This is a genomic window from Leuconostoc gelidum subsp. gelidum KCTC 3527 (assembly GCF_000166715.1).
In the GTDB taxonomy this organism is placed as follows: Bacteria; Bacillota; Bacilli; order Lactobacillales; family Lactobacillaceae; genus Leuconostoc; species Leuconostoc gelidum.
Map to the genome: position 1 here is coordinate 1 of NZ_AEMI01000038.1, position 57,671 is coordinate 57,671.

At 37.4% G+C, this 57,671-nt stretch carries 57 protein-coding genes and 1 tRNA gene (1 of these 58 running past the window's edge); 53 read left to right on the forward strand and 5 right to left on the reverse strand.

What is annotated here, in order from left to right:
* The 18 genes from EUI_RS0109120 to EUI_RS0109205 form a co-directional block, all read left to right on the forward strand.
* Positions 1-533: CHAP domain-containing protein (locus EUI_RS0109120; RefSeq protein ID WP_010687869.1), on the forward strand; the 533-nt coding region annotated here is incomplete at its 5' end.
* 657 nt (positions 534-1,190) lie between these two features.
* Entirely contained in the window at positions 1,191-2,381 is a 1,191-nt protein-coding gene (glf, locus tag EUI_RS0109125; protein ID WP_010687870.1) for a UDP-galactopyranose mutase, read from the forward strand.
* A gap of 38 nt (positions 2,382-2,419) precedes the next feature.
* Entirely contained in the window at positions 2,420-3,379 is a 960-nt protein-coding gene (locus tag EUI_RS0109130; protein WP_029508555.1) for a glycosyltransferase family 2 protein, read from the forward strand.
* A 19-nt stretch (positions 3,380-3,398) separates the two neighbouring features.
* Positions 3,399-3,830, forward strand: coding sequence for a glycerol-3-phosphate cytidylyltransferase (gene tagD / locus EUI_RS0109135; protein ID WP_010687872.1), 432 nt, complete (start codon positions 3,399-3,401; stop codon positions 3,828-3,830).
* Positions 3,831-3,925: 95 nt separating this feature from the next.
* Positions 3,926-4,834: a glycosyltransferase family 2 protein gene (locus EUI_RS0109140; RefSeq protein ID WP_010687873.1), complete on the forward strand. Its 909-nt coding sequence runs from the start codon at positions 3,926-3,928 to the stop codon at positions 4,832-4,834.
* 121 nt (positions 4,835-4,955) lie between these two features.
* Positions 4,956-5,180 carry a cold-shock protein gene (locus EUI_RS0109145; RefSeq protein ID WP_010687874.1) on the forward strand — a complete coding sequence of 75 codons (225 nt, stop codon included), beginning with the start codon at positions 4,956-4,958 and terminating at the stop codon, positions 5,178-5,180.
* Complete coding sequence (locus EUI_RS0109150; RefSeq protein ID WP_010687875.1) at positions 5,180-5,731, forward strand: NUDIX hydrolase; 552 nt, start codon at positions 5,180-5,182, stop codon at positions 5,729-5,731. The genes EUI_RS0109145 and EUI_RS0109150 overlap by 1 nt, the downstream gene beginning before the upstream one ends.
* Position 5,732: 1 nt before the next feature.
* The gene (locus tag EUI_RS0109155; protein WP_010687876.1) at positions 5,733-6,029 is read left to right on the forward strand and encodes a hypothetical protein; all 297 of its coding nucleotides are present in this window, start codon (positions 5,733-5,735) and stop codon (positions 6,027-6,029) included.
* 126 nt (positions 6,030-6,155) lie between these two features.
* Positions 6,156-6,830: a 5'-methylthioadenosine/adenosylhomocysteine nucleosidase gene (locus EUI_RS0109160; RefSeq protein WP_010687877.1), complete on the forward strand. Its 675-nt coding sequence runs from the start codon at positions 6,156-6,158 to the stop codon at positions 6,828-6,830.
* 80 nt (positions 6,831-6,910) lie between these two features.
* Complete coding sequence (gene ytpR / locus EUI_RS0109165; protein ID WP_010687878.1) at positions 6,911-7,567, forward strand: YtpR family tRNA-binding protein; 657 nt, start codon at positions 6,911-6,913, stop codon at positions 7,565-7,567.
* A 1-nt stretch (position 7,568) separates the two neighbouring features.
* Positions 7,569-7,712, forward strand: a complete 144-nt coding sequence (locus tag EUI_RS0109170; RefSeq protein WP_010386426.1) for a hypothetical protein — start codon at positions 7,569-7,571, stop codon at positions 7,710-7,712.
* A complete protein-coding gene (murC, locus tag EUI_RS0109175) occupies positions 7,712-9,046 on the forward strand; it encodes a UDP-N-acetylmuramate--L-alanine ligase (RefSeq protein WP_010687879.1) in 1,335 nt (444 codons plus the stop codon). The genes EUI_RS0109170 and murC overlap by 1 nt, the downstream gene beginning before the upstream one ends.
* Before the next feature lie 144 nt (positions 9,047-9,190).
* Positions 9,191-9,910, forward strand: a complete 720-nt coding sequence (locus tag EUI_RS0109180; protein ID WP_010687880.1) for a Bax inhibitor-1/YccA family protein — start codon at positions 9,191-9,193, stop codon at positions 9,908-9,910.
* Positions 9,911-10,007: 97 nt separating this feature from the next.
* Positions 10,008-12,689 (forward strand): DNA polymerase I, encoded by a 2,682-nt coding sequence (polA, locus tag EUI_RS0109185; protein WP_010687881.1) that lies wholly within the window; start codon positions 10,008-10,010, stop codon positions 12,687-12,689.
* Between the two features lie 95 nt (positions 12,690-12,784).
* Positions 12,785-13,120, forward strand: a complete 336-nt coding sequence (locus EUI_RS0109190; protein ID WP_010687882.1) for a MerR family transcriptional regulator — start codon at positions 12,785-12,787, stop codon at positions 13,118-13,120.
* Positions 13,121-13,165: 45 nt separating this feature from the next.
* Positions 13,166-14,512, forward strand: coding sequence for a type I glutamate--ammonia ligase (gene glnA / locus EUI_RS0109195; RefSeq protein WP_010687883.1), 1,347 nt, complete (start codon positions 13,166-13,168; stop codon positions 14,510-14,512).
* Between the two features lie 123 nt (positions 14,513-14,635).
* A complete protein-coding gene (locus EUI_RS0109200; RefSeq protein ID WP_010687884.1) occupies positions 14,636-15,619 on the forward strand; it encodes a YitT family protein in 984 nt (327 codons plus the stop codon).
* Between the two features lie 23 nt (positions 15,620-15,642).
* Positions 15,643-15,828, forward strand: a complete 186-nt coding sequence (locus tag EUI_RS0109205) for a 2-hydroxymuconate tautomerase (RefSeq protein ID WP_010687885.1) — start codon at positions 15,643-15,645, stop codon at positions 15,826-15,828.
* A gap of 136 nt (positions 15,829-15,964) precedes the next feature.
* On the opposite strand, the gene EUI_RS0109210 is transcribed toward EUI_RS0109205, so the two are convergent.
* Entirely contained in the window at positions 15,965-16,927 is a 963-nt protein-coding gene (locus EUI_RS0109210; protein WP_010687886.1) for a LacI family DNA-binding transcriptional regulator, read from the reverse strand.
* 174 nt (positions 16,928-17,101) lie between these two features.
* On the opposite strand from EUI_RS0109210, the gene EUI_RS0109215 reads away from it, so the two are divergent.
* A complete protein-coding gene (locus EUI_RS0109215; RefSeq protein ID WP_010687887.1) occupies positions 17,102-19,042 on the forward strand; it encodes a sucrose-specific PTS transporter subunit IIBC in 1,941 nt (646 codons plus the stop codon).
* 10 nt (positions 19,043-19,052) lie between these two features.
* Positions 19,053-20,318 (forward strand): glycoside hydrolase family 32 protein, encoded by a 1,266-nt coding sequence (locus EUI_RS0109220; protein WP_010687888.1) that lies wholly within the window; start codon positions 19,053-19,055, stop codon positions 20,316-20,318.
* Positions 20,319-20,362: 44 nt separating this feature from the next.
* Here the strand turns inward: EUI_RS0109220 and EUI_RS0109225 are convergent, their stop codons facing one another.
* A complete protein-coding gene (locus tag EUI_RS0109225; RefSeq protein WP_010687889.1) occupies positions 20,363-20,737 on the reverse strand; it encodes a ribonuclease HI family protein in 375 nt (124 codons plus the stop codon).
* Positions 20,738-20,921: 184 nt separating this feature from the next.
* Between EUI_RS0109225 and EUI_RS0109230 the strand changes: the two genes are divergently transcribed.
* The 6 genes from EUI_RS0109230 to EUI_RS0109255 all read left to right on the forward strand — a co-directional run bounded on the left by EUI_RS0109230 (position 20,922) and on the right by EUI_RS0109255 (position 26,736).
* Complete coding sequence (locus tag EUI_RS0109230) at positions 20,922-21,323, forward strand: EbsA family protein (protein WP_010687890.1); 402 nt, start codon at positions 20,922-20,924, stop codon at positions 21,321-21,323.
* On the forward strand, positions 21,301-22,227 hold the full coding sequence (locus EUI_RS0109235) for an RluA family pseudouridine synthase (protein ID WP_010687891.1): 927 nt from the start codon (positions 21,301-21,303) through the stop codon (positions 22,225-22,227). Before EUI_RS0109230 ends, EUI_RS0109235 begins: the two co-directional genes overlap by 23 nt.
* 48 nt (positions 22,228-22,275) lie before the next feature.
* Positions 22,276-22,803: a bifunctional pyr operon transcriptional regulator/uracil phosphoribosyltransferase PyrR gene (gene pyrR, locus EUI_RS0109240; protein WP_010687892.1), complete on the forward strand. Its 528-nt coding sequence runs from the start codon at positions 22,276-22,278 to the stop codon at positions 22,801-22,803.
* A 73-nt stretch (positions 22,804-22,876) separates the two neighbouring features.
* Positions 22,877-23,959 (forward strand): carbamoyl phosphate synthase small subunit, encoded by a 1,083-nt coding sequence (locus tag EUI_RS0109245; RefSeq protein WP_174249684.1) that lies wholly within the window; start codon positions 22,877-22,879, stop codon positions 23,957-23,959.
* Entirely contained in the window at positions 23,937-26,450 is a 2,514-nt protein-coding gene (locus EUI_RS0109250) for a carbamoyl phosphate synthase preATP-grasp domain-containing protein (RefSeq protein ID WP_010687894.1), read from the forward strand. The genes EUI_RS0109245 and EUI_RS0109250 overlap by 23 nt, the downstream gene beginning before the upstream one ends.
* Positions 26,443-26,736 carry a DUF7671 family protein gene (locus EUI_RS0109255; protein ID WP_010687895.1) on the forward strand — a complete coding sequence of 98 codons (294 nt, stop codon included), beginning with the start codon at positions 26,443-26,445 and terminating at the stop codon, positions 26,734-26,736. The genes EUI_RS0109250 and EUI_RS0109255 overlap by 8 nt, the downstream gene beginning before the upstream one ends.
* Before the next feature lie 84 nt (positions 26,737-26,820).
* Here the strand turns inward: EUI_RS0109255 and EUI_RS0109260 are convergent, their stop codons facing one another.
* Positions 26,821-28,056, reverse strand: a complete 1,236-nt coding sequence (locus tag EUI_RS0109260; RefSeq protein WP_010687896.1) for an MFS transporter — start codon at positions 28,054-28,056, stop codon at positions 26,821-26,823.
* 236 nt (positions 28,057-28,292) lie between these two features.
* On the opposite strand from EUI_RS0109260, the gene EUI_RS0109265 reads away from it, so the two are divergent.
* Both EUI_RS0109265 and dtd read left to right on the forward strand, forming a co-directional pair.
* Positions 28,293-30,530, forward strand: coding sequence for a RelA/SpoT family protein (locus EUI_RS0109265; protein ID WP_010687897.1), 2,238 nt, complete (start codon positions 28,293-28,295; stop codon positions 30,528-30,530).
* A gap of 96 nt (positions 30,531-30,626) precedes the next feature.
* A complete protein-coding gene (gene dtd, locus EUI_RS0109270; protein WP_010687898.1) occupies positions 30,627-31,073 on the forward strand; it encodes a D-aminoacyl-tRNA deacylase in 447 nt (148 codons plus the stop codon).
* A gap of 32 nt (positions 31,074-31,105) precedes the next feature.
* On the opposite strand, the gene plsY is transcribed toward dtd, so the two are convergent.
* Positions 31,106-31,723, reverse strand: coding sequence for a glycerol-3-phosphate 1-O-acyltransferase PlsY (gene plsY, locus EUI_RS0109275; RefSeq protein WP_010687899.1), 618 nt, complete (start codon positions 31,721-31,723; stop codon positions 31,106-31,108).
* Positions 31,724-31,925: 202 nt separating this feature from the next.
* On the opposite strand from plsY, the gene parE reads away from it, so the two are divergent.
* The 19 genes from parE to EUI_RS0109370 all read left to right on the forward strand — a co-directional run bounded on the left by parE (position 31,926) and on the right by EUI_RS0109370 (position 52,095).
* Positions 31,926-33,998: a DNA topoisomerase IV subunit B gene (gene parE / locus EUI_RS0109280; protein WP_010687900.1), complete on the forward strand. Its 2,073-nt coding sequence runs from the start codon at positions 31,926-31,928 to the stop codon at positions 33,996-33,998.
* Positions 33,999-34,147: 149 nt separating this feature from the next.
* Positions 34,148-36,586, forward strand: a complete 2,439-nt coding sequence (gene parC, locus EUI_RS0109285; RefSeq protein WP_010687901.1) for a DNA topoisomerase IV subunit A — start codon at positions 34,148-34,150, stop codon at positions 36,584-36,586.
* 48 nt (positions 36,587-36,634) lie between these two features.
* The gene (locus EUI_RS0109290; protein ID WP_010687902.1) at positions 36,635-37,540 is read left to right on the forward strand and encodes a manganese-dependent inorganic pyrophosphatase; all 906 of its coding nucleotides are present in this window, start codon (positions 36,635-36,637) and stop codon (positions 37,538-37,540) included.
* Positions 37,541-37,710: 170 nt separating this feature from the next.
* Positions 37,711-37,860, forward strand: a complete 150-nt coding sequence (rpmG, locus tag EUI_RS0109295) for a 50S ribosomal protein L33 (protein ID WP_002815032.1) — start codon at positions 37,711-37,713, stop codon at positions 37,858-37,860.
* A 1-nt stretch (position 37,861) separates the two neighbouring features.
* Positions 37,862-38,131, forward strand: coding sequence for a 30S ribosomal protein S14 (gene rpsN, locus EUI_RS0109300; RefSeq protein ID WP_010384563.1), 270 nt, complete (start codon positions 37,862-37,864; stop codon positions 38,129-38,131).
* Positions 38,132-38,476: 345 nt separating this feature from the next.
* Complete coding sequence (locus EUI_RS0109305; RefSeq protein WP_010687903.1) at positions 38,477-38,953, forward strand: ribosome maturation factor RimP; 477 nt, start codon at positions 38,477-38,479, stop codon at positions 38,951-38,953.
* Positions 38,954-39,073: 120 nt separating this feature from the next.
* Entirely contained in the window at positions 39,074-40,165 is a 1,092-nt protein-coding gene (gene nusA, locus EUI_RS0109310) for a transcription termination factor NusA (RefSeq protein ID WP_010687904.1), read from the forward strand.
* A gap of 65 nt (positions 40,166-40,230) precedes the next feature.
* Positions 40,231-40,533, forward strand: coding sequence for an RNase P modulator RnpM (gene rnpM / locus EUI_RS0109315; RefSeq protein WP_010687905.1), 303 nt, complete (start codon positions 40,231-40,233; stop codon positions 40,531-40,533).
* Positions 40,523-40,843 carry a L7Ae/L30e/S12e/Gadd45 family ribosomal protein gene (locus EUI_RS0109320; protein WP_029508556.1) on the forward strand — a complete coding sequence of 107 codons (321 nt, stop codon included), beginning with the start codon at positions 40,523-40,525 and terminating at the stop codon, positions 40,841-40,843. Before rnpM ends, EUI_RS0109320 begins: the two co-directional genes overlap by 11 nt.
* Entirely contained in the window at positions 40,844-43,354 is a 2,511-nt protein-coding gene (gene infB / locus EUI_RS0109325) for a translation initiation factor IF-2 (protein ID WP_010687907.1), read from the forward strand.
* Between the two features lie 48 nt (positions 43,355-43,402).
* Positions 43,403-43,756, forward strand: a complete 354-nt coding sequence (rbfA, locus tag EUI_RS0109330; RefSeq protein WP_010687908.1) for a 30S ribosome-binding factor RbfA — start codon at positions 43,403-43,405, stop codon at positions 43,754-43,756.
* Between the two features lie 95 nt (positions 43,757-43,851).
* Positions 43,852-45,030, forward strand: coding sequence for an aminotransferase class I/II-fold pyridoxal phosphate-dependent enzyme (locus tag EUI_RS0109335; RefSeq protein ID WP_010687909.1), 1,179 nt, complete (start codon positions 43,852-43,854; stop codon positions 45,028-45,030).
* Positions 45,031-45,044: 14 nt separating this feature from the next.
* Positions 45,045-45,566: a PTS sugar transporter subunit IIA gene (locus EUI_RS0109340; protein WP_010687910.1), complete on the forward strand. Its 522-nt coding sequence runs from the start codon at positions 45,045-45,047 to the stop codon at positions 45,564-45,566.
* Positions 45,556-46,464, forward strand: a complete 909-nt coding sequence (gene truB / locus EUI_RS0109345) for a tRNA pseudouridine(55) synthase TruB (RefSeq protein WP_010687911.1) — start codon at positions 45,556-45,558, stop codon at positions 46,462-46,464. The genes EUI_RS0109340 and truB overlap by 11 nt, the downstream gene beginning before the upstream one ends.
* A gap of 2 nt (positions 46,465-46,466) precedes the next feature.
* A complete protein-coding gene (gene ribF / locus EUI_RS0109350) occupies positions 46,467-47,417 on the forward strand; it encodes a riboflavin biosynthesis protein RibF (protein WP_010687912.1) in 951 nt (316 codons plus the stop codon).
* A gap of 128 nt (positions 47,418-47,545) precedes the next feature.
* Entirely contained in the window at positions 47,546-48,574 is a 1,029-nt protein-coding gene (hrcA, locus tag EUI_RS0109355; RefSeq protein WP_010687913.1) for a heat-inducible transcriptional repressor HrcA, read from the forward strand.
* A gap of 17 nt (positions 48,575-48,591) precedes the next feature.
* Positions 48,592-49,161: a nucleotide exchange factor GrpE gene (gene grpE / locus EUI_RS0109360; protein WP_010687914.1), complete on the forward strand. Its 570-nt coding sequence runs from the start codon at positions 48,592-48,594 to the stop codon at positions 49,159-49,161.
* 107 nt (positions 49,162-49,268) lie between these two features.
* Positions 49,269-51,113: a molecular chaperone DnaK gene (dnaK, locus tag EUI_RS0109365; protein ID WP_010687915.1), complete on the forward strand. Its 1,845-nt coding sequence runs from the start codon at positions 49,269-49,271 to the stop codon at positions 51,111-51,113.
* Positions 51,114-51,192: 79 nt separating this feature from the next.
* Positions 51,193-52,095, forward strand: coding sequence for a DnaJ C-terminal domain-containing protein (locus EUI_RS0109370; protein WP_010687916.1), 903 nt, complete (start codon positions 51,193-51,195; stop codon positions 52,093-52,095).
* A gap of 126 nt (positions 52,096-52,221) precedes the next feature.
* Here EUI_RS0109370 and def read toward each other — a convergent pair whose 3' ends face one another.
* Positions 52,222-52,800 (reverse strand): peptide deformylase, encoded by a 579-nt coding sequence (def, locus tag EUI_RS0109375; RefSeq protein ID WP_010687917.1) that lies wholly within the window; start codon positions 52,798-52,800, stop codon positions 52,222-52,224.
* Between the two features lie 53 nt (positions 52,801-52,853).
* Between def and EUI_RS0109380 the strand changes: the two genes are divergently transcribed.
* The 6 genes from EUI_RS0109380 to EUI_RS0109405 all read left to right on the forward strand — a co-directional run.
* Positions 52,854-53,126, forward strand: a complete 273-nt coding sequence (locus EUI_RS0109380) for a UPF0223 family protein (RefSeq protein ID WP_010687918.1) — start codon at positions 52,854-52,856, stop codon at positions 53,124-53,126.
* Positions 53,123-53,908 carry an inositol monophosphatase family protein gene (locus tag EUI_RS0109385; protein ID WP_010687919.1) on the forward strand — a complete coding sequence of 262 codons (786 nt, stop codon included), beginning with the start codon at positions 53,123-53,125 and terminating at the stop codon, positions 53,906-53,908. Before EUI_RS0109380 ends, EUI_RS0109385 begins: the two co-directional genes overlap by 4 nt.
* Before the next feature lie 65 nt (positions 53,909-53,973).
* The gene (gene typA / locus EUI_RS0109390) at positions 53,974-55,815 is read left to right on the forward strand and encodes a translational GTPase TypA (protein ID WP_010687920.1); all 1,842 of its coding nucleotides are present in this window, start codon (positions 53,974-53,976) and stop codon (positions 55,813-55,815) included.
* A 38-nt stretch (positions 55,816-55,853) separates the two neighbouring features.
* A tRNA-Ser gene (locus EUI_RS0109395) sits at positions 55,854-55,942 on the forward strand.
* Between the two features lie 409 nt (positions 55,943-56,351).
* A complete protein-coding gene (locus EUI_RS0109400; RefSeq protein ID WP_010687921.1) occupies positions 56,352-56,933 on the forward strand; it encodes a hypothetical protein in 582 nt (193 codons plus the stop codon).
* 283 nt (positions 56,934-57,216) lie between these two features.
* A protein-coding gene (locus EUI_RS0109405) for an SGNH/GDSL hydrolase family protein (RefSeq protein WP_010687922.1) crosses the window boundary here: on the forward strand, positions 57,217-57,671 show its 5' portion. The gene runs 259 nt beyond the window's last position; the window shows 455 of its 714 coding nt (coding positions 1-455); the start codon lies at positions 57,217-57,219; the stop codon falls past the right edge of the window.

Genomic DNA, 57,671 nt, shown 5'->3' on the forward strand with positions numbered 1-57,671 from the left:
CAATGGGCTTCCAAGATTTAGGCAATAAAATAGTTTATTATAATAGTCAAGGGCAAATGATTTATGGTGAACAAAAAATTGATAATAATTGGTATTACTTCGACAAAGTAACCGGAGCTATGTCTGATGATAGTACTATTGTTCCTAAAAATGCTAAAGAGGCTGGCATTAATGGATACAATAATGGCGGCTGGGGCTACTATAGTCATAATTGTACAGCATTTGTCGCAGGCGTTTTAAGTTCTCAGGGAGTTCCAGACTCGATAATTAGAGGGCTAGGAAATGGGTCTGAGTGGGCAAGTCGTGCAAGGAATAAAGGACTTCGGGTTGATTTAATTCCAGAACCTGGCACTGCTATCTCATTTAAAGGTGGAACTTCATTGTATCCATATGCTGAAGGCCATGTCGCGTATATTACTAGTATAAACAATGATGGAACATTTAACATAATTGAAGGTAATTATAGTGGGTTGGCATATCATGAAAGGACAATTAGAGTAGATTCGTCTGTAGCGGGAATTATACATTTTTAATACTATTTTTTCTAAATAAACTCGATTTTTTAATTGTTAAAGATGTAATAGGTACAAAACAAATATGCTATAATTAACGTAGTGCTTTGCAGATATGTGGAGTGCTTTTTGTTTTAAAAAATTAATAATATTTATTCATGGTAAATAAAATGTACACTCATTAATTGTTATAAAATTTTTAAAATAACGTATAATTAAATGAAATAAGCAATAAAATATGGCATACAATATTGTTGAACCGAGAAGAAATGATATTAACGGATAGAAAAACTAAGGTTGTCAATATCCGCTTCATACAATGAAAGTCAAACAATTATTAAAATAATTGAAAATGTAAAAAAAGTTACAAAACTCATTTTAGACATTAAAATATACGTTTATGACAACAGTTCAACTCATAATACTGAAACGTTGGTAAAATAGACTAGGTTAATAAGATGAGCATGAGTGTATTCGAGACAGATTGGTTTATATATTGAAACGTTAATGGTAGATATGCGGTGTTCATGATTTCTATGTTTCATTTCATTTATTTTTCTCAGTGTGCTTTTATCAAAAAAGACTTAAAATTTTAATGTCGCTAATTAAAAAATTAATTCGTAAAAAAATGTTTTACAATATGCAAAGTTGAGGCTTCTCAGGTATAATGGAGATATTATGGTAAATAAATTTAATACAAAAAATTATGATTATTTAATTGTTGGTGCAGGGCCATTTGGCATGATCTTTGCATATGAAGCAGCCAAACGTGGGAAAAAGTCGTTGATCGTGGAAAAACGGCCTTATATTGCTGGAAATACCCATACACATGTAGAACATGGTATTACAGTTCATGATTTTGGTGCACACATTTTTCATACGGATAATAAAGAAGTATGGGATTATATTCGCCAATTTGCTGAATTTAATGGCTATCAAAACCAAGTTGTCGCAAATTATCAGGGGACTTTATATAATTTGCCATTTAATATGAATACATTTTATCAAATGTGGGGAACGAAGACGCCCGATGAAGCGCAGGCAAAAATTGCTGAACAACGTGAGTTGGCGTTGAAAGATTTAGGGGACCGTCAGCCACGTAATTTGGAAGAACAAGCTATTTCTTTGATTGGTACTGATATTTATGAAAAGTTAATCAAAGGTTATACTGAAAAGCAATGGGGACGTCCAGCAACCGAATTACCGGCGTTCATTATAAAACGATTGCCAGTACGTTTTATTTACGATAACAACTATTTTAATCATCGTTATCAAGGAATACCGGTTGGTGGCTATACGCAAATATTTGAGCGGATGTTATCACAATCACAAGGCTTGATTGATGTGTTAACCGATACAGACTTTTTTGATTACAAAGAAACACTGTTGTCAGAGTTTCCGCGGGTTTTGTATACCGGTATGATTGATCAATTCTTTGATTATCAATTTGGTGAGTTAGAGTATCGCTCATTACGCTTTGAAAGTGAAGTGATTGATTCTGATAATTATCAAGGGAATGCTGTGATTAATTATACAGATGCCAAAACACCTTATACGCGCGTGATGGAATGGCGCCATCTTGATGGCTTGGCGGATGCAGGGAAGACAATCATTACCAAGGAATATCCACAAGAATGGGATCGATCAAAAGAAGCATATTACCCAGTTAATAATGATAAAAATACACAAATTTACAAGCAATATGCGCAAGAAGCACGACAAAAACATCCAGAAATTATTTTTGGCGGCCGACTAGGTAAATACCGTTATTTTGATATGGATCAAGTATTTAATGACGCATTTCATACTGTACGAGACGAGTTTAATGTTGCTGCAGATTTTAATTTTGCACATGATGACACGAAGTAAAATGCCCAATGGGCGTACATAAAAATTTAGGACCTAAAATGACAGAAAAAATTGACAATTATTCAATTGAAAAATCAGAAGTATTATCACTGGTAGTTCCCGTTCATAATGAAGAAGAAACAATTCAAACTTTTTATGATACTTTATCTGCTCTGAAAGATAAAGTAACAGCCACAATAGAATATCATTTTGTTGATGATGGTTCGACAGATCACACACTTAGTATCCTTCGTGAATTAGCTAATCATGATGAAAACGTCCACTACATTAGTTTTTCTCGTAACTTTGGAAAAGAAGCTGGGCTTTATGCTGGTCTGCAACAAACAACTGGACAATATGTTGCAGTGATGGATGTTGATTTACAAGACCCACCAGAATTATTGCCACAAATGTTGCAGGATGTCCAGAGTGGCGATTATGATGCTGTAGGCACAAGACGAGCTGATCGGTCAGGCGAAGCCAGAATACGGTCATGGTTTTCTGCACAATTTTATGTGTGGATGAATAAGATAAGTGAAACACAACTTGTCGATGGGGCACGTGATTATCGTGTGATGACACGACAGATGGTTAATGCAATTTTGTCAATGAGTGAGAATCAACGATTTAGTAAAGGCATATTTAGTTGGGTTGGCTTTAAAACAAAGTATATCCCATTTGAAAATAGGGAACGTGTTGCTGGTAGCACGTCATGGTCATTTTGGTCATTATCAAAATATGCTATTGCGGGTATTGTTTCATTTTCAACTTTTCCACTAACGATTATAACTGGTCTTGGATTTCTCTCGTTTGGTATCTCACTACTGAGTGCGGCTTTTATTGTTATTCGTGCTTTGGCTTACAATAACAGCGTTGCAGGTTGGCCATCAATGGTAACAATTATTTTATTTATTGGTGGCATACAGCTACTAAGTCTAGGTGTTATTGGCCGTTATGTCGCTGCTATCTTTTTAGAATCGAAACATCGACCAATTTATATTACACGAGAAGAAAAATAATTTTAAAGGATTATCGACTATGAAACGAGTGATCACATACGGCACCTTTGATATGTTACATTATGGGCACATCAATTTATTAAAACGTGCAAAAGAAATGGGTGATTATTTAATTGTTGCACTTTCAACTGACGAGTTTAATTGGCATTCAAAACAAAAGAAAACTTATTTTTCATATGAAAAGCGCAAACAATTATTGGAAGCCATTCGCTATGTTGATTTAGTTATTCCGGAGGAAGCGTGGGACCAAAAAACCTCGGATGTTAAGTTATACAAAGTAGATACGTTTGTTATGGGTGATGATTGGGCTGGCCAATTCGATTTTTTGCAAGATGAAACAGATGCAGAGGTTGTCTATCTAGCGCGCACGCCTGAAATATCAACAACTCAGATTAAAAAAGATTTAAATACAAAAGATTTGACGACTGATCATAAATCTAAAACAGATTAGTTTTTTGTTAAAAAGGGCGAAAAGCCTTTTTTATTCGCACAAATAATCAGTTAATGCCGTAATAAAACTGTTAGGCAGACAAATAAGGAGTTATGATGATAAAATTATCCGTATCAGCAGTTCTTGTAACATATAATCGATTAGAATTACTAAGTAAATCGATTCAAAAGGTTTTAAGTCAAGATACTGATAAATTGAGACATCTGATTATTATTGACGGTGCAAGTACTGATGGGACACGTGAATATTTGGATAGCTTGTCAGATGGTCGCTTAATCATTGTACATTTATCTGAAAATATAGGTGGTGCTGGTGGTTTTAACTCGGGTATTCGGACATTTTTTGAACAAACAAATGACGATTTTGTATGGTTAATGGATGATGATTCAATGCCAACAGCTGATGCGTTAACAAATTTGTTAGATATGTTTGATAATAATAAGTTGGCCGGTTGGGGTGCTAGTAAAGTGGTATGGACAGATGGTAACTGGGCTAAAATGAATATACCGGGTTTGCTAAATGGGAATAAGCGTAGAATATATCAGGGTGATGAAAAATGGCTACCCATTAAACATGCAACTTTTGTATCTACTATTTTTAAACGTGATCTAATTAAAAAAATTGGTTTACCTCAAAAAGAATACTTCATTTGGGGCGATGATATTGAGTATACCGAACGTGCAGCACGTGCTATGTCTGGATATCTTGTTCATCAATCAATTGTGATACATGCCAGTCAATTTAATTCAGAACCCGGTGATATTGTTGGTGAAGTAGATGCAAGTCGGCTACCACGATACTTATTTGAATATCGAAATCGCCTATTAACATCTCGACGTCGACATTCTCATTTAAAACTTATCAAAACACTAGGGCACAGTGTGCTTGATTTTTTAAAAACACTATTTTTACCTGGTGTGCAATATCGTGGCCAAAAAATAAGATTGATTGTAAAGGGTACAATTAATGGCTTTAAATTTAATCCTGATATTGAAAAATTGTGATGAATTCAAAAAGTAAAGCATAGTATTTTTTGCTGTTAAAAAATATTTGATATAAACTAGAAAGCTATTTAATTTCTATCGTACATGACATAATAGCGTCTTTTTTTGATATAATAAGAATATGAAAACAGGAATAGTAAAAATTTGGCAAAAAGAACGTGGCTATGGCTACATTACACCCGACGATGGGGGCGAAGATGTATTTGTGCATTTTAATGGTATTGATATGGTAGGATTTAAATCACTTATTCAAGGTGAAAAAGTAAATTATGTGCTTGTTCAAGGGTTTAAGAATTATCAGGCGGCGGAAGTGAGTCCGATTATGAAGCAAGCGGTTGATGCATAATGGCAGAGCGCGAGCATGTCATTGGTTCAAAAATAATTTATAAAGGGCCGATTTTCAGCATCGAAACACAATCAGTTAATTTATATAATGGTCGTCAAGCTGAGCGTGATATTGTAAGGCATGTTCCGGCAATAGCAGTCTTACCATTTATTGATGCAGATCATATGATATTAGAAAAACAGTATCGTGCGTCGATTGGTGATTTTATTTTAGAAATACCTGCTGGTAAACTGGACGAGCGCGACTTTGATCAACCTGAACATGCGGTTGAACGTGAACTCAATGAAGAGTTACGAATGACTGCTGGTGTTATTAAGCGCATAGTGGGTTTTTTTGAAACAGTTGGGTTTTCCGATGCCTACATGCATGTTTATACTGCTCAAGATCTTCAAGCGGTTAGTGAAAAAGAGCAGTTACCAAGAGACTTAGGCGAATCTTTAGATCTGGTGACAGTATCATTTAATGATATGAAAGTGTTGTTTGAAACTGGTAAACTGAATGATCAAAAAACGATATTAGCATTCTTGTACTGGTCATATTTAAGAGGTTAAAATGTCTGAAGAACTATCACGAAGGGCAGCTAAAAGAGCTCAAAAAAAACGTGAGAAAGAACGCAATCAAGTTGAAAAAAATTATGCTAGAGAACATCCTACAAAAATAACAGTTGTGTCACCAGAAACACGCGAAGAAATGCGTCTAACACGCAAGGGACGTTATGAACTCGGATCTGATGGAAAACTCACAACATTAGGCAAATCAAAGCGGTTAACACATCGCTACAACCTTACGATTGTTGTACTGTTACTCTTTATTGTGGCGACATATGCATTCTTTTTTCTTGTGAATTAATTTGCTGTAAATAAAAAAGAGATACTCAAAAAGTTACGAACACATAGAAATGAAAGGAAACTTACTGACAAGTTTAGATTGTACGGCCTCAAGTGCTGATACTAATGAATTGTTAGTCACTTAATTATGAAAATTGGAATTATTACGCCAATGGCGGAAGAAAAAATTGCCCTAATTGCTGCATTAGAAAATACAGCCACAAAACGTCATGGCGGTACAGAAATTACGACTGGACAATACCATGGTCATGAGATTGTGTTAACTGAATCAGGTATTGGTAAAGTTGCGGCAGCATCAGCGACTACTGTGCTAATTGACAATTTCCAACCCGATCTAGTTGTTAATACGGGATCAGCCGGTGCGCTAGACCCTGATTTAAAAATAGGCGATGAGGTTGTAGGAACGCGCGTTGCGTACTCAGATGTTGATGTAACTGTGTTTGGTTATGATTTTGGTCAAGTACCCAATCGGCCACTGTATTATGAGGCAGATGAACAAGTTGTCAGAGAGTTTGCACAGTTGGCAGCAGTTAAAACGGGTCTTATTGTTTCAGGTGATCAATTTGTGCAAGATGAGGCTAAAAAACGTATTTTGACACATTTCCCTGAAGCTGTGCTTGCCGAAATGGAGGCTGCAGCTGTGGCACAAGTGGCTTATCAATTTAACACACCTTTTATTGTGTTACGAGGCGTATCAGATTTGGCAAATGGTGATTCTGGAATTGTATTTGACGATTACGTTGTAGAAGCAGGAAAAGTTTCGGCTAAACTACTCTTATCATATTTGGACAGCAAAGCATAAGCGGGCCGCGATAGCGGCTTTTTGTATTTTTAAAATGAATATGATACCATAAAATTACGAAATAAGTTAAGGACTGAGAAATGATAACAACTTATAATTTAAAAGCATGTGGTGATATTTTGGTGATTGTTTTAGCACCTAATGCCAACAAGCAGCAGGTCACGACAAACGGTCAAGTAACACGTATTCAAAATAGTGATACAAAGAAAACAACAGGATTTAATATTGCTGGTCTTGGCAAACAATTAAATATTACATTACAAAATGGTCAAATTTATCTCGAAAAAGATCAAATTACAATTGTGAATAATGCGATTCGAGAAGCAGGGTTTAATGATGTTTTGGTGGCAGAAGCATCAAAATTAGTCATTGGACGAGTTAAGAGTATCAAGTCACATCCTGATTCGGATCATCTATCTGTCACGTCAACAGCAGTAAGTGACGAGAAAGTGTTACAAATTGTTTCTGGCTCGCCAAACATGCGAGAAGGCATCAAGGTTGTTGTTGCACAACCAGGTACCATGATGCCATCAGGTGCATTAATTTGGGACGGTGCCCTCCGAGGTGTACCATCAAGTGGGATGATTGTTTCAGGTCGTGAACTGCAATTGGTCGGTGCGCCAGATAAACCTGGTGCACTCATTTTACCAGAAAACTTTGGTGAAATTGGCGAACCTTTTGACTTTGATAAAGCGAAATCATTATATAAAGATGGCTTAGTGGATACTGAATATTAAAATGTTAATACAAGATAAATTACAAAATGCACCGCGTACTTATCGCACGTTAAATGATGAAAATGCGCAGTATAAAAAATTGATATTTGAGCTACGCAAAGGTGAATTGCAGTACTTTACATTTTTACCAAATAAGGGGAAATAATGCCTAAAACATATTATTTTATTGGCGTTAAAGGGACTGGAATGGGACCTTTAGCTCAAATTTTGCATGATCAAGGGAATATTGTGATCGGTTCTGATATTGATGCCTATACATATACACAAGCACCATTAGAAGCCGCTGGCATTAAAATTTTATCATTTCAGTCAGAAAATGTTGACAGATACCGTGAGGCTATTTTTGTGCGTGGCAATGCGTTTTCTGATGAACAAGTTGAAGTAGCCAGAGCTTTAGCATTAGGTGTTACTATGATGACCTACCCTGATGCTGTCCAAGAACAAATCATGCAAACAACTTCGATCGCAGTTGCTGGTGCGCATGGTAAAACCTCAACGACTGGATTACTAGCGCATGTTTTAAAAAATATCGCGCCAACGTCTTATTTGATTGGGGATGGGACAGGTCGTGGGGTACCTAACTCGCAATTTTTTGTAGCGGAAGCTGATGAATACCGACGTCATTTTAAAGATTATGCACCAGATTATGCTATTTTAACAAATATTGACTTTGATCATCCTGATTATTTCAAAAATATTGCGGATGTGACAAATGCTTTTTCTGATTTTGCTAATAATGTAAAAAAAGCTATTTTTGCTTGGGGAGACGATGCGCATTTACGTGCACTTCGTCCTAAAGCGACAGTTTATTACTATGGCACAAATCCTGAAAATGATGATTTTGTTGCTGAAAATATTCATAAGTCAACACAAGGATCGCATTTTAATGTCACATTTCGTGGTGAAACATTGGGTGAATTTTCGGTACCACTGTTTGGACAACATAGTATTTTAAACGCCTTGGCAGTTATTGCAGTTGCTTATATGGAAAAAGTTGATTTAGATCTGATTCGTGATTATTTAATGACTTATCAAGGGGTTAAGCGGCGTTTTAGTGAAAAGCAAATTGCTGATATTACAGTTATTGATGATTATGCGCATCATCCAACAGAAATTGATGCGACACTAGATGCGGCACGTCAAAAGTATCCTAATAAGCAAATTATTGCAATTTTTCAACCGCATACATATTCGCGTGTTATTGCATATAAAGATGAATTTGCCAAAAGCTTGGAAGCGGCAGATAAGGTGTATTTAGCAAATATATTTGGTTCGGCTCGTGAGGCGGTGGGCGCTGTTACTTCCGCTGAAATTGGCGCAGAGATAAGCAAATTCGGTGGTATTATCGAAGAAGAAAATATGAGTCTCTTAATGCCTTATGAAAATGCTGTCATGGTATTTATGGGTGCAGGTGATATTGAAAAATATGAATTTGCCTATGAAAAATTGCTTGGACAACTACGAACTGATTTGCAATAAAAAGCTTATGGTAAGTGATAAATAGGCACTTTAAATTAAGCTTTTTAATATAAATTTAATCTATTCTCTGTTATAATATGTGTTAGCTAGAAATAGTGATTGGTACAGTATTTTACTTGAAGAACTTAATGTGAGGAGACTCAAATGGATAATTTTAATATTAATACACGCCGTGATGTAACAGGCATGGATGCGGGTATGCGGGCGTTTTTCAAACAAACGTATAGCTTTATGGCAATAGCTGTTATGGTCACGGCAATTACGGGATTTGTTGTACAAAAATTTTTCTTAGCCCAAGTGGTTGCTTTGATTGCAGGAAATATCGTTGGCACATTAGCACTTTTTGGTATTCAAATCTTAATTATGACAATGATTGGGCGTGCAACCTTTAAAAACCCAGCACGAGCATTTGGTCTATTGATGGCATTTGCCGTTGTTGAAGGTTTGACGTTAGGTTTGCTATTAGCAGTTTATACAGGTGCTTCAGTGACTATGGCGTTTGTATCAGCCGCTGCAGTGTTTGGCGGTATGGCTGCCTATGGTATCTTCACAAAACGCGATTTAACTGGTATGGGTTCAATTCTTTTTGGCTTATTGATTGGTCTAGTTGTTGCATCAGTTGTGAACATTCTATTTTATAATGGCATTGTGTCATTGCTGATCTCAGGTGTCAGTGTTATTGTGTTCTCGTTGTATACTGCTTATGATAATCAAAATTTAAAACTCATGTATAATCAGTTTGCTGGGCAAGCTGATACAACTGGGTTAGCAGTCAACGGTGCTTTACGCTTGTATCTTGATTTTGTCAACCTATTCTTTGCTCTAATTCGAATTTTTGGTGTGGTTGGTGGATCAAGAGATTAGTCAATTTTCAAGCCAAGATGATAAACATGAATATTAAATTTAACAGCCTTGAGGGCTGTTTTTTTGTTACACTAGAAGATAGATAAAGGAATATAAAATGACAAAAAAACTACTTTTAATTGATGGTAATTCACTTGCTTTTCGGGCTTTTTATGCTATGTACAATCAACTTGATAGAATGATTTCACATAAAGGACTGCACACTAACGCACTAGTGGCATTCAATAATTTTTTGGATCAAATTGTGGATCCAATGCAACCAGATTTAGCTGTTGTAGCATGGGACGCGGCTTCTGGGAAAGAAACTTTCCGCGGTGAATTATTTCCAGAATACAAAGATGGCCGTTCAAAAGCGCCGTCAGAGTTTAAAGAGCAGTTTCCGTATTTACGTGAAATGGTTGCATTACATGGATTGCGAAATTATGAACAACCAGGCTTAGAGGCAGATGATATTATTGGTACTTATTCACGTTTGGGGGAACAAGCTGGGTACACGGTGATTATTGTAACTGGTGACCAGGATTTGACCCAATTAGCCACAGATAAAATTACAGTTAATGTGACTAAAAAAGGTGTGACGGAAATTGAACGTTACACGCCAGACTATATCATGGAAAAGTTTAACTTGACACCGTTACAAATTATTGAAAAAAAAGCTCTAACAGGCGATACATCCGATAATTATCCAGGTATAACAAAAGTTGGTGAGAAAACGGCTTTAAAATTGTTAGCTGAGTATCACGATATTGACAATCTATATGCACATGTTGATGATATGAAACAATCTAAATTAAAAGATAATTTAATTAATGATCGTCAACTAGCCTTTTGTGCTAGAAAATTAGCAACAATCCTGACAGATGCTACCTTGGCATTGCCACTAGAAGAAATTGAATATCGTGGGATTGATTACGATAATTTGGTGACATTCTATGAAAATTTAGATTTTAAAAAACAGCTTGCTAAGATTAAGGCACTACAAAAGTCAGGTCAAATTTCAGGCAGTCAAACAACTGTTGAAAAGAGCATTAATGTGATAAAGCTTCAAGATGACAATTTACAAGCTGTTGCCATGTTAGGTACCAAAATCGCCTTTCATATTGAAATGGTAGGGCAAAATTATCACATTGACGACATGGTGGGTTTTGTGATAGGAAGCCCAGCCACAGGCTATTATGGTAGTCGTGATGTGACACTTTTGCAAAGGCCAGAATTAAAGTCTGTGATTGAAAACGCTGGTATAATCAAAAACGTATTTAACATTAAGGCACAGTTGATATTGCTTAAAAGATTAGGTATCAAACTTAAAGGAACGAAATTTGATTTCTTATTGGCATCATATTTACTTGATACAACTGATAATGATAATGAATTAGCAACCCTTGCCCAACGCTTTGATCTTTATATGACATCAGATGAGGATATTTATGGTAAAGGGGCTAAATTTGCAATACCCGAAGATGACGCTCGTGTGTTAGCACATTTAGCAAATAAAGCAGATATTTTAATGCAAGTGGAACAATTAGCATTTGACGCATTGCAAGAACATGAGCAAACACATTTATATACAGAAATAGAATTGCCATTAGCTCAAGTATTAGCAGATATGGAGTACCAAGGGATTAAAATTGATCAGAAAAGATTGCGTGATATTGGTAGTGACCTTGAGGGTCGAATTCATGCAATTGAAAATGCAATTTATATAGAAGCAGGTGAAAAATTCAATATTAATTCTCCAAAGCAACTTGGTGTACTTCTTTTTGAAAAAATGGGTTTGCCAGTAGTTAAACGAACGAAAACTGGCTATTCAACAGCTGTTGATGTATTGGAAAAATTAGCGGCACAAGCACCAATTGTCGATCATATTTTGCAATATCGTCAACTGGCAAAATTAAAATCTACTTACGTTGAAGGATTATTAACTGTTGTGCATGATCAAGATAGTAAAATTCATACCAGATTTTTACAAACGTTAACGCAGACAGGACGTTTGTCATCGGTAGATCCAAACCTACAAAACATTCCTATGCGAACAGAAGAGGGTAGGCAAATTAGAACAGCATTTGTACCAAGTGAACCAAATTGGCAAATTGTTGGTGCTGATTATTCACAAATTGAGTTACGTGTGCTTGCCCATATGACTGGAGACAAAAACATGCAGCGGGCGTTTTTGAATGGCGAAGATATTCATGCTGAAACGGCACGCGCTGTTTTTGGCTTAAAAGATGATGCGCCGGTTGATGCACTTATGCGGCGTACAGCAAAAGCTGTTAATTTTGGCATTGTTTACGGGATTTCTGATTTTGGATTAGCCAATAACTTAGGTATTTCACGTGCGGAAGCTAAAAATTTTATTGATACCTATTTTAAGGAGTTCCCTCAAATTCATGCTTGGATGGCAAAAATTAAAGAGATAGCCCACGAACAAGGTTTTGTCGAAACAATTGCCAAACGCCGTCGTTATTTACCAGAAATTAGTTCAAAAAACTTTAATTTACGTAGTTTTGCGGAGCGAACAGCGATGAATTCACCAATTCAAGGTTCAGCAGCTGATATCATTAAAATAGCAATGATTAAAGTAGCTGATGCGTTACGAGATCATCACATGCAAGCACGTATGTTATTACAAGTTCATGATGAACTGATTTTTGAAGCACCAATGGATGAAATCCAAGAGCTGACAGAATTGGTCACAAACGTTATGGATTCCGCTGTTGTATTAGATGTGCCTATGCGTGTCGAAAGCCATTATGGCAATACTTGGTATGATGCAAAATAGAACCTATAAAATGTATCATGTTATATAACCTAACATATATTCGCATAACTGATAAATATCAATTAAAATAAAAGTATGCTAATGGAGGTTGTCAAATGAGCGAACGTGAACTGAGAAGAAATTTAGCGATTTTACCCATTGGCACAATCCGTGAACTCACATTATTAACTGATCGCCAGATTCGTTATTATGAGCAAAACGAATTGATTAGTCCAACGCGTGGCAAAGGAGGTCAAAGACGATTTTCATTAAATGATGTTGATCGCTTACTTGAAATTAAGGACTTTTTAGACGCAGGGGATTCAATAAAAGACATTCAGGAAATATTTGCAAAACAACGCCGAAAAGCAGTTGGGAAACAGGATTCAGAGTCAGCGCTACGGCGATCTTTGCAAAAGGAATTTGCTCAAATTGGGCGATTTGATCGTTAATTATGCACAACTGTCTCACAAGTTTTATTAGTAGAAAGGGAACTCATGGCACGAAAGTCATTTACAAAAGAAGAAATCAACCAAATTGTTATAGATGAAAACGTCGAATTTATTCGCGTGACATTTACAGACGTTCTTGGCGCAATTAAAAATGTGGAAGTACCAACTTCACAATTGGACAAATTGTTAAACAACAATTTGATGTTTGATGGTTCATCAATTGAAGGTTTTGTGCGAATTAACGAATCAGATATGTATCTATATCCTGATTTATCAACCTTTATGATTTTCCCTTGGGCAACCGATAGCCATGGTGGTAAGGTGGCACGTTTAATCGCTGATATCTACACATCAGACCGTGAGCCATTTGCGGGTGATCCGCGTCAGGCATTACGTAAAGTTTTAAATGAAGCAAAAGCGGCCGGTTTCTCAGCTTTTAATGTCGGGACTGAACCTGAGTTTTTCTTATTCAAATTAGATGCGAATGGTAAACCAACAACTGAATTAAATGATAAAGGCGGCTATTTCGATCTTGCACCACATGATATGGGTGAGAATGTTCGTCGCGAAATCGTTTTGACTTTGGAAAAAATGGGCTTTGAAATTGAAGCAGCACACCATGAGGTCGCTGAAGGGCAACATGAAGTTGACTTTAAATATGCTTCTGCCTTGGAGGCTGCTGATAATATTCAGACGTTTAAATTAGTTGTTAAAACAATTGCTCGTAAAAATGGGTATTATGCGACCTTTATGCCTAAACCTGTAGCTGGTATTAATGGATCAGGTATGCATACTAATATGTCCTTGTTCCGTGGTGACGAAAACGCATTTGAAGATACTTCTGATGAAATGGGCTTATCAAAAACAGCCTACAATTTCTTAGGTGGTTTACTAGCACATGCGACAGCATTTACAGCTTTAGCGAATCCAACTGTTAACTCGTATAAACGATTGACTCCTGGGTTTGAAGCACCGGTATATGTTGCTTGGTCAGCGTCTAATCGTTCACCAATGGTTCGTGTACCAGCTTCTCGAGGCAAATCAACTCGTTTAGAATTACGATCAGTGGATCCAACTGCTAACCCATACACGACATTGGCAGCTGTTTTGGCGGCAGGATTAGATGGTATTAAAAATGAATTAGAGCCTTTAGCTTCAGTTGATAAGAACATCTATTTGATGGATGAAACCGAACGCACAAAGGCTGGCATTACTGACTTACCAGACACTTTGCTGGCAGCGATTCGTGAGTTAACGAATGATAGTACAGTTACAGCAGCAATTGGCAGTCACATTGCAGATAAATTTATTGAAGCAAAGAAGATTGAGTACACATCATACCGACAATTTGTATCGCAATGGGAAACTGACGCTTACTTTGAAAATTATTAATTGATTGAACAAACTAATACTAATTAATAAAATAAGATACATCATTTAAAAGCCACGACATTTTGTAGCTTTTTTGTTATGATGAAAGAAGTATTTTATTAGTTTTAGGAGCGTGTCGTCGACATGAAAAAAATCACAATTAACTGGCGTAAGGTATTGCTGATAACGGTTGTTTTTCTTGCTAGTACTGCTGTTCAGGTGCTAGCCTTAAATGCATTTTTAATTCCAAATAAAGTTTTTTCGAGTGGCTTTAATGGTATCGCACAATTGTTATCTATATTTTTTGTACAATTATTTCATATTAATATGCAAACTGGAACTTTCATCATGATTTTCAACATTCCAATTGGTATTATCGGTTGGAAATTAATTGGTGGTAAATTTACTATTTTGAGTTTTCTAAACTCTATTGTTGTATCTGTTGTGCAAATTGTGGCACCAACGCAAGCCCTAACAACAGACCCATTACTGGCATCGTTATTTGGTGGTTTACTATTGGGGGTTTCAATCGGACTGGCCATGCGGTATGGATTTTCGACAGGTGGTATGGATATTGTAGCGTTGGTCGTTCAAAAACGTACGGGAAAATCAATCGGCGTACTAATGAATGGTATTAATTTTGTGGTTGTTATTGTTGCAGGCGCTTTTATTGGTTGGCAAAATGCTTTATTTACGCTAATTGGTATTTATGCGACTGGCCGTGCCGTTGATGCGCTTTATACTGGATATCAAAAACTAACCGCATTGATTGTTACTTCAAATGGCGATGAAGTTGTTGAGGCACTTCATCGAGATTTGATACGTGGTATTACTATATTGCCATCGAGAGGCGCTTATACAAAACGTGATTCAATGACATTAATGATGGTTTTATCGCGCTATGAACTAGTTGAAATGCAAGAAATTGTTCATCGTACTGATCCGAAAGCATTTATTAATCTGTTGAGTACGGTAAGTGTTTCAGGAGAATTTTTTGATGCTGATCGTCAGTTACAAATGAGACGTGCAGTTACGGTGCCAAAACTTGAAACAGTAACTGCACAAATTGAAGCAGAGCAACAATTAGAATCACAACTTGATAAATTAGAAGCAGATGACAATAAGTAGTCATTAGAAAAGAGAAAAGAAAAATGCCAATTGTACAAGTAGAATTATTAGAAGGTCGTACACATGAACAACTTTCCAAAATGGTAAAAGATATTACAGATGTCATTGTAGCAGATGTTGGTGCATCTCGTGAGGCAGTACACGTTATCTTACGAGAAATGCCAAAGGATCATTATGCAGTGGGTGGCGTTTTAAAGAGTGACCAATAAAAAAATAGCGCATTGCCTAATTTAAATTAGACAGTCAGAATATTTTACAAAAAAACGACGTGTTGTTTAACACGTCGTTTTTTTTATTAGTTATCGTAGTGTAGTGAGGGCTGTTAATCGTTTTAGAAATCTATAGTTAGTTTGTGGAATCGCGAATGATGAGTTTGCCGTCAATGACAACGCGTTGTATTTGTATAGAATTATTGTCGCGTACTTTTCGAAAGAGGCGATACAATTCTTTACCTGCTTCAAAAAAACTGAACTCAAAACTAGTGAGGTTTGGAGAAACAGTTTCACTAAAGTACGATTGTCCAAATCCAATATAACGTGGTTTTTGGTGTAAGGCAAAAGCTGATTGCATGGCACCAACGACAATACGATCAGTTGCACCTATAATGAGATCAAAATCTTCATGTATCATGGCTTGATACGCTGACTGTTTAGCAATATTAAGCTTGAAGTCAGTGATGATCTCTTTGTGTGGAATGCCACTAAGTGCAGATTTGATACCAACAAAACGGTCGTGTCCGACTGCATAATCTAGTGACATATCAACATTCAAAAGTAAAACATTTTTTGGGGCCAATTTTTGGAGATAGTTACCAACGGTTTTTCCTGCTTGAATGTCATTCATAATGACTCGGTTAAATTCGGCCTCATCTTGACCTTGAATGACAGTTGGTAATTTTGATGCTTTTATCACGGAACGTATTTCTTCAGTTAAGTTAGCAGTTAGTATAATAAGGCCGCTGACATTTTGTGATTGTAACTTTTCAATAGCAGCCAATTCGCGAGTGGAATCCTGATAGACGTTGATAATTAAAAAGGTATCATCTATATTTAATTCGTCCAAACCTCTGAGCATGTCAGATTGTGCAATTGAATCTAATCGAGGGACAATTACGCCAATCGTGTGATTAGTCTGTTGCTTTAAACTTTGTGCAAATGTATTTGGTGTGTAGTTATACTTTTTTACAATGCCATCAAGCTTTTCACGGGTATGTACACTAACAGAACCACCGTTTAGATAGCGTGAAACTGTACTTTTTGCGACGTTTGCAATCATGGCAATATCGTTTATTGTAACTTTTTTATTCATACCTCTAATAATAGCAGAAAAAGATAGAAAAGGTTGAAATCAATTTAATAAATAAAGTACTTGCAAATAAAATTGTAAGCGGTTACAATAAAAGTGTAATAAAGAACCGGTTCCGTAAAGTAACTGATTTTAAGACGGAACACACTCATTTTTTATAGAGAGCAGGGAAAAACTATGAAGTATAATGAAGTTGCAAATCGTGTTATGAATGCGGTTGGAAAAGATAATATTGTTGCTGCAGCTCACTGTGCCACGCGATTACGTTTGGTCGTTAAAGATGTCAAAAAAATTGACCAAACAGCATTAGATGATGATCCAGATCTTAAGGGAACATTTAATGCCAATGGGCAATATCAAATTATTGTTGGGCCTGGTGATGTTAATGGTGTTTATGATGAATTTGTAAAGATGACTGGTGTTAAACAGGCATCAACAGATGATTTAAAAGAAATCGCTGCAAAATCAGGTAAAAAAAATCCATTAATGGATTTAATTAAAGTTTTGTCAGACATCTTTGTCCCATTGATTCCTGCCTTGGTTGCCGGTGGTTTGCTGATGGCGTTAAACAACATTTTAACGCAACCCTTTGGAACTAAGTCGTTAGTAGAGATGTATCCCAATATTCAGGGATTAGCAGAAATGGTCAATCTCATGGCATCGGCACCATTTGCATTCTTACCAATTTTAATTGGTATAACAGCAACGCGTCGATTTGGTGGGAATGAAATTCTTGGCGCCGCAGCTGGTATGATGCTTGTTATGCCAAGCTTGATTAATGGATACGGCGTTGCTGAAGCAGTTGCTACTGGCAAGATGCCGTCTTGGGACTTGTTTGGTCTATCAGTTGCACAGGCGGGCTATCAAGGGCAAGTATTGCCAATCATTGGTGTTGCGTTTATCTTGGCAACACTTGAAAAGTTTTTCCACAAGCATTTAAAAGGCGCGATTGATTTCACATTTACGCCTATGTTAGCACTTTTGATTACAGGATTTGTCACATTTATTGTTGTTGGTCCGGTATTACGTGTCGTGTCAAATGGTATTACAGATGGTTTAGTTTGGTTGGTGACTACATTTGGCTTTGTCGGATATGGTGTATTTGGATCATTTTATTCAGCGATTGTTATTACTGGTTTACACCAAAGTTTCCCAGCTATTGAAACACAATTGTTGGCAAATATTGCTAAAACAGGTGGTGATTTTATTTTTCCAATCGCCACAGCAGCAAACGTTGCGCAAGGTGCCGCAACGTTTGCAATATACTTCTTAGCTAAAGGCAACACCAAGTTACGTGCTTTATCATCGTCAGCAGGTGCCTCTGCGATGTTAGGCATTACAGAACCTGCTTTATTCGGTGTTAACTTAAAATATCGTTTTCCATTCTTTATTGCATTAGGTTCATCAGGTGTGGCTAGTTTGGTTATGGGTTTGTTTCATGTGATGTCTTCATCATTAGGACCTGCAGGTGTCATCGGATTCATTGCAATTCCAACAAACAAATGGGTTGGCTTTTTCTTAGCAATTATTGTTAGTTTTGGTCTATCGTTTGTAGTAACATTAATTTACGGTCGTTCACATATGCCTGAAGTCAACGCAGCAACAGTAACAAATGTTCATCCAAATCAAGTTGCAGGTTTTGAAATTAATGCACCAGTTGCCGGTGAACTTGTTGATATGACAACTGTTAAAGATGCAGTATTCTCAAGTGGTATGATGGGTAAAGGCATTGCAATTGAACCAGAAGACAATAAAATATTTGCGCCTATTGATGGCGAAGTTACGGTTGCATATGCAACAAAACATGCGTATGGTCTGAAGTCAAATGATGGTGTTGAGGTGCTTATTCATATTGGTATTGATACAGTAAATTTGGATGGTAAAGGATTTACCAGTCAAGTCACACAAGGGCAACAAGTTCATAGAGGTGACTTACTTGGTACGTTTGATAAACAGGCTATAGTAGATGCTGGTTATCCTGTAACCACAATGGTTATTGTTACAAACACGAATAGTTTTCCAGATGTTGCCCTAGATACAAATTATGGTAACACAGTACAGTCGAATGATGTTATTATGACTGTTGTACCACAAAGTAATACAATTATTGAGGCGTAAGGGGAGATTAATGTTAGTTACAAATGATGCAGTGAGTTTCGAAAAATTTCATTTATATCCTACCAAAGGATTATTAAATGATCCCAACGGTTTAATATTTTTTAAGGGACAATACCATGTGTTTTATCAATGGAATCCATATGCCTGTGACCATACGTATAAAGAGTGGGGTCACTTCGTTTCTGATGATTTAAAAAAATGGCAACGTGTTGAAACTGCATTAAAACCATCACTTGAAGATTTGGATAGTGCAGGTATATACTCAGGCACAGCTTTTGTACACGAAAATCAGTTATACGTTTTTTATACGGGAAATGTTCGTGATACTTCGGGCCACAGTGTTAAATCATCACAGATGTGGGCAGTCAGTGATGATGGGATTCATTTTAAAAAACTCGGTGAATTATTTCCCCATCCAAATGGATTTACGAAAGACGTTCGTGACCCTATGATCTGGCAAGGAAAAAATGGTCATTATTTTCTTATACTGGGTGCGCAACATAGCAACAAAGTTGGTGACATTATTATCTATGAATCAATTGATTTCAAAAAATGGTCTTATCGTGGATCGTTAATTGAAAATCAAGTATTAGACGTACGCGGATACATGTTAGAGTGTCCAAATTTCATTGAAGTTGATGGGAAACAAATTTTAATGTTTTCACCGCAAGGACTCGCCGCAGACCCAAAAAATAATCGTTATGAAAATATTCATAACACGGGTTATGTGATTGGTAAGTTTGATGAAAAAAGTGCGCGATTCAACGTCATAACAGATTTTAAAGAAGTTGATCATGGATTTGAATTCTACGCACCCCAAACTATGGTTGCCCCAGATGGGCGGCGTATTATGTGGGGATGGGCAGGTATGATGACACCTGAACGTGAAGCGGCTGTACCCACTATTCAAAACCGGAAATGGGTACATGTTCTAAGTTTACCGCGTGAGTTGCATGTGAATGATAAATTACAATTGGTACAGCAACCAATTACTGAAATTATTGATACAGCTGTCTTGACCTCGTTTGATAATGTGAGTATTGGTCAGTACCGTATACCCACAACAGCTGATTGGACGATAAAATTTAGTGATCGTGCAATGCTGTCACGACATCATAATGAATTAGTATTTGAACGACAGCAATGGGAATCAGATCAAGTTGAGACTAGGCAATTAACGGGGGATTTAAATAATTTACTCCTAATTGTAGATGTTGATGTGATTGAAGTTTATACTGATGATGGTTTAAATGCTATGACGGCGAGATGGTTTTGAATAATAATAAAAAACTAGGTGAGATTTTTATCTCACCTAGTTTTTTACTTTAATGCCTGTAAGGCAAGGTTATGGGCGCCTAAGTTTTCTTTTTCAGGTAACCATTGGCTTAAAAATAATTTGTGACATGACACTAATGTGCTAATTTCATCAACATAAATTTGGTAATGTTTAGCATATTTTTTATGTATGGCATCAATTAGTATTTGAGAATCACTATACAGTTGTATCATATCAGTTGTATTATCAAGTGTTTTTAACGCCCAAATCAATGCAAGAAACTCAGCTTCTTGATTGTTTTGCGTATGTGGCAAGTCACTTTTAAGTTGACGTTGTTTATTATTGGTAATAATAACTGCGCCAGCAGTACTTTGTCCAGTTTGTATATTACGGGCTGCATCAACAAAAATTTTGATCATAGTATCCACCTTATTGTCATAATTTTTGAATTTCTTTTTCGATTAAATTATACCTTGTTTTCTGAAAAAAGTTATCGAATTACAATCAAAATACATGGTAAAATAGATTGAGGCATGATTTCATAGATATATTGTTATTCTGTGAATAAACCATATTTTATTGTAATGAAACTGGAGCAGAAAAATGATCCCTAAACGTGGATACTTTCAACCATTAGATATAACAGGACAAATAGGCTGGCTTTGGTGGTTTATATTGTTCATGGCTGGTATCATATTATGGAGTGAAACAACATTTAAATTAGAAATGGTGCCAATCATCTATCTCTTACTTATGTTAGTACTAGGTATCACAATTATTTTACGTCGTCGTGTTTATGTTGCGGGCGCACAATTATTTTTGGGACGCGTCTTTGTCTCAGATTACGAAAAAATTTCTCTTACAACTATGGTTAACTGGCAACTAAATGGCCGTGTGCTATCGTTTACACGTGCTGGACGGTCACGTAAATACTGGTTAAGTCAAAACATTGCAAAGCAAATTAAGGAATACATGACTACTCATGACAAAAAAGATAACGATTAATATTATTGATCAAATAGGTCGCATTGATGTAATTTTAGCAAAAGAAAACTTACCATATTCGCGCACAACATTAGCAGATTGGTTACAAACCGGACACATTTTAGTGAATGGCATTCAGGTGAAAAGAGCCTATAAAGTAACAGCGGGTGATACAATCAGCATTATACCGCCAGCAGTGACAACAACTGAAATCATTGCAGAAGACATACCACTTGAGATTATTTATGAAGACGATGATATTTTGGTTGTTGATAAACCCCAGGGGATGGTTGTTCATCCGGCTGTAGGACATAGCACTGGTACACTTGTTAACGCATTACTCTTTCATGCGCCGCTGTCAACAATTAACGGTGAGTTCAGACCAGGAATTGTTCATCGTATTGATCGTGATACCAGCGGTTTATTGATGGTTGCAAAAAATGATCAGGCCCATCAGGGGCTTTCAGCACAACTTAAAGCACATAAAAATGATCGCATTTATTATGCATTAGTGCGTGGTGAATTTGTTGAAAATTCCGGCACAATTAATGCACCGATTAGTCGTCATAAAGTAGATCGAAAAAAACAGGCTGTGCAAGAAGGTGGCCGTGAGGCAATAACACATTTTGAAGTGATTGAACGATATGTTGGTTATACGCTGCTGAAAGTGCGTTTAGAAACAGGTCGGACACATCAAATTCGTGTGCACATGACGTATATTGGTCATCCAGTTGTTGGTGATCCAGTTTATGGCTCTGCCCAAAACCTAGCTGGAGTCAAGCTAAAAGGACAAATGTTGCATGCCAAAACTTTATCATTAACACAACCAAAAACTGGGAAAGAATTAAGATTTGATAGCGCGTTACCTGCTTATTTTAAAGATGCTTTGGCAACACTAACACCAATTATTCAAAACGATAATTAAGTTATTTGAAAGGAAAAGTATGTTGTTTAAATAACATACGCAACTATTATGACAAATAAAGAAGTACTTGATAATGCCTCGTTGCAACGTGCATTGACGCGTATTACATATGAAATTATCGAACGAAACAAGGGTGGTCAAGATTTAATTCTTGTCGGTATTAAAACGCGCGGTGAATTTTTAGCGCAACGTATTGCTAGTCGCTTAGAGCAACTAGAAGGTGTGAAAATTCCCGTGATGGCAATTGACATCACTAATTTTCGTGACGATGTTTTAAATCAAGAAGATAACCTAGGCTTGAATGAGGAAGAAAAAAATAATATTGCTGATAAAAATATTGTTTTGATTGATGATGTCTTATTTACTGGGCGAACAATACGTGCCGCATTAGATGCGTTGATACATATAGGACGCCCAAATAGTATTTCTCTGGCTGTTTTGGTAGATCGTGGTCATCGTGAATTACCAATACGTGCAGATTTTGTTGGTAAAAATATTCCAACAGCTCAAAATGAAAAAATCAAAGTACTGGTTCAAGAAATTGATGGCCATGATGCCGTCGAAATCGTACATTAAGAGGAGATGTAAGTGCACGGAGTTCAGAGTGATAATTTTACTGATGATGTGAATTTACAAGTGTAAAAATATGATGCAACGTCACTTAATTCTTGAAGATGGGACGATATTTCCGGGACTTGGCTTTGGGGCACCGGCAACCACTTTTGGAGAAATTATTTTTCATACTGCCATGACTGGCTATCAAGAAATCATTACTGACCCAATATATGACGGTCAAATGATTGTTTTTGCGACGCCTGTTGTTGGTGCATCGGGCATTCATGCAGAAGCTTATGAGTCAGTTAAACCAACTATTAGCGGCATGATTGTTCATGATTTGGCTGAAGTATCTGTTAATCGCCAGCGTCGTATGAATTTAGATCGTTTTTTAAAGCAACATAATATTCCTGGACTATATCAAGTTGATACACGTCAACTTATTAGACATTTACGTGAGACTGGTCCACAAAAAGCGAGTATCGTTGATTTTGCGGATGAACATGCTATCGATCAATTAGTTGCAACTGTTTTGACGAATAAACAGGTTCAAAGTACTGCAACGCCAAAACCATATGCTAATCCAGGTCGGGGACGGCATATTGTTGTTATTGACTTTGGACTAAAACATGGTATTTTACGTATGTTGGGTGATTATGATGCTAATGTGTCAGTCTTACCCTATACGACCAGTGTGGCAGAAGTTCTGACATTGGATCCTGATGGTATTATTTTGTCTACTGGTCCAGGGGATCCTAGAACATTACCAGATAGTGTTTTAACGTTAATTCGTGTTTTACAATCGAAAGTGCCTATGTTAGGAATTGGTCTAGGACATGAATTATTTGCATTAGCAAATGATGCAGAACTGATGCCCTTACCTTCAGAACATCATGGTATGAACCATCCAATCCAAGAAATTATTACACGTCAAATTTTTTATGCAATGCAGGGTCAAGGCTATGCGGTGGATGCATCATCAATTAACCGTAAAAAACTATTTGTGACTTACCGTGATCTTGTAGATGGCGCAGTTCAAGGATTACGACATCGTGAATTTCCAGCCTTTAGTGTACAATTTTTCCCTGATGCTGCGCCAGGTCCGCTTGAAGCAACAACTGTATTTGCAGATTTCTTTGAAACGGTAGAAGATTATGTCGAACATTACAATCAATAATAAAATCAAAAAAATATTATTTATCGGTGCTGGTGCAAATGATTTTGGTCGCGAAGCAGAGCATGACGCGGCAATATATCAAGTGATGCCGGAATTACGAGGGCATGGCATTGAAGTTTTTGTAGTGGATGAAAATCCTTACGCATTGTCGCTAGAAAGTTTGGCAGCGACAACTTTTTGGGAACCATTAACGATTGAAAACTTAAAAAAAATAGTTAAAGAAAATAACATCGATACGGTTGCACCTTTGTTTGGAGGTGAAGCATCGCTACGTTTGTGGGCAGAGGTGGTACAAAGTTGGGAACATGGTGATGGATCTGTACCAAATACACTTGGACTGAGTATTGAGATGTTACTCAAAGTGAATAATATTCCGGCTTTGACTGCGTATATGGCTAAAAATGGGTTACCTGTCATCAATAATTATGTGCTGAAAGCACAAGATGAAGCTAACGAACTGTTACGTGAATTACAGTTACCATTGATGATACGGGCTTTACATCCAAACCAAACTAATACACGCCATATTGTGGAACGGTTAGATGACTTTGAGGAGGCTGTTAATCTTGCAAAATTGCAATCTGTTACACAAGAGGTCATCATCTCTAAAGCGATTAATGGGTTAAAAGAAGTTAGTATAGAGGTACTGCGCGATTTTCGTGGCAATAAAATGCAGATTGGTGCAAGCGAGGATATGGATCCTATTGGCATTCATACAGCAGATTCACTTAGCGTGTCGCCCATTTTAACAATTCAAGATCAGTTGATTAGCAAAATGCGTGATTATGCATTTAGAGTAGCTGATATATTACAACTGCAGGGTGTTATGCATGTGCAATTTGCGGTTGATGATGATACAAATAAAATTTATATTATCAAAGTATCACCTTATATAGATCAAATGGCAACACGCATGTCATTAGCCACAGGTTATCCGACGATGCTTGTGACTATCAACTTAGCCCTGGGTGTCGCATTAGAAGATATTGTTTTACCACATAATTTTGGTAAAAATACCGCTATAATGGAACCGATGATGGATCATGTGGTTGTAAAGTTGCCTGTGTTTCCATTTGGAGAATTAGCTCAAGCGGGTGTGCATGTTAATCGACAGCTCAATAGTGTGCAAAAATCTATTGGGACAACTCTTGGATTTGGCCGAACATTTATTGAGGCCTTAGAAAAAGCGATTCGATCAGCTCATTTCAATAATGCTAGTTTTTCACCAACAAATATGGCATATATTAATGATGATGAATTGATTCAGCAGCTCATTCATCCACAGGATAACCGTGTGTTGCTGTTAATTGAAGCCATTAAACGTGGTTATGAAATTGATGAATTAGCAGAATTAACAGCCATTGATGAATTCTATTTTTATCAACTGAAACATTTGCATACATTGGAGGAAGAGATCGAGGCGGATATAGATAGCATTAAATCCTTACGACGTGGTAAAAAATATGGTTTATCCGACGGGCTACTCGCACGTTTTTGGCATACAGACTTTAACATTATTCGAACCTTAGCAAAAGAAAACCATATTGACGTCACTTACAAGGCAGTTGAGCCTTCTGCTGGTGAATTTCCTGAAAACGCACGCCAATATTATGCGACCTATGAATCGGAAAATGAATCGGTACAAATTAACGCAGACTCAGTGTTAGTTATTGGTTCTGGTGCTTTTAGAATGGGGGACGCAGCGTCAGGTGGATATGCTACGACAATTACGATGTCTGAGTTACGTCGATTACAATACCCGACAATTATTATGAACAACAATCCAAGTGATGCGACGTTACTACCACATTTGGCTGATAAGCAGTACCTTGAACCGCTTGAAATATCGGATGTCATGCGGGTAGTAGAGTTGGAAAAACCGCAAGCTATTGTGATTCCAGGCAATCGTCGTAAACTAATTAAGGCTTTACGAGATCTAGGTCAACAGGTTATTATTTTGCCAAAGGAGAAACATACACCCAGTGGCCCAAATGAAAATCAATCAGAATTTGCATTAAATTTATTTTATGACGGACAAAATATTTATCCGATTAATCTCACGCAGCATATGGCAGGTGAAGTGCGTATTATTCCCCAAATTGCGAATTTGCCACATGAAATATCTCAAAAAGAAATAGACAGTCCTGGTGTTTATCAAATTATTTGGTATCAAAATACGGTTACATGGATTGACACTATTGATGCAGCAGATATTGTTCATGATTCTTGGTTGCGACCCATGCCATTTGGTCAGATTGCTTATATGACAAAAGTCATGGACGTACAATGGATAAGATTAACAATACGGGCAGCATTGCATGAACTAACTGATCAAGATGTTACAACATTGGAAACGATTAACCAGCAACCTATTGTTCAACCATTAAGCATGGTAGCTGCCGATGTGAATTATCGTTTGCATCTCCAACCCAGCGAAGTTATTGATGGTACAAGATTTGAAATAGGTGTCGGTGTGAATTATTATGAGTGATAGTAAAAAATACGACACCTATTTGTTTACTGGTGTATTGGTAGAGCAGGACGCCTCGGGTAGGTATCAACCCAAAACTGGCGTTAAATCAAATGTTTGGCGAACTGGTAAACATACTAAAGGAAAATTCAAACAAATTGGGCAGGTTTTTTTAACGGAAAAAGGACAAGCTATAACTGTCCTCAATACTGAAAAATTACCTTTTAACAAACGACATAATTATTCCTCTTTACAACGTTGGACCAGAGAACAAGTTAGTCTTGAATTATTAAAAGAGTGGTTATAAAAGTTAAACAGTAAAAAACGTGCATACAGAAAATATCAGTGTTATTTTCTGTATGCACGTTTTTATGTTATCTCTGAATACACTTTAGGTTGACTGATGTTCTAAATGACGTGTTGATACGTTAAATGATATTGCGTTGATGATGATAATAATAGTACAGAAAATAAATATACCACGATAATCAAATAGGCTTGCAATTAATGCACCAAACATAGGTCCCATGACCGATCCTAGCGATTGAAAACTTTGATTATAACTAAATATGCGACTTGTCATTTCAGTAGGCGAGTTTTTTGCTAACAAAGTTTGAATTGCGGGTAACATTGTGGCATCACTAATACCAACTAAAAAACGAAAAAACATCAGCATACTAATACTTGTGACAAATGCTGTTGGTAGAAAGGCAATAACAGCTATCATAAAACCAATTTTAATCATACGATCGGTACCTAAATGGTCACCGATACGGCCAAAAGGTGGAGCCGCTATAACGGTTGCAATACCGGGCATGGCAGCAACCATACCAGCAATAAAAGTAGTATTTGAGGCATTATGCATTAATTCACGAACAAACAAACTAATAATCGGATTGATGGCTGTATTCACAGTTTGAACTAACATGGTTGTCACAAACAGACCAATAATCAATTGCTTATTTGGTATATGTGCCCAGAGATATTTGGTCGAAGCATTGGCAATGCGGGGCGTTGATATATGAGGTGTTTCTTTGACTAAAAATAATGTCAGTAAGAATACTAGAAACAAAATAATACCAGTGATATGAAAAGACGTACGGTAACTAAAAAAAGTAGCTAAAGTACCGCCAAACAAAGGGCCAATTAAATTGCCTGCAGTCATTCCGGTGACTAAAATACTCAGTGCTTTACCTGCATGTTTTTTAGGTGTTTGGGTAGCAACAAGTGCATTAGCATTTGATATAAATCCGCCCATGCCGCCCTGCAGTGCTCGTAAAAAGAGCAGTTGCCACACATTTGTCACATTGCCCATTAAAAATAGCACAATTGACATACCAAGTGCAGCCCGTAATAGCATTAATTTTCGACCTTTTCTGTCAGCGAGTTTGCCCCAAAAAGGTGACACAATTGCTGTCACAAGAAATGATATGGCAAATACAGCACCAGAGTAAAAACTCAATTGATTTTTGCTGAAAGTGCCTAGCGTATCAATGTACAGTGATAAAAATGGCATAACTTCACTTAGAGCAACGCCAGTCATAAACACACCGAACCAAAGAACAAAAACATTCTGTTGCCAAAGTGGTTCAGACTCATCTAATGTGGTGTTATAATCTTCAGACATTTGCATATTCCTTCTTAAAAAATGATACTACTAGTTTATGCTTATTTATGAAAATATGCACACTCTAAGACTGGCCTTGTGAAAATATTAAAATTTTATTATAATTAAATTACGCATAAAAAGCGTCATAAGGCACACTGCGGTTTTTAAAATAGCAATGTGTCTTCCGGAATATATGAAGGGAAATATGTTTACTGACGCCATACCATGGTTGTCTAAGTGACATACTTGAAAATATGGCAAAAACAAAAAAATATACAGGCGAAGAAGTACTGACCTTAGTTGGGCAATACATGTCTGACGCAGATACTGCAAAAGTTAAGGCTGCATATGAATGGGCATCAGATTTACATAAGGAACAGTCGCGTAAATCGGGCGAACCCTATATTATTCATCCCATTCAAGTCGCTGGTATTTTAGCTGAATTAAAGATGGACACGGCGACTGTCATATCTGGTTATTTACATGATGTTGTTGAAGACACGCCAGCAACACTTGCAGATGTTGAATCAAAATTTGGCGAAACAATTAGCCAAATTATTGATGGCGTCACTAAAATTAGTAAGATTCAGTACAAGAATTCACAGGAGCAACTTGCAGAAAACCATCGTAAATTACTTTTGGCGATGTCAAAGGACATTCGTGTTATTATTGTTAAGCTAGCTGACAGATTGCATAATATGCGAACTTTAGGTGCATTACGTGAGGAAAAACAATATCGTATTGCGAGTGAAACATTAGATATTTACGCGCCATTGGCCGATCGATTAGGTATTAGTACAATTAAATGGGAACTTGAGGATTTGTCTTTAAGTTATTTAAATCAGGGGAAATATCATAGTATTGCATCACGAATGAATATGAAACGTGACGAACGTATTAGATATGTACAAGAAGCAGTTTCTGAAATTGAAACAGCCATTCAAGAGCTTGAATTACAGCATATCGATGTTTACGGTCGACCAAAACATATTTATTCAATCTATCGTAAAATGACGGATAAACATAAAGCTTTTGAAGAAATCTACGATTTATCTGCGGTACGAGTCTTGACAGAAACAATTCCAGATACATATGCTGTACTTGGTGCGATTCATTCAAAGTGGATGCCTTTGCCCGGTCGATTCAAAGATTATATTGCGTTGCCAAAAGCAAATGGCTATCAAAGTTTGCATACCACGGTGATTGGCCCAGGGGGTCGACCACTAGAAGTACAAATTAGAACACATACGATGCATGAAGTGGCTGAATTTGGTGTGGCAGCACACTGGGCTTATAAGCAAAATAAAGGTGTCAATAAAGAAGTAAAAATTAATGATCATAGCCAACAAGCATTAAATGTGATCCAAGGTATTTTAGAGTTACAAGAAGATGCGAAAAATGCTGAAGATTTCATGGATGGAGTTCAAGGTGATTTATTTAGTGACCGTGTATACGCATTTACACCACGGGGAGATGTTTTTGAGTTAGCTAAAGGCGCAGGACCGCTTGATATGGCTTTTTCAATTCATACAAATGTTGGGATTAAAACAACGGGCGCAAAAATCAACGGGCGAATTGTGCCGCTTGATTATAAAATCAAAACTGGCGACATTATTGAAATTATTACAAGTACATCCGCGAAACCGAGTCGAGATTGGTTAGATTTGGTGTCAACACGTCGTGCACGTAATAAAATCAAACAATATTTCAAACAATTAGATCGTGATGACAATATTGAAGCAGGGCGAGAATTAGTATCACGAAATTTGCGTGATACAGGATTTAGTGCGATAAATATTCTATCAACAGAGAATTTAGTTAAAACAGCTGAGGTACTACATTATCATTCATACGATGATATGTTCGCAGCAATTGGTTATGGTGATGTTGCAGTTCCTGGGGTTGTGAACAAGTTGACCGAGGGCATTCGTGAGGCAAAACAAGAAGCTGAAACAGCTGAATTACAGCGCGAATTACTTGAGGAAGGACATGAAATTAAGCGTGGTGAAACAGCATTAACACAACGTCAAAAAGGCTCAGCAGATGATATTGTGATTGCTGGTGTTGATAATCTTTTAATCCGCTTGGGCCGCTGTTGCACACCTGTTCCAGGTGATCAAGTGATAGGTTATATTACAAAAGGACGTGGTATTTCTGTTCACCGCGTTGGTTGTCCGAATATTCGTGCGGCAGAAACACAGGGACAACGACTGGTTGATGTACAATGGGAAAATGAAGAGGGTTTGAAACCTAATTATGATGCTGATTTGACAGTTCACGGCGAAAATCGTAATGGTTTACTTAATGATGTTTTACGTGCTGTTAATGGGCGCACACGATTTGTGAATTCGGTTAATGGACATGTGACAAAAAATGGCATGGCGCAGGTATCATTGTCACTGGGTGTCAAAAATAGTATGCAACTCAATGGTATTATGGATGCACTAAATACACTACCTGCGGTTTATGATGTTGAGCGAACTTTTCACTAAAATTAATGAACAATTTTGATGTAAGTATTATTTGCGCTGTATGATTTGGTAAAAAGTCTTTTGGTAGATAGCATTGTAAAAAATATAGGGATAAAAATGAAAATAGTATTACAACGTGTGACACAGGCATGTGTGAGTATTGATGGTAATAAAATTGGTGAAATTAATCATGGATTCGTACTGTTTGTTGGTGTGGCAGATGAAGATAGTCAATTAGAAATTGATTATCTTGTTCGAAAAATCAGTCAATTACGTGTCTTCGAAGATGATAATGAGCGGATGAATTTAAGTATTCAAGATATAAATGGCGCCATATTGTCTATTTCACAGTTCACATTATTTGCCAACACCAAAAAAGGTAATCGACCCAGCTTTACTGATGCTGGAGCCCCAGTATTTGCATCGCTTATGTATGATCATTTTAATGAATCGTTACGTGCAAGTGGTTTATCGGTCATAACTGGTGAATTTGGTGCTAATATGCAGGTATCATTGGTTAATGATGGACCAGTTACGATATTATTTGATACAGCACATCAATAAAAAATGGTACTTGCATAAGCAAATACCATTTTTTATTGATGTCTATTTTGACGAATACTATTGTATAAACCAAATGGCACTGTACTTTCCGTACCGCTTTTAATGCGAGAAATATTCGAACGGTGTCGATAAAAAACAAATATAGTTAATATAATAGTGACAATTGTTAAGACTAAGTCATGATAAAATAATGAGGCAAAAACTGCGAAACTAAAACTAATCATAGCACTCATCGAAACCATTGATGTTAGTAGTAATACTAAAATAAATACACTGACGGCTAAAATGAAAAAATATGGGTTATAGGCTAACAGAATGCCAGCGGATGTTGCAACGGCCTTACCACCTTTAAATTTGAGCCAAATTGAAAATGTATGACCAATAATGGCAGCAACACCAACTAACATTGGATTAATGTTACTGTTGAATAATAGAGGTAATAGGCCAGCTGCAGTACCTTTTAATAAATCAAGTACCAATGTTACAATTCCGGCTGCAGTGCCAAGAACACGAAATGAATTTGTTGTACCGACATTACCAGACCCTTCATCTCGAATATCCTTATGGTAAAATAATTTACCAATCCAAAATCCGGGCATTAGAGATCCAAGTAAATAAGAGAAAACGAACATTAATATCGTTGAAAACATGATTTAAACTCCTCATATTGATGCGTTAGCATAAATTTAATTTTAGCATAAAAATAGATAGTAGAGGGGGTGACTTAATCAAATTAAAATATTTATACTTGTCAGAATGCATTTTTTCATCTATGATAATATAGATTGACGCGTGATGATGAACAATTATTGTTGTCGTGTGTGTATGAAATTAAGAAAGATATGAGTATTCATGGCAGAAAAAAACCATTATGATTCAGATTCAATAAAAATTTTAGAAGGACTTGAGGCAGTTCGTAAACGTCCAGGGATGTATATTGGCTCAACAGATGGCCGTGGTTTGCATCACCTAGTTTATGAAATTGTCGATAACGCCGTTGATGAGGCTTTAGGCGGTTATGGTCATGACATTCGGGTGACAATTCACGAAAATAATGCCATTACTGTGCAGGATTTTGGCCGTGGTATGCCTGTTGGTATGCACGAGTCTGGCAAACCAACGCCTGAAGTTATTTTGACTGTGCTGCATGCTGGTGGTAAATTTGGTCAGGGTGGTTATGCGACATCTGGGGGATTGCATGGCGTTGGTTCTTCAGTTGTTAATGCCTTATCGGAAAGCTTACAAGTGACAATTGTTCGTGATGGACACAAGTGGCAAGAAGATTTTATTAAAGGTGGACAGCCTGTAGGCACGTTACGCGATTTAGGTGTGACCAAAGAGTCTAGTGGCACAAAAGTAACCTTTAAACCAGATGCAACTATTTTTAGCTCTACGGTTTATAAATATGATACTTTGTCTGAACGATTGCGTGAATCAGCCTTTTTGATGTCAGGTGTTAAATTCAGTTTGACTGATGAACGGGTAAAGCCAAAAAGAGTTGAAGAGTATCATTATGAAAAGGGCCTAGAGGCTTTTGTTGGTTTTTTGAACGAAGAAAAAGAAACCATTGGCTCAATTATGACGTTTGAAGGACAGCAAGATGGTATTGCTGTTGAAGTAGCTGCGCAATATAATGATGGTTACTCAGAAACATTATTATCGTTTGTTAACAATGTACGTACGCAAGACGGTGGGACACATGAAGTTGGCTTCCGTACAGCATGGACTAAAGCGTTTAACGAATATGCTAGGAAAGTTAACCTATTAAAAGAAAAAGATAAAAATCTTGAAGGTACCGATGTTAGAGAAGGATTAGCAGCTGTTATTTCATTGCGTGTGCCGGAACAATTTTTGCAATTTGAGGGTCAGACTAAAGGCAAATTAGGAACACCAGAAGCACGTGGTATAGTTGATGCTGTTGTTAATGAGACTTTAGGTCGATTTTTAATGGAAAATGGTGATTTTGGTCAAAATCTCATTCGAAAGGCAATTCGAGCACGTGAGGCACGTGAAGCTGCACGTAAAGCACGTGACGAAAGTCGAACAGGCAAGACAAAAGGTCAAAAGGATCGCCTATTGTCGGGTAAATTAGCACCGGCGCAGTCAAAGAATGCTGAACATAATGAATTATTTTTGGTGGAAGGTGACTCTGCCGGTGGTTCAGCCAAGCAAGGTCGCGATCGTAAGTTCCAAGCAATTTTACCGTTACGTGGTAAAGTTTTAAACACAGAAAAAGCAAAGCTCGCTGATATCTTGAAAAATGAAGAGATTTCAACGCTGATTTACGCTATAGGTGGTGGTGTTGGAACAGATTTTAAGGTTGCTGATACTGCATTTAGCAAAGTCATTATTATGACTGATGCTGATGATGATGGGGCGCATATACAGACATTGCTTTTAACTTTCTTTTACAAGTATATGAGACCATTAATTGAAGCAGGCCGAGTTTATATTGCTTTACCACCATTGTATCGTGTTAAATATGCGTCAAAGAAGTTTGATGATAAGTTTGCATGGACAAACGACGAACTAGAAACGATAACAAATCAAAATGATGCCCGTTATGAATTAACGCGTTTTAAAGGATTGGGTGAAATGAATGCACCATTATTGTGGGAAACGACAATGGATCCTGAATCACGTACGTTGATTCGTGTTAAAATTGATGATGCTGTGCTTGCTGAAAAGCGCGTGACAACCTTGATGGGCGATAAAGTTGAACCACGTCGTGAGTGGATTGAAGCAAACGTCCACTTTACGTTAGATGAAGCGGGTTCAATATTGGATACAGTTGAAGGTTATGACAGTAATGCAAGTGATATTTTCGAAAAAGTACGTAACCATGAAAATACAGATTCAGTTGTAAGCAATGACACAAAAACAAGTGCACCCGTAATTACAACGTGGCAAAAAGGCGATAAATAATCATCTTGTTGTATGTTAAACGACTTTAACGGTGAGACATTAATCTGACTAGATATTGAAATACCGTGTACAATTGTATACGGTATTTGCGTAGTAATTTTATTTTGAAAGGAAATGTGTCTATTTAGTAATAATAGGCAATCATATATATGGCAGATCGTATAACTGAACTTTCACTCGAATCAGTGATGGGCGAGCGCTTCGGGCGTTATTCAAAATATATTATTCAAGAACGTGCATTACCGGATATTCGTGATGGTTTAAAACCCGTACAACGACGTATTTTATTTGCGATGGATCAGGATGGCAATACTTTTGATCATCCTTATCGTAAATCAGCAAAATCAGTTGGTAATGTCATGGGTAATTTTCATCCTCACGGTGACTCATCAATTTATGAAGCAATGGTTCGATTATCACAAAACTGGAAAGTACGCGAGCCATTAATTGATATGAACGGTAACAATGGTTCGGTTGATAATGACCCAGCGGCGGCCATGCGTTATACTGAGGCGCGCCTGTCAAAAATTGCTGGGGAGATGATGACAGACTTAGGTCAAGAAACTGTTGATATGGTTTTAAATTTTGATGACACGACCTACGAACCTACTGTCTTACCATCACGAGTTTTGAGTTTGTTTATTAATGGGGCCACTGGAATTTCGGCAGGCTATGCGACAGAAATTCCGCCACACAATTTAAAAGAAATAAATGGTGCTTTAACATATTTGCTTGATCATCCGGAAGCACCTTTGTCTGCGTTAATGCGTTATGTTAAAGGACCAGACTTTCCAACAGGTGGCATTATACAAGGCCTTGATGGTATTAAAAAAGCTTATAAAACTGGTCGCGGTAAAATTGTGGTTCGTGCCAAAACAGCCATTTCAGAAATTAAGGGTGGCAAAAAGAAAATTGAAATTACCGAATTACCTTATGAAGTTGTGAAATCGAATTTAGTAGCAAAAATTGATGGTATTCGATTGAATAAAGAAGTTGCTGGCATATCTGAAGTTCGTGATGAGTCTGATCGAGAAGGTATGTCCGTTGTTATTGAACTTAATAAAGATGTTAATGCTGCAGGTATATTGACTTATTTATTCAAAAAAACAGATTTGCAAATTTCTTACAATTTTAATATGGTGGCAATTCATGATCAGAGGCCCGTTCATGTGAGCCTGAAACAAGGTCTGGAAGCCTTCTTGAACTTTCGTAAAGAAGTCGTGTTGAAACGGTCATCATATGAATTAGCGAAAGCGCAGGCACGTCAACATATTGTTGAAGGTTTAATTCGTATGTTGTCGATATTAGATGAAGTTGTGGCGACGATTCGCGCCTCAAAAAATCGAAAAGATGCCACACAAAATTTGATTAATAGCTATCAGTTCACACAACCTCAGGCAGAAGCAATTGTTACATTACAATTGTATCGTTTGACGAACACAGATGTGACACAGTTAGAAGAAGAATTTGCGACACTTGCGGCTAAAATTGTGCGTTTGAATTTAATTATTAATGAATCATCAGCCTTAAACGATGTCATACGTGCCGAAATTGCAGAAATTACAACAACATATCGTTCACCACGCCGATCAGAAATTGAAGCAGAGGTTGAAAACCTTGTCATTGATTCAGCTATTACTATTGCTGAAGAGGATGTACAAGTACTAGTTTCGCGAAATGGCTACTATAAACGTGCATCATTACGGTCTTACAAAGCCTCAGATTCTGATAATGGTTTGGCTGAGGATGATTTAGCTATCTTTGAAGGTCAACTCAATACAACGCAACATTTGTTTATGTTTACTAACAAAGGTAATATTATTTATCGGCCAGTCCATGAATTACCAGATTCGAAATGGAAAGATACTGGCGAGCATTTTTCACAGCAACTGTCAAATTGGCATGTAGATGAGTTTGTGATTAAAGTTATTGCTATTGACAACCTTGAGCAAGAAGGTGCGTTTACAGTTGTGACTAATGATGGCTTTATCAAACAGACAATATTAAGTGATATGTTACCGAAAGCTTACAAGAAAAAAACGAGCATGGCAATTAAGCTTAAGACAGACAATAGTTATGTCGTTGGTATCGCTTATTTCAAACAAGTCAAGCAACAAGAGGTTTTGCTGTTATCTCACGATGGTGTGGGTCTGCGATTTAAAGTAACAGATGTACCAGAAATTGGGCCACGTACGGCTGGTGTCAAATCAATGGACCTACGGGGGACTGATACTATTATGGCAGCATTGTTTATTACAAATGACTCACAGCAAGTGGCAATTGTAGCTAATAATGGCGCGTTTAAATACATGTCAGTTTCAGAAATTAATCGTTCAAAACGTGCAAATAAAGGACTATTAATTTTCACACAAAAAAAGACGGTTGCTTATCATGTTGCTACAGCGACTATTTTTGAGGCTCATGAGACAGCGCTGGAAATTTTGACAACACGTTGGCAAGTTCAAGAGCTGCAGTTAAGCGACTATCATCCATCACAACGCATTGGTAATGGACAATATGTTGTCGATGTTAAGAAGAATGGGACACCTTGGTTGATTAAACCGTTATCGATTCATGCGACAAAATAAGCTTTTTTTGCTAAAATAGACTTATAAACTTTTAGGAGATACGAACGAATGGCTAAGACATTGGTTTTCGGGCACAAGAACCCAGACACTGACACAATCGCTTCAGCAATTGCTGCAAGTTACTTATTAAATGAACTTGGTGGTGATACCGAGGCAGTTGCGCAAGGCACACCAAATGCTGAAACGCAGTCTGCATTAGATTTTTTTTCAGTCACTGCACCAAGAATTATAACATCAGCCGATACTGAAACTGTTGTCCTAGTTGACCATAACGAGGCGACACAATCCATTGATAATTTATCAGAAGTCATTGTTGAAGGTATTTACGATCACCATAAATTTTCGTTCACAAATAGTACACCATTGTACATTAATGCCAAACCATGGGGCTCTGTTGCAACAATTTTGTATTATGAGTTTAAACAAGCAGATATCAATATCCCTTCAAAAATTGCTGGTTTGATGGCCTCAGCGATTATATCAGATACATTATTGCTAAAAAGTCCTACAACAACGTCTTATGATACACCTGCATTAGAGGATTTGGCCGCTATTGCAGGTCTCGATGATTATGAAAAATATGGCCTGTCACTGTTGAAAGCAGGAACAGATTTATCATCACGAACTGATAAAGAACTCATTGATGGGGATGCCAAGTCCTTTGAAATAGGGGGACACAAGTTCCGCATTGGTCAAGTCAATACAGTAGATATTGCTGATGTTTTGACACGTCAATCTGGTATTGAAGCAGCTATGATTGCTGAGGGCTATGAGGATTTCTTGTTTGTGATCACGGATATTTTAAATTCAAATTCAAAAGCACTCTATCTTGGTGATGCCACCACGTCTATTGAATCAGCTTTTGGAGCAAAAATCAGTAACAATGTGATTGATTTGCCGGGTGTTGTTTCACGTAAAAAACAAGTTGTACCACCATTAGAAAAACAATTTTAAAAGTTATATTAAAAAAATGCTTGGCTGTTAAGCAATGAAATAACTTTCACCGAACAGATTTTCGCTTGAATTTATAAAATAACTTTACACCACCCCCATGTTCATGTATAATAATTATTTGTATTGACAAGCAAATAATTTTAACAAACCACACACTAAGGAGTAAGAATATGCGTATTCACGTTGTTCTAGGAAATGATGAAACTGGCGAACGTATTTACTTGACGTCTAAAAACCGTCGTAATACACCAGATCGTCTTGAGTTAAAGAAGTACTCACCAAAACTTCGAAAAGTTGTAACATTTAAGGAGATTAAGTAAAATGGCAAAAAAGTCAAAGATTGCAAAAGCGCAAAAGCGTGAAGCTTTGGTTGCGAAATATGCTGACAAGCGTGCCGAATTAAAGGCAGCAGGTGATTTTATCGGTTTGGCTGCTTTGCCAAAAGATTCATCTCCTGTACGTGTACACAATCGCGACTGGATTGATGGTCGCCCTCATGCTTATATGCGTGAGTTTGGTATGTCACGTTTGAACTTCCGCCAATTGGCACACAAGGGTCAAATTCCTGGTGTTCGTAAAGCTTCTTGGTAAATTAAAGTCTCGTCATTAACGTAACTTACACCGTAAGCGTTACGTGGGCACGTTAAAAGTCAATTATTATAGCATCAGCTAAATACAGTGACTGCCTCAATGAGCAAAGCGAATGGGGTCATAAAGGTTCACAAACTAGTAAAAATCACAGTGATGTGATTTTTTTGTTGTATCATATGCAAATACATATTTGCAATTTGTTGGCTTTAGCGTTATAATTATAATTGTTAATTTACATAGATTTTGTAAATGAGCGGGTCACATCCGATGCGGCCGGCTCATTTTTTATGGGATTGGCACTTGCTTATAATAAATATTAGAAATTCATCAGGGAGGGGCAGATAAATGGTAAATAAAGTTGAACAAAAAATCATAGAATTGATTACACCAATTGTTGATAGACGAAATGAACTGTTATGGGATTTGACGTACACTAAAGAAGGTGGGCAAAAAGTTTTACGCATCTTATTAGATAAGCCAAACCATCAATTTATAACAATGGCTGATTTAACGGCTTTCACACAGGAAGTTAACGAATTTTTGGATACATCTGACCCTGACCCTATTCCAGAAGCATACTTATTAGACATTTCATCACCGGGAGCTGATCGACCGTTAAAACATCCTTGGCATTTTAAATGGGCACAAGATAGCAACGAAAATATTCTAGTGTCACTTTTTGTTGCAAAAAATGGTCAAAAAAAATGGCAGGGAAAGATCAAGTCATTAAATGATACTGGTTTAGTTTTGCTAACTGATCATGGTGAGTTAATTCTTAATTTTGATGAAATTGCAAAGGCAGTGTTAGATATCCAGTTTTAACATAAACGTGTGCAGTGATAATTTTAAGCCTGTATTTTTGATAAGAACTGGGGAAATAGTGTTCTATGATAATACAGTAAGTATCAGTACATACTCTACTAATTGAATGAGGATAGGCGAATGAGTAAAGAACTAGTCGATGCGCTCGATGCCCTTGAAGCCGAGCGCGGTATAGAACGTGAAATTGTTATTGCAGCACTTGAAGATGCGCTAAGAGCAGCTTACAAGAAGCAATATAATGCTGAACAGAACGTTGAAGCAGTATTTGATACAAAAAAAGGGAACGTAGCAATTAAGCAAGTCAAAAATGTCGTGTTGGATGACGACTTTGAAAATGAAGATACAGAAATTAGTTTAACAGATGCATTAGTCATTAATCGTGCATATGAAGCCGGCGATGAAATTCGTTTTGATGTAACACCAAAAGATTTTGGACGAATGGCTGCTCAAGCAGCAAAGCAAGTTATTGTACAAAAAATGCGTGAAGCAGGTCGTGAAGCGATTTATAATAAGTTTGCTGACTATCAAGATGAGATCATTACTGGCGAGGTTGATCGACAAGATGCACGATTCTTGTATATGACACTACCTGGTAACCAGGAAGCTGCTATGGCACCAAATGATCAAATGCCAAACGAGCGATATCGTATGGGAGACCGTATTAAAGTTTTGGTAAACAAAGTTGAAAATAACGCAAAGGGACCACAAATCTTCGTCTCACGTACGGCACCGGATTTGGTGAAGCGTTTATTTGAACAAGAAGTACCTGAAGTTTATGATGGTACGGTTGAAATCATGAATATCTCGCGTGAAGCCGGCGATCGCTCAAAAATAGCTGTCTATACACATGATACAGACTTGGATCCTGTTGGTGCTATGGTTGGACAGCGAGGTGCACGGGTACAGGCTGTTGTTAACGAACTTGGTGGCGAAAATATGGATATCGTTGAATGGGTTGAGGATGAAGCGCAATATATTGCTAACGCGTTGAACCCGTCCGAGGTAGCAGATGTTATCTTTAATCCTGAAAATGAACGTGCAGTGACGGTCATTGTTCCCGACAATCAGTTGTCGTTAGCAATTGGGAAAAAAGGTCAAAATGCTCGTTTGGCTGCAAGATTAACAGGTTTTAAAATTGATATTAAATCTGAAAGTGAAGCAGCAAATAACTTATCAAACCAGTCATCTTTAAAAAATGAAAGTGGCGAATAAACTTTAGAAGGGAAATGTCTGTGGCTATGTGTTTTTGTAAGACTGGCTAAGACATGCTAAATATGATGAAACCTAGAAAAATACCAATGCGAAAAGATATTGTTACAGGTGAAATGTTTCCCAAAAAAGATCTTGTTCGAGTCGTTCGTGATAAAGAAGGAAATGTTAGCTTAGACCCCACTTCGAAAGCTAATGGCCGTGGTGCATATGTTGGGTTGGATCGTATCATTGCAGCTGAAGCCAAGAAAAAACATATTTTTGATCAAGCGTTTGAGATGAAAATACCAGATGAATTCTATGATGAACTTATTGCGTATGTGGATCATCAGCAGGCGCGTAGGGAGTTGTTTGATGATGGTGATAAGTAAAGACGGACAAATTTTAAATTTGCTCGGATTAGCGATGCGTGCTGGTAAGTTAGTGCTGGGTTCTGATCCAACATTAACAGCTATTCGTGGTAATAAAGTTCAAATGGCTTTTTTTCCTAGTGATGGTGGGCAAAGCCAAAGTAAAAAATTTGCTGATAAATCAAGCTTTTATAATGTGACACTGATTCAAGACTATACCAAGAGACAATTAACCGATGCTATCGGAGTAAATCGCAGTGTATTTGCAATTGCTGATCGTGGATTTAGTCGAAAAATTAAACAATTAATTTCAGAAAAGGAGCGGAACTAAATGACAGAAGAAAAGAAATTCTCAGGGTCAAACCGTCCTGCAAGAAAACAGGCAGTTCCAGAACGTAAAGAATTACCTGCCTCACAACGTCGACATGCGGCAAAATTGACAGATGGAACAACGGTGACACCCAATAATACAGCGTCTCGTCCAAGCAAACCAGTACGTTCAGGTCAAGGTCAACAAAATCGCACATCAAACCAAAATCGTACGAATAGCACAGCTACTGGAACCAGCGCTGCCGGCAATCGTTCAAACAATGGTGGGCAAAACCAAAACCGTAATGGTCGACCTGGCTCACGTGTTCGAGCAGCAGAAGGCCGTCCGGCAATGCGTGAAACAAAAAACTGGTCAACAAAACCGCGTGAAGGTCAAGTAGACTATTCAAAGCAAAAGGACAACAGTTTAAAGCAGTATGTCAGCGAAAATGAAAAACGTAAGCAAGCTGTAGCGGCGGCTAAAGAGCCACAAAAGCCAAAGCCAGCGGTAAAGCCAGCCGAAAATAAAAAAGCAGAACCTAAAGTAGTAAAACCAACAACTGCAGCACCAACAACTGGTGCAGGTAAATTTGGTGGTGCACTAGCTTCTGGAAATAATTCAGCACGCAACAATTCGCGTAAACGCAATACAGCTGGAACTGGTCAACAGACACCACGTCGTAATGATAAGCCACGAGGTTCAAAAAAATCACGTCGTATTGCTGCTAAAAGAGGGCCTGTTGCACCAGTAACAGAACGTAAGAAACAACCGTTACCTGAAATTTTAGAATATCGTATTGGTATGAACGTTCAAGATTTGTCCAAGTTATTACATCGTGATACAGCTGAAATTATCAAGAAGCTATTTTTGCTTGGTATTATGACAAACCAAAACCAATCACTCGATACGGATACGATTGAAATTTTAGCAGCAGATTATGGTATTGAAGCACAAGTTAAAGCAGCAGAAGACGTTGCCGATATCGATCGTTTCTTCGATGATGAAAATATTGATGAAGGCCAGTTAGTATCACGTCCACCAGTTGTCACAATCATGGGTCACGTTGATCATGGTAAAACAACTTTGTTGGATTATTTACGTAATTCACATGTTACTGAGGGCGAAGCTGGTGGCATTACACAACACATCGGTGCTTATCAAACTCAGTTAAATGGCAAAACAATTACTTTCTTAGACACACCTGGACATGCTGCCTTTACAGAAATGCGTGCTCGTGGTGCTAATGTCACAGATTTGACAATATTGGTTGTGGCAGCAGATGATGGTGTTATGCCACAAACAATTGAAGCAATTAATCATGCTAAGGCTGCTAACACACCTATTATTGTGGCTGTTAATAAAATTGACAAGCCAGGTGCAAAACCAGATGATGTAATGAATCAATTGATGGCTTACGATTTGGTTCCTGAAGAATATGGTGGTGACACAATATTTGTTAAAATATCAGCTAAATTTGGACAAAATGTTGACGAATTACTTGAAATGATACTATTACAAGCCGAAGTACTTGAATTAAAGGCTAATCCTGATATGCCAGCACGTGGCTCAGTTGTTGAGGCACGTTTGGATAGAGGTCGCGGTCCAGTTGCAACTGTATTGGTACAGCAAGGTACAATGCGTGTTGGAGATCCTATTGTTGTAGGTAATACGTATGGACGTGTACGAACAATGACTAATGAACGTGGCGTTGAACTAGAAGAGGCTTCACCAGCAACACCTGTTCAGGTCACTGGTTTGAATGATGTGCCACAAGCAGGTGATCGTTTCATTGTTATGGCAGATGAGAAAACGGCACGTGCAGCGGGTGAAGAACGCGCAAAGCGAGCACAGGAAGTTATTCGTAATTCGGGCGCAGTTGTTACTTTGGATACCTTGTTTAGTACAATGTCTGAAAAAGCAATGAAGACTGTACCGGTTATTGTTAAAGCAGATGTTCAAGGTTCTGTCGAAGCCTTATCTGGATCTTTGAAGAAAATCGAAGTAGACGGTGTACGTGTAGATATCATTCATACGGCTGCTGGTGCGATTAATGAATCGGATGTTACTTTGGCATCTGCTTCAGGAGCAATTATTATTGGCTTTAATGTTCGTCCAACACCTTTGGCAAAATCTCAAGCTGATTCTGAGAAAGTTGATATTCGTTTTTATAATGTCATTTATAATGCAATTGATGACGTTGAAGCAGCTATGAAGGGCCAACTTGAACCAGTTTATGAAGAAAAAATTATTGGAACAGTGACGGTTAAAGAATTATTCAAATTCTCTAAGGTCGGAATTATCGCTGGTGCCATGGTTGAAGAAGGTAAAATTACCAAAGAAGCTAAGGTTCGTGTCATCCGTGATGGTGTTGTTGCTTTTGATGGTGACATTGCCTCACTACAACGCGGTAAAGATTCAGTTAACGAAGTTAAGATGGGATTTGAGTTTGGATTTACAGTTGCTAAGTATAATGATGTTAGAGTCGGCGATGTTGTTGAAGCGTATGTGATGGCAGAAGTTAAAGCAAAATAACATTAGCTATATTGTTTTAATCCGATATTTAGAAAAGAGGCAAAAGTTATGGCTAATCCACAACGAGCAGGTCGCCTCGCACAAGAAGTACAGCGTGATGTAACAGCTCTATTGCTTAAGCGTATTAATGATCCACGTGTGCAAGATGTTACAGTAACTAGTGTAGAGCTGTCTGGTGATTTGCAAATTGCAACAATTTATTATTCAATTTTGTCTGATCTAGCAAGTGATGGGAAGAAAGCACAGGCTGGTTTAGAAGCTGCTAGTGGGTTAATTCGTAAAGAACTAGGTTCGCGTTTAACAGTTTACAAAACACCAGAATTGAAATTTGTGCGTGATCAATCTGTTCAATATGGCAATCATATTGAAGATTTGATTCGCAAATTACATTCTGAAAATTAATAATTGTTCATAATTTAACGCTACCTTTAAAGGGTAGCGTTTTTTGTGTTAAAATAGAATTACAATAATCTGATTAAAAATAAGGAATTTAAAAAATGACTAATTCTATACAACCATTAAACACAATAATTACTGAAATGGCACCCGATAAGTTACTGGGATTTCAAAAGGCAGTGCGAGATATTCCAGGTATTTTAAAATTAACGTTAGGTGAACCGGGATTTTCAGTAGATGAACGTATCAAGAAAGCAGCTGTTGAGGCAATCAACAATGACCGTTCTCATTATGCAGAAAGTCAAGGAGAACAAGCGTTACGGTTAGAAGCAGTTAACTATTTTAATAAACTATATCATTTAAACTTCCATGGTGAAGAGAATGTTATTGTGACATTAGGTGTTAGTGAGGCGATTAATGTTGTTTTAAATACCTTATTGGGTACAGATGAAGGTCTATTAATGCCTGAACCAACTTATGGCCCTTACTTTACGTCGTTGGACATAGCGCATGGTACAAAAATAGCGATCGATACAACCCCTAATCGCTTTAAATTAACACCAGAAATGGTTGATAAAGCAGTAGCTAGTGCGACAGTTCCTGTCCGCGCTATTTTGATGAATTATCCTGCCAACCCAACTGGTGTGACATATTCGCGTCAAGAAGTCATTGCATTGGCAGAAACATTTAAAAAACATAATATTTGGGTTATTTCTGATGAGATTTACTCGTTGTTAACATACGATCAGGCACATGTGTCTTTTGCAGAAATTATTCCGGAACGGACAATTTATATTAACGGGTTATCAAAGTCACATGCTATGACAGGTTACCGTGTTGGATTTATCTTAGGAGCAGCTGATGTGATATCTGAAATGCAAAAAGTGCACGGGGCATTAACATTTGCCATTCCAACGTTTATTCAAGATGCTGCTTTAATCGCTTTACGTGATGTGTCCGACACGCCAATAATTATGCGTGATGCTTATAAATCTCGTCGTGACCGCATTGTACCGCAATTACAAACATTAGGGTTTGATGTGGTATCACCGGAAGGTGCATTCTATGTGTTTGCCAAATTACCTACTGATATAGGTGATGATGGTGATGAATTTGCATTAAGGTTGGCACACGAGGGCAAGGTAGCAGTTATCCCGGGATCCAGTTTTAGTGAAGTAGCAAAGGCATATATTCGAATTTCTTATGCGGCATCCGATGCTGATTTGGATGAAGGCATGCGACGATTGACAGCGCACATTAATCAACTGCGTGGAAAATAAGTAAGAGGCAATTTATGAGTTGGTGGCAAAATGTATTTAATCAGAAAAATAAGTATAATCGCATTAAAACAACTGGACAATTGAATGCAGTTCATGTTGCCCGTAAGTCAAAACTTCCTGTTGTTGTTGCCCCTGTCACAGGACAATTACAAAAAATTGATGGTGACAATGAGAAAAACCATAGCAAAAATGGCTTTATGATGTTACCAGACGGGAATAATATTATGTCTCCGGTATCAGGCATTGTAGTGGCCTCAGATGAGCATACTGTGATTATTAAAAGTGTGCATCATGATAAAGTGACAGTTCAAGTTCAAGTACGCAATGAGATGTTGCAAGGAACGCGTTTGGCAACTTATGGGACAGGTCAACAGTTACATGCGGGTGATTTGATTGGAACTGCACATGCAATAGACCAAGACGATGTCCGTGTCTATGTATTGTTTGAAGATAGCGTCGTGCCATATGTAAATTATGGCGCTGTGTATGCTGGGCAAAGTATTTGGCAGTATCAAGAGGATGAAGATGCAACATAATAATAACGTTGATGGTCTTATTGTTGTTAATAAACCACGTGGTGTGACATCGTTTGATGTTGTTGCCAAAGTACGTCGAGCAATTGGCCAAAAAAGGGTTGGGCATGCGGGTACGCTAGACCCAAATGTCGAAGGCGTTCTCGTGGTGGCTCTTGGTAAAGCTACAAAACTGATAGATGAGCTGCAAACTAGGCCTAAACGTTATGTTGGCAGTATCATATTAGGATTTGCAACAGAAACAGAAGATTTAGATGGTGAGGTAATATCAAAAATTGACATTGATGTGCCATTTACTGATGCTGCAATTGATACTGCTATAGCCAATTTAAATGGTACAATAAAGCAAGTGCCGCCTATGTTTTCAGCTGTTAAAGTTGGTGGTAAACGGCTTTATGAATATGCAAGAGCAGGAGAAAAAGTGGAAAGGCCAGTGCGAGAGGCGTTAATTTATGATTACAAACGTATTGGTGCTACTATTTATGAAAATAAACAACAACATTTTGATTTTGAGGCAACTGTGTCCAAGGGAACTTATATTCGAACTTTAGCAGTGGATACTGGCCTAAAACTTGGTGTTCCTGCTACAATGAGCAGTCTGACACGCACAATGGGCAGCGGCATAACAATCGCACATGCTACAACTTTAGATGACCTTGTTACCATTGCACAATCAGAATTATTAAAACTAATCATACCAATAAAGGATGTACTGACGTGGCCGACAAAAGCGCTTTCAGATGATGAGTGGTTTGCTGTTAAAAATGGTCAAAAGATAGCAACGTGGCCTGCAAGTGATACTTATTTGCAACTCACATATCATGATGACGTTAAAGCGGTGTATGCTTATAATAAAGAAGATAGCGTCTGGCAATCGCGTTACGTGTTTACGAATGAATAATAATGATTAAAGTAATTAAATTGCATTATCCAATTTTAAAGAAAATATTACCAGCCCCAACACCACAAGTTGTTGCCATGGGTTTTTTTGATGGTGTACATTTGGGACACCAAGCCGTTATTAAACAGGCTAAACTTGAAGCTGATAAACAAGGCGTGCCTCTTGCAGTGCTAACCTATGATCCGCAGCCAATTGTTGTATTTGAGATGTTGACACAGCCTTTACGTTATTTAACATCAATGAATCAAAAATCAGAACTATTGGCTGACCTTGGCGTTAATACAATGTATGTCATGCAATTCACATCACAACTGGCACAATTGGGACCACAAGAATTTGTTAATCAAGTTATTATGCGTTTAAACCCAGTAACAGTGGTGGGCGGATTTGATCATGTATATGGCGGAGATGTTAATATAGCAGACATGGATCATTTACCTCAATATGCAAAGAAACGTTTTGACGTCGTATCAGTTTCAGAATTGGATGTTAATAACCAAAAAATTGGTTCGTCGTCTATCCGAAAAGCGCTAGAGTTAGGCAACATGAATATTGTTAATAGCCAACTTGGACGTATTCATCAGACAACTGGTTTAGTGATACATGGTGAAGCACGTGGCCGTGAACTGGGCTTTCCAACAGTCAACATTAAGACACCAGAATTAGAATGGTTGCCGGCTATTGGAATTTATGCGGTTAAAATAATGATTGGTGATGACTGGCATTTGGGAATGGCCAGTATAGGTCGTAATATTACATTCGGTGATACACGGCCAATTACTGTTGAAATAAATATATTAGATTTTAACCAGAAGGTATATGGCGAAAATGTCACAGTTAGTTGGTATAATTATCTTCGAGGTGAAGTAAAGTTTACGACTGTACCTGAATTAGTAACGCAATTAAAAAGAGATGAAATTGCTACGAGGCAATATTTTGATGCACTTGACTAATGTTAGGTGTATTTTTATTTTAGCACTCTTTAAAAAGAGTGCTAAAAAGCTTGCATAATTTTTGAAAAGGTGTATCATTATAGATGTTAGCAGTGAGTGTTATTGAGTGCTAAAACGGAGGTGATGGCGTGCTGACAGAACGACAAAAATTAATTTTAAGTGCCATCATTTACGAATACACACAAACAGCGCATGCGGTCGGTTCAAAGAGCCTTCAGGAACAACTTAATATTAAAGTCAGTTCCGCTACAATTCGTAACGAAATGGCGGCTTTAGAATCAGCAGCATTGATTAAAAAATTACATACATCTGCTGGACGTGTGCCATCACGAGCTGGATATAGATATTATCTTGATAATTTAATGATGGCACGTGTGGCTACACAACAAGATATTGCTTTGGTTATGCAATCTTTTCGTGGCAATTTTCATGAAATAGATGACTTGCTGGATGAGTCGGCTCGAACATTGTCTCAACTTACTGGGGCAACAGTGTTGATTTTAAAACCAGAACGTTTAAATATAGTTGTGTCTGGATTTCGTTTGGTACCATTAGAAAATCAGCAATTGATCGCGGTACTGGTAACTAATGATGGGAAAGTAACGAGTCAAACATTTAAACTCCCTCGGGAGTTGGCAGTTTCATCATTAGATAGCATGATTAAATATATCAATGACCAGACTAACGGGAGACCTGTTTTGGAAGTTTTACAGATGATGCAGTCGGATGAATTACCAACACAAATGAGTCGAATGATTAAAACACCAGCGGCATTCTTACAATTATTTGGAGATGTGTTGGCAAGATCAATTGGCGATAAAGTGCACATTGGTGGCCGGTTAAATGTGTTAGACTTTAGTGATGATAATCAAGACACGAAAGATGTTAAGCGGTTACTAGAGTTTTTAACTTCTGCTGCTGATGTTCGTCGAGTCGCTACAACCACAGCACACCATGTTACCATTAAAATTGCTAAAGAAATCGATGAACCATTGTTAAAGTCCTTTAGCTTAATTACAAGAGCATTCACTGTACCGAATCAAGGAGATGGTGTCATTGCTTTATTAGGTCCGATTCGTATGACGTATGCTCGTAATGTATTGTTAATGGATGCATTTGGCGAAGCATTGAGTCAAAAAATGATTGAGTATACATAAACTAGGAGGTCACTTACGTGGCAGATGAAACTGAAAACAAACCAAAAGATGAAAAAATAACAGAAGATAGTGATACGACATTAGTAGAAGAGATGATTGAAGATGAAAATGTTGTGCAGGAAGAAATAGATCCTAAGCAAATTGAACTTAATGAAGCCTTAGCACGGGTCTCAAGTTTGGAAGATCAATTACTTCGGTCACAAGCTGAAATACAAAATATGCAGCAACGACATGCACGCGAAGTGCAAAATGTGCATAAGTATGATGGGCAAAAACTAGCTAGTGCAGTGTTACCAGCGGTTGATAATTTAGAACGTGCGTTACTTGTTGAATCTGAAGATGCAGTCGCACAACAAATTAAAACTGGAGTTGAAATGACATTGAAAACGTTGGTGCAAGCTTTAACTGACAATGGTATTTCTGCAACAGGCGAAGTTGGTGAAACATTTGACCCCACAAAACATCAAGCGATTCAAAGTGTTGATTCAGATGATGTTGACTCAGATCAAATTGCGTCTGTTTTACAAAAAGGATATATACTACAAGATCGTGTGTTACGTCCAGCAATGGTGGCAGTGGCAAAATAATGATAGTATTATTATTTTAAAATAATGATAATATTATGGTGATTCAGCCAAGCGCACTACACCTAAAAAAGACAAAATTAACTTAAAAGTAAAGGAAGAATAAATTCATGTCAAAGATAATCGGTATTGATTTAGGAACTACAAACTCAGCAGTGGCTGTCCTTGAAGGTGGCGAACCAAAAATTATTACAAACCCCGATGGCGGTCGTACAACACCATCAGTTGTTTCATTTAAAAATGGTGAGAACCAAGTTGGAGATGTTGCTAAGCGACAGGCTATAACAAACCCAGATACTATTATTTCAATTAAGTCACATATGGGTGATGCTAATTATAAAGTTAACGTTGATGGTAAGGACTATACACCACAAGAAATTTCAGCAATGATTTTGCAATACATCAAAGGCTATGCCGAAGATTACTTAGGTGAAAAAGTTGATAAAGCTGTTATTACTGTACCAGCATACTTTAACGATGCTCAGCGTCAAGCAACCAAAGATGCTGGTAAAATTGCTGGATTAGAAGTTGAGCGTATTATAAACGAACCAACTGCAGCAGCTTTAGCTTATGGCTTAGACAAGTTGGACAAGAATGAAAATATTTTAGTTTATGATTTGGGTGGTGGCACATTTGATGTATCTATCCTTGAATTAGGTGATGGTGTGTTTGAAGTTTTGTCAACTAATGGTGATACACATCTCGGTGGTGATGACTTTGATAATGCAGTTATTGATTATTTAGCAGCACAATTCAAGTCTGATAATGGTGTCGATTTAAAGTCAGACAAGTTAGCGTTGCAACGCTTGAAAGATGCTGCTGAATCAGCCAAAAAGACTTTGTCTTCAGCAACCGAAGCACAAATTGATTTGCCATTTATTGCATCAGGGGAACAAGGTCCATTGCATTTACAAACATCATTATCACGTGCTAAGTTTAACGAAATTACAGCTAGTTTGGTAAAGAAAGCTGAACAACCAGTTTTGAACGCTTTGAAAGATGCTGGTTTGTCATTTTCAGATATCGATGAAGTTATTTTAAATGGTGGATCAACGCGTATTCCAGCTGTTCAAGATTCTGTTAAAAAGTTAACTGGTAAAGAACCTAACCATTCAATTAACCCAGATGAGGCAGTTGCTTTAGGTGCTGCTGTTCAAGGTGGTGTGATTACTGGTGATGTGAAAGACGTTGTATTGTTAGATGTGACACCATTGTCACTTGGTATCGAAACAATGGGTGGTGTATTCACAAAGTTGATCGACCGCAACACAACAATTCCAACATCAAAGTCTCAAGTTTTCTCAACAGCTGCTGATAATCAACCAGCTGTAGATATCCATGTGTTACAAGGTGAACGTTCAATGGCTACGGATAACAAGACACTTGGTCGTTTCCAATTGTCAGATATTCCTGCAGCACAACGTGGCGTACCACAAATCGAAGTAACATTTGATATTGACCGTAATGGTATTGTATCTGTTTCTGCTAAAGATTTAGGTACACAGAAAGAACAAAAAATCACTATCCAAGCTGCAGGCGGTTTGTCAGATGATGAGATTGAGCAAATGATGAATGATGCTAAGGCTAATGAAGAAGCTGATGCAAAAAAGAAGGAATCAGTTGATACACGTAATGAAGCAGATCAATTGATATTCTCTACAGAGAAGACTTTGGAAGAAGTTGGCGATAAGTTGGGTGATGACGATAAAAAGGCAACACAAGATGCGTTGGAATCTTTGAAAAAGGCAAAGGAAGATGCAACAGCTGATGATGCTGATTTAACAGAATTGAAGACTAAGTCTGAAGAATTAGGGAAAGCAGCCCAAGAATTGGCTATGAAGTTGTATCAGCAAGCAGCGCCACAAGAAGGTGCTGAAGGTGAAGCTAAACCAGCTGATGATAACACAGTAGATGGCGATTTCGAAGAAGTTGATCCTGATAAGAAGAAAGACTGATAACGTTATTAATAAATATCAAGCGAACCGCATTCAATTGAGTGCGGTTTGTGTACATAATATTATAAGGAGTGGGTAAGTGAATAATACAGAATTCTATGATCGTCTTGGTGTAGAAAAAAATGCCAGTCAAGATGATATAAAAAAAGCATACCGTAAATTATCTAAAAAATATCATCCAGATTTGAATCATGATGCCGGTGCCGAAGAAAAGTACAAGGAAGTCCAAGAAGCTTTTGAGACTTTGGGGACTGAACAAAAACGAGCACAGTATGATCAATTTGGACCAGCAGGAGCCAATGGTGGCTTTGGTGGTCAAGGTGGACCTGGTGGCTATCAACAGCAGGGCGGGTTTGGTGATTTTTCTGACTTGGGAGATATTTTTAGTCAAATGTTTGGTGGTGGTTTTGATCCAAATCGTCCACGTAAAGGACAAGATTTACAGTATCGTATGCATTTGAGTTTTGAAGAGGCAGTGTTTGGTAAAGAAGAAACTATTAAATTTAATCGTGGTGATGGTCCGCATGAAATTAAAGTGACAGTGCCAGCGGGCGTTGAAACAGGCCAACAAATGCGATTGTCTGAACAAGGCGAGGCAGGCGCTAATGGCGGACCACGAGGTGATTTATTTGTGGTATTCCAAGTTGCACCGTCTAAAGATGGATTTGAGCGTGATGGCGCAGATATTTACTTAGAGCAGGCTATTGATTTTGTTCAAGCGGCATTAGGTACTGAAATGCAGGTTAAATCAGTTCATGGTGATGTTAATTTGAAAATTCCGGCTGGTACACAAACAGGTACACGTTTCCGATTACGTGGAAAAGGCGCACCACGTTTGAGAGGGACAGGTCATGGAGATCAATATGTCATTGTGAAATTAGATGTACCGACAAAGCTGAATAGAGATCAAAAAAAGGCGTTAGAAGCTTATCAAGAAGCAACTGACGGTACCAAAAAGAAGAGCTTTTTTGATAAATTATAAAGATTAGTTGTGTACGCTGCATTTCTATGTTAATTGGCAGTTTTTGTTATAAAGAAAGCACCTATACCACAGGGTATAGGTGCTTTTATGAACTATAATTTTTTAGCGGATTTTTGATAACTATATTTAGTCAATATATTTTGTTTCATCATTAACTTCCCACGGCGCCTTTAAATCAATGTGATCGTAGTACAGATGTCCGTGCAGATGATCAATTTCGTGTTGAAAGACAATAGCTGGGTAATCGCGTAATTTAATAATTTTTGTGCTACCAGTTTCATCTTGGTATCGTACTGTAATGCGATCAGCACGGGGAACAAAACCAGGGATATCTTTATCAACTGATAAGCAACCTTCGCCAACATCTAATGCACCGCGTTTAATTGATTCAGAAATAATTGTAGGATTAAATATCGTACCTTTAAAATAAGGCGTCTCATCAGATTCATGTGGATTTAATGAAGGCACCAGTATAGCAGCCATGCGCAACGAATAATCGACTTGTGGCGCAGCTAGACCAACACCTGGCCGTAGGCCATATTGCTCATTTTGTGTCTCATCTTGTGAAATGACTAAATAGGCCATCATGTCTTTAGCTAGCTGCGCATGCTCTTCACTTAAAGGAAAAGGAACAGAAGCAGCCGTTTTTCGTAAGACGGCTGCGCCGTCTCGTGTGATTTTATCCATTGTAAATCGAATTGTCATGTTTTTACCTCTTTATTAGTATATCAAACTGTACAACATGTTAAAATAGTTATATGAGTGAAAATTATATATTACCAATTGATGGCAATTGGACAGTAGAGGATATTGTTAAGATATCTAACCTTGTAGATAGTGTTTTAGATGTTTATGAAACAGGTGTATTAAAATCAAAATTATTGAGACGATACAACGAGTTTCGTGATGTATTACCAGCACAGAGTGAGCAAAAAAAATTTGACAAAGATTTTGAACGTCAAACTGGACACAGTATTTATAAAACAATAAAATTAGCACAGGGAACAACAAAAGATAAGGTGCGGGGATGACGTTCAGTCAGTTTGAAATACAAGATATTAATCAAACCGTTTTATTGTGGTTAGATGAGGTCAGGAAAAGAACATTAATTGCCATGCAACAACATTTAGATATTTCTATCAAACGTGATGCAAGAGATTTAGTGACAAATGTTGATCGAGATAATGAACAATTTCTAAATGCTAAAATTAGATCCTATGATTCAGAGGCCAGTATTGTCAGTGAAGAAGGTTTTGGGGATCATCAAAATAATATGCAAGGCAATGTATGGTTTGTAGACCCCATTGATGGCACAATGAATTTTGTTAAGGAGCAGGCCGATTTTGCAGTGATGATTGCCCTTTATATCGATAATGAGCCTGTATTAGGCTGGATTTTAGATGTAGTTAATAATATTGTTTATCATGGGGGACCACAAGTTGGTGTTTTTGCTAATCAACTGCGGTTAGAACAACCAAACAATGATGCATTAAGTGATGGCATAGTATTATTAAGTGGCGCCCGCTTGCTTTATGGTATGTTTGGCTACGATAAGATTGCCAAAGCCGCTTTAGGCTATCGTGTTATTGGTGCCGCTGGACCCTCATTTTTACGTGTAATTTCTGGTCGTGCCGTTGGCTATTCTTCAAAAATGATGCCATGGGATTTTGCAGCGGGGCAGGTTTTAGCAAAAACACTAGGTTTATCGATTTCAGATATTGACGGCAGACCGTTAGATATGTTATCATCTAACATAGTATTAGTGGCTACAAATCGTGCGCATCGTGATATTCTCATGTTGCATCAAAGCTAGGGGGACAACAGACCCTAGCTTTTACTGTGAGATAAGTAGCATTAAATTAAAGGAGCACTAGGAAATTGGCAAATCGCGAAGATATTCGTAACATCGCTATTATTGCCCACGTCGATCATGGAAAGACGACGTTGGTTAATGAATTATTGAAGCAATCAGATACATTGGACTCACGCAAGGAATTGGGTGATCGTGCAATGGATACGAATGATATTGAAAAAGAACGTGGTATCACGATCTTGTCAAAGAACACGGCCGTTAAGGTCGGAGACAAGCAAATTAACATTCTTGATACACCAGGTCATGCGGATTTCGGCGGTGAAGTTGAACGTATCATGGGTATGGTTGATGGTGTGTTATTAGTAGTTGATGCTTTTGAAGGCACAATGCCTCAAACACGTTTCGTTTTGAAAAAAGCCTTTGAACAACATTTAACACCAATTGTTATCGTTAACAAAGTAGATCGTCCGGGTGCACGCCCTGAAGAAGTTGTTGATGAAGTGTTGGATTTGTTTATTGAATTAGGTGCTGATGATGAGGGACTTGACTTCCCAGTTATTTTTGCTTCAGCTATGAATGGGACAGCATCATTATCACCTGTTATTGCTGATCAAGAGCATTCAATGAAGCCGATTTTCGATGCTGTTTTTGACACAATTCCAGCACCAATTGACAATTCAGATGAACCTTTGCAATTTCAAGTTGCTATGTTAGACTATAACGACTTTGTTGGTCGTATTGGTATTGGCCGTGTGAAGCGCGGAACAATTAAAATTGGCGATGCTGTTGAAGTTTTGAAACTTGATGGCACTACACAAACTTTCCGTGTGACAAAACTAGCTGGATTTATTGGTTTAGATCAAGTTGATATTCAAGAGGCTAAAGCTGGTGATTTGATTGCTGTTTCTGGTATGGAAGATATTTCTGTTGGGGAAACAGTTGCAGATCCAGCTCATCCTGATCCATTGCCAATCTTACGTATTGATGAACCAACTTTGCAAATGACTTTCCGTCAAAATGACAGTCCCTTTGCAGGTAAAGAAGGTAAATTTGTTACGGCTCGTCAAATTGAAGATCGTTTGCGTCGTGAATTGCATACTGATGTGTCATTACGTGTTGAAGATACAGGTCAAGCTGGTGCATGGTTAGTGTCAGGTCGTGGTGAATTGCATTTGTCAATTTTGATTGAAACAATGCGTCGCGAGGGCTTTGAATTACAAGCATCACGTCCACAAGTTATCTATCGTGAGATTGATGGCGCACAGTCAGAACCATATGAATCAGTTCAAATTGATACACCCGATGAGTATTCATCAACTGTTATTGATTCTCTTAACCAACGTAAGGGCGAAATGATAAACATGGAAGCTGTTGGTAATGGACAAACACGTTTGACTTATATGGCACCTTCTCGTGGATTAATTGGTTATTCAACTGAGTTTATGTCAGCAACACGCGGTTATGGAATTTTTAACCATACTTATGCTGAATATCGTCCAGTAGTGCGTAACTGGGAACCAGGCCGACGTAATGGCGCTTTAGTGTCAATTACGCAAGGTACAACAACGAACTATGCTATCATGGGTGTTGAAGATCGTGGACAAATGTTCATTGGTGCTGGTATTGAAGTTTACGAAGGTATGATTGTTGGTATGAATGCACGTGACAATGATATTTCTGTTAACGTGACGAAGTTAAAGCCACAATCAAACGTTCGTTCATCAAACAAAGACCAAACTTCGTCTATCAAGACACCACGTCTTATGAACTTAGAAGCATCTTTGGAATTTTTGAATGATGATGAATATGTTGAAGTAACACCTGAAAATGTTCGTATTCGTAAAGCTATTTTGAATACAGCAGAACGTGAAAAGTCTGCTAAACGTCGCAAGGCCTCAACAAATTAAATAGTAGTGACAGAAAATCTGACTGGATTTTCTATTATGGAGCTATGGCACAATCCGGTACTGCAACGGACTCGAAATCCGTCGAGCCGCTTTTGGCGGTGTGCGGGTTCGAATCCCGCTAGCTCCTTATTGGCTGTTCCATCAACAAAGTTGATGGAACAGCTTTTTTGTTTGTAATCGTTGGTATGACTGCATTTGTAATGTGCTTAGTATATATATGAAATGGTACTGACTAATATGAATAAGTAAAAAATAAGCATCTAGTGCTACAAATTGCTTAATCGTCTTATTTATTTTAATGTGTCTTTTCTTTTTAGATAGGTGCGCGTAAATATTTTATATGATAATAATATCAGAATGTCTAGCATACTTATTTACATAAAACGTAGCGTTGATTGTTATCGGAATGGTATAGCAAGCTTGTCTAGACAACATAAATGCATAAAATCTATTGACAATTGTATATATACATTATATGATATTAAAGTTGTGTTAAACATATTTTTACAAAAAGTAAGTGAAAACAGAAGGATATTATGAAGTACAAAAAAACAATCATCACAATTACTGCTGCAGCTGCCATATCATTTGGAGCAGGAGCAGCTCTTGCTGATAGTGGTTCGTGGGTTGGGACACCCAATTTAGCCCACACACGTAGTATTATAGACCAATTAGGTGATAAGTTGACAACGCAATCTGCTACCATTTCTACATTAAGTCAGCAAAGCACGACTTATCAAAGTCAGTTAACTGATGCAAAGGGTAATTTGATGTCATTGCAAAATCAGGTAGCAAATCTACAGAGTCAATTAACAAATGAAAATGCCGCTTTCCAAACACAATTACAGCAAAAAATTGATGAAATTAACCAAAAAATAGCAGAAGGTAATCAAAAAGTTGCTGATAAACAAAAAGAATTGGACGGTGTTCAATCACAATTGAATGCTGCTAATTCAAAAGCATCAGATTTGCAGCAACAGTTGAATAGTTTGCAACAAAAATCAAATGATTCAGAAAACAAAAATTCTGATTTGCAAAAGCAATTGGATAACGCATTACAAGATGCCAAAAATACTGAAACACATGCACAAGATGTTTTAAATCAACAGCAAAAATAAAATGCAAATGTCTATCACAACATAAAATCGAGTTGGCAAAAAATCTCGGTTTTTTCTATAAATTCATCTAAAATAAAGCAAGCTACTTAGTAGCTTGCTTTATTTTTCTCAAGATTGTATAATATTGATTTATTGTGTTGTATATAAATGAAAAAAAACTTACAAATTAGTGAGTTAAGATTTCCTGTAGTGTATGTTATTATAAATTTTAGGTATAGCTTCAAAATGTCAACAATATATTAAGAGTTGTTGATAAATAAAATTTTTAATGGAAGAACAAAAAATGTTAATAAAAAAACTTTTTAATTTCAAAAATAAATCAAAATTAAATGAAGACAATAATAATTATTTACAGAATAGTGAACTAGAAAGCGTGCAAACAGTAGGAATTATTGGTGATAGTGTGTCTTTTGGATTGAAATCTAGCATGAATTATGGTCAATACCTTCAAAAAATAACGGGAGGCGTAGTTCAAAACTTAGCATATTCAGGGGCGCATTTATCCGATAATGGTCGAAAAAGTATTTTTCAACAATCTCAATGTTTGGATCGGTGTGATTTGTATATTTTACAAGGCACTGACGATGATTGGTTAGCTAACGTGCCAATTGGTAAAAAGGGTGATACTGCAAAACAATCCTATATTGGCGCTTTTTATCAAACTGTTTCTCAATTGCGTCATTTGAATGCCATGGCCAAAATTATAATTGTCTCAACGACTTTCCAAACACCTATGTG

Coding starts and splice junctions, on each gene's coding strand:
- glf (WP_010687870.1), top strand. CDS start 1,191: ATGGTAAATAAATTTAATACAAAAAATTATGATTATTTAATTGTTGGT.
- EUI_RS0109130 (WP_029508555.1), top strand. CDS start 2,420: ATGACAGAAAAAATTGACAATTATTCAATTGAAAAATCAGAAGTATTA.
- tagD (WP_010687872.1), top strand. CDS start 3,399: ATGAAACGAGTGATCACATACGGCACCTTTGATATGTTACATTATGGG.
- EUI_RS0109140 (WP_010687873.1), top strand. CDS start 3,926: ATGATAAAATTATCCGTATCAGCAGTTCTTGTAACATATAATCGATTA.
- EUI_RS0109145 (WP_010687874.1), top strand. CDS start 4,956: ATGAAAACAGGAATAGTAAAAATTTGGCAAAAAGAACGTGGCTATGGC.
- EUI_RS0109150 (WP_010687875.1), top strand. CDS start 5,180: ATGGCAGAGCGCGAGCATGTCATTGGTTCAAAAATAATTTATAAAGGG.
- EUI_RS0109155 (WP_010687876.1), top strand. CDS start 5,733: ATGTCTGAAGAACTATCACGAAGGGCAGCTAAAAGAGCTCAAAAAAAA.
- EUI_RS0109160 (WP_010687877.1), top strand. CDS start 6,156: ATGAAAATTGGAATTATTACGCCAATGGCGGAAGAAAAAATTGCCCTA.
- ytpR (WP_010687878.1), top strand. CDS start 6,911: ATGATAACAACTTATAATTTAAAAGCATGTGGTGATATTTTGGTGATT.
- EUI_RS0109170 (WP_010386426.1), top strand. CDS start 7,569: ATGTTAATACAAGATAAATTACAAAATGCACCGCGTACTTATCGCACG.
- murC (WP_010687879.1), top strand. CDS start 7,712: ATGCCTAAAACATATTATTTTATTGGCGTTAAAGGGACTGGAATGGGA.
- EUI_RS0109180 (WP_010687880.1), top strand. CDS start 9,191: ATGGATAATTTTAATATTAATACACGCCGTGATGTAACAGGCATGGAT.
- polA (WP_010687881.1), top strand. CDS start 10,008: ATGACAAAAAAACTACTTTTAATTGATGGTAATTCACTTGCTTTTCGG.
- EUI_RS0109190 (WP_010687882.1), top strand. CDS start 12,785: ATGAGCGAACGTGAACTGAGAAGAAATTTAGCGATTTTACCCATTGGC.
- glnA (WP_010687883.1), top strand. CDS start 13,166: ATGGCACGAAAGTCATTTACAAAAGAAGAAATCAACCAAATTGTTATA.
- EUI_RS0109200 (WP_010687884.1), top strand. CDS start 14,636: ATGAAAAAAATCACAATTAACTGGCGTAAGGTATTGCTGATAACGGTT.
- EUI_RS0109205 (WP_010687885.1), top strand. CDS start 15,643: ATGCCAATTGTACAAGTAGAATTATTAGAAGGTCGTACACATGAACAA.
- EUI_RS0109210 (WP_010687886.1), bottom strand. CDS start 16,927: ATGAATAAAAAAGTTACAATAAACGATATTGCCATGATTGCAAACGTC.
- EUI_RS0109215 (WP_010687887.1), top strand. CDS start 17,102: ATGAAGTATAATGAAGTTGCAAATCGTGTTATGAATGCGGTTGGAAAA.
- EUI_RS0109220 (WP_010687888.1), top strand. CDS start 19,053: ATGTTAGTTACAAATGATGCAGTGAGTTTCGAAAAATTTCATTTATAT.
- EUI_RS0109225 (WP_010687889.1), bottom strand. CDS start 20,737: ATGATCAAAATTTTTGTTGATGCAGCCCGTAATATACAAACTGGACAA.
- EUI_RS0109230 (WP_010687890.1), top strand. CDS start 20,922: ATGATCCCTAAACGTGGATACTTTCAACCATTAGATATAACAGGACAA.
- EUI_RS0109235 (WP_010687891.1), top strand. CDS start 21,301: ATGACAAAAAAGATAACGATTAATATTATTGATCAAATAGGTCGCATT.
- pyrR (WP_010687892.1), top strand. CDS start 22,276: ATGACAAATAAAGAAGTACTTGATAATGCCTCGTTGCAACGTGCATTG.
- EUI_RS0109245 (WP_174249684.1), top strand. CDS start 22,877: ATGCAACGTCACTTAATTCTTGAAGATGGGACGATATTTCCGGGACTT.
- EUI_RS0109250 (WP_010687894.1), top strand. CDS start 23,937: ATGTCGAACATTACAATCAATAATAAAATCAAAAAAATATTATTTATC.
- EUI_RS0109255 (WP_010687895.1), top strand. CDS start 26,443: ATGAGTGATAGTAAAAAATACGACACCTATTTGTTTACTGGTGTATTG.
- EUI_RS0109260 (WP_010687896.1), bottom strand. CDS start 28,056: ATGTCTGAAGATTATAACACCACATTAGATGAGTCTGAACCACTTTGG.
- EUI_RS0109265 (WP_010687897.1), top strand. CDS start 28,293: ATGGCAAAAACAAAAAAATATACAGGCGAAGAAGTACTGACCTTAGTT.
- dtd (WP_010687898.1), top strand. CDS start 30,627: ATGAAAATAGTATTACAACGTGTGACACAGGCATGTGTGAGTATTGAT.
- plsY (WP_010687899.1), bottom strand. CDS start 31,723: ATGTTTTCAACGATATTAATGTTCGTTTTCTCTTATTTACTTGGATCT.
- parE (WP_010687900.1), top strand. CDS start 31,926: ATGGCAGAAAAAAACCATTATGATTCAGATTCAATAAAAATTTTAGAA.
- parC (WP_010687901.1), top strand. CDS start 34,148: ATGGCAGATCGTATAACTGAACTTTCACTCGAATCAGTGATGGGCGAG.
- EUI_RS0109290 (WP_010687902.1), top strand. CDS start 36,635: ATGGCTAAGACATTGGTTTTCGGGCACAAGAACCCAGACACTGACACA.
- rpmG (WP_002815032.1), top strand. CDS start 37,711: ATGCGTATTCACGTTGTTCTAGGAAATGATGAAACTGGCGAACGTATT.
- rpsN (WP_010384563.1), top strand. CDS start 37,862: ATGGCAAAAAAGTCAAAGATTGCAAAAGCGCAAAAGCGTGAAGCTTTG.
- EUI_RS0109305 (WP_010687903.1), top strand. CDS start 38,477: ATGGTAAATAAAGTTGAACAAAAAATCATAGAATTGATTACACCAATT.
- nusA (WP_010687904.1), top strand. CDS start 39,074: ATGAGTAAAGAACTAGTCGATGCGCTCGATGCCCTTGAAGCCGAGCGC.
- rnpM (WP_010687905.1), top strand. CDS start 40,231: ATGAAACCTAGAAAAATACCAATGCGAAAAGATATTGTTACAGGTGAA.
- infB (WP_010687907.1), top strand. CDS start 40,844: ATGACAGAAGAAAAGAAATTCTCAGGGTCAAACCGTCCTGCAAGAAAA.
- rbfA (WP_010687908.1), top strand. CDS start 43,403: ATGGCTAATCCACAACGAGCAGGTCGCCTCGCACAAGAAGTACAGCGT.
- EUI_RS0109335 (WP_010687909.1), top strand. CDS start 43,852: ATGACTAATTCTATACAACCATTAAACACAATAATTACTGAAATGGCA.
- EUI_RS0109340 (WP_010687910.1), top strand. CDS start 45,045: ATGAGTTGGTGGCAAAATGTATTTAATCAGAAAAATAAGTATAATCGC.
- truB (WP_010687911.1), top strand. CDS start 45,556: ATGCAACATAATAATAACGTTGATGGTCTTATTGTTGTTAATAAACCA.
- ribF (WP_010687912.1), top strand. CDS start 46,467: ATGATTAAAGTAATTAAATTGCATTATCCAATTTTAAAGAAAATATTA.
- dnaK (WP_010687915.1), top strand. CDS start 49,269: ATGTCAAAGATAATCGGTATTGATTTAGGAACTACAAACTCAGCAGTG.
- def (WP_010687917.1), bottom strand. CDS start 52,800: ATGACAATTCGATTTACAATGGATAAAATCACACGAGACGGCGCAGCC.
- EUI_RS0109380 (WP_010687918.1), top strand. CDS start 52,854: ATGAGTGAAAATTATATATTACCAATTGATGGCAATTGGACAGTAGAG.
- EUI_RS0109385 (WP_010687919.1), top strand. CDS start 53,123: ATGACGTTCAGTCAGTTTGAAATACAAGATATTAATCAAACCGTTTTA.
- EUI_RS0109400 (WP_010687921.1), top strand. CDS start 56,352: ATGAAGTACAAAAAAACAATCATCACAATTACTGCTGCAGCTGCCATA.